We start from the raw sequence: 57,671 nt of genomic DNA, 5'->3' as shown, positions 1-57,671 counted from the left end.
ACACTTACGATTCTGGATTGTGCCTCTTCCACGTCACGCAGCCTTACAGGACCCATGAATTCCATTTCTTCTTTAAAAGAATCTACCATTCTAGTGGACATATTCCGGAAAACGATATCCTTGACTTCATCACTTGAGACTTTAAGAGACAAGAGCAGATCTTCATTTTCACTGTCCCGGATGACCCTTTGGATGGAACGGTTATCGAGAGTGACAATGTCTTCAAAGACAAACATCCTCTTCTTGATTTCTTCAGCCAGTTCAGGGTCTTGAATTTCCAATGCATCCAGGATGGTCTTTTCGGTAGATCTGTCAACACCATTCAGCACCTCAACGACTGCTTCTACTCCTCCAGTCTGTGAGTAATCTTGAGTAACAGTTGTCGAGAGCTTTCTTTCAAGGATTGCTTCGACTTCACTTATTACTTCAGGAGAAGTCCCGTCCATAAGAGCTATACGCCTCGCAATATCAGCCTGCACTTCCTGTGATAATTCAGAAAGGATTTGCCCGGCCTGCTGTGGATTCAAATAAGAAAGAATCAACGCAATGGTTTGTGGGTGCTCATTTTGAATAAAGTTCAGAATTTGGGAGGCATCCGCTCTTCTTGCAAAATCAAACGGCTTAACTTGCAGAGAAGATGTCAGCCTGTTAATAATGGCCGACGCCTGTTCATTCCCCAACGCTTTCTCCAGCACTGTTTTGGCGTATCCGATACCGCCTTGTGAAATATAATCCTGTGCAAGGGCAATGTTGTGGAATTCCTCCAGAACTTCTTCCTTCGCAACAGTCTCTACCTTTTTAACACCAGAAATCTCTAATGTTAACTTTTCTATTTCTTCTTCTGATAGGTGTTTATATACAGATGCCGATACATCAGGGCCAAGTGAGATAAGGAGAACGGCCGCTTTCTGTTTGCCTGTCAATTCTTTTTCGCGTTGTTTAGCCATTTTGCTTCCTCCTATTCATCAGCCAGCCAAGACCTTAGCAGTTTTGCAAATTCTTCGGGTTTTTCCCTGGCCATTTTTTCAAGTTGTTTTCTTCTTGCGGAACCTTCAGTCTCTTTCTCGGTTCCTATATCCGGAATATTGACTGGCTGCATGATCTCTTCCTGATACACGACATCTTCCTCAACAATGGTTTTCTTCCTTCTTACCATGAGGAAAATCAGTAATAGGATAACCGCAAGCAGGATTCCTCCAATAACATAGGTCCACCAAGGCAAAGCAGTCTGCGTTTCCTTTCCGAATTCCATTTTTCCATTAAAAGGCTGAACCGAGACTACAATTTTATCTTCAATGGCTTCAGGCGTCAGTTCCGTGCCCGACTCTTTGTCAATTGAAGTTCTGACAATCGTCGATAGTATCTGAGAAATATCTTCCTGTCTGTCCTGAGGGAAAGAATTAGGATCTTCAGGATCCGGCGGCTCAACCATGACCTGGATACCGATATCCCTGATCTTGTAAGGACTTTCCACTATTTCTCTTCGGATTCTATTAACCTCATTATTTATGGTTTCCTCGATCCGTTCGTAATCTCCATCTGAGTTCTCGCCTTCAACGTATGTCCCCAACCCGTCACCAGCATCTTCCGCAGCCGGAACACCACCGGCTGCCGCTCCATTCCCAGTGAAGGTTTCTGTGATTCTCTGGACACTTACAGCGATTCCTTCCATATTTTCTTCATCAACTGGCGTAACCTCGTTTACTTCCCTGTTTTCCTGGGTAAAGTCAATATCAGTGGTTACCGAGACGACGACTTTATCGAATCCTATTAATGTTCCCAGCATACTTTGTACTTGTTTCTGAATATCCTTTTCCACCATGTTTTTTACATCCATTTGCTGGACCACGCTTCCACCGAAGGAAGAATTTTCATTTTCCAGCTCAAAGTACTCAAAAAATTGATTCATGATGACGATATTACTGGTAGGCAGATTAGGAACGCTCTTAGAAACAAGATGATGCAGGGATTTGATCTGCTTTTGATCAAAATTGAAGCCCGGTTGTGTATTCAGGACGATGGAAGCAGATGCCTGCTCTGTCTCTTCACTGATAAATACGCCCTTTTCAGGCAGGGTTATCATCACGTTGGCATCCTGGACGCCTTCGATGCCTTTCATCAGGTTGGCAAGCTCTGTCTGCATGGCGTCGAGCTTCATGACATTGAACTCATTGTCTGTCATACCAAATCCAGCATTCTGACTGAAGAAGGAATAATCGATGCTTCCTGAGTTCGGAATTCCTTCAGCTGCAAGCTCGACCTTCAAGGTATCGACCATCTCAGCTGGAACCATGATGGTAGAACCGCCGTCTGCAATCTCAGAAGCAACGCCTCTCCCATCCAGGTTTTCTTTGATTGCACCAGTTTCTGAGGGAGCCAGGTTGCTGTATAACGGCACTAGATTCGTCCTTGTGGAAAGGAATCCGGTAATCGCGATAGCAAGCACGATTACCAGCAGCACTGCTCCATACATACCCTTTTGCCTTTTCGTTCTGGTTGACCAAAAAGTATTTAATTGTTCTTTATATTTTTTTACATTGTCATTCATCATAATCCCCCGGTTACTTTGTCTGATTTACCCGGCAATAATAACCGTCATTACATAGGCATTCTCATGATTTCCTGATATGCTTCAACAACCTTATTTCTGACTTCCATTGTTGTCTGCATTGTGATACTGGCTTTTTGTGATGCGATCATCACATGGTGCAGGTCTACATTTTCACCGCGTACTAATTTCTCAGTCATCATGTCTGACTCTTTTTGGCTCGCATTTACTTCTTCAATGGATTTTTTCAGGAAATCTGCAAAGTTCTGCTGATTTTGAACCGGCGTCCCCATATTTTTAGCAAACGACGGACCTATCCTGTTAGGTTCAGCAGAATATATATTATGTATAGCCATCGGTCTCCTCCTTATTTACCTATTTCCAATGATTTCATCATCATTGATTTATTTGCATTAAAAGCCGTAACATTCGCTTCATAAGATCTTGTAGCCGAAATGAGATCAATCATCTCTCTGAGAGGATCAACATTAGGCAGCTGAACATAACCGTCCTGATTCGCATCGGGATGTTCAGGATCATAGACCAGGTTGAACGGTGTCTCTTCATCCTCTTTTATTTCCGACACCCTGACACCACTTCCAGGAGACTGAGAGTCTTTCACATTCATAGCTTTATTCAGCATTGAAGTAAAGTTCCCGGCATTCGGCTGGAGGACAACCGACTTCCGTCTGTAGGGCTGCCATTCACCGTCAACCAGTTTTCCTCTTGTTGTATCTGCGTTGGCCATATTCGAGGAAATAACATCCATTCTCAGTCTTTGAGCGCCAAGAGCAGAAGCCGTAGTATTCATACCATGAAATATAGACATGCTTATTTACCTCCCGAAATGACAGTCTTCATTGAATTGAACTTACCATTGAGGCGATCCGACAATGCATTAAAGTAGATTTGGTTGTTAGCCATTTCAGCCATTTCCTTATCGATATCCACACTGTTGCCATTGTGGTTATATTGGAAAGGCTTGGCGTTAAGTGCAAACCCATTCGCTCCCCCACTTGAAAATTCAAAGTGCTTTGGATTTGTCCTGATAGCTTGCATAGAGGAAATAGATTGGCTCAATTGGTCTTTAAAGCTGACACTTTGAGCTTTGTAATTTGGCGTATCAACATTAGCAATATTTTGAGAAATCATCTTCTGCTTAGCCGAAGAATAATTCAAACCATTTTCAAGAGATTGAATGGTGTTGGAAAACAAATTCATTTTTTACACCTCTAACCAGGATTTTGTCAAAAATTAAAGGATTTTGACATTTTTTACGAAATCATACTACCTATTGTAATATTAAGCAAAATGAGTGTCTATGAATATTCGGTTAATTTTATTCCTACTTCTTAATCATTTTTAAGAAGGACTTTTATCATGATTTTATTATAAATAGGGGTATTCTATAAAAAGAATACATATATGTTGGTTGCATTCAATACATTAGACCCTCTTAATTTCCATTGTTTTCATATAAAATTTAAATAAAATCCTCATAAAATATTACAATATTATTACAAACACTCCACACCGGCCACCCTTCCAATTATTACATCAACTTAAATAGGAAAATGCATCCATTAGAAGAAGCTATAAATAAAGCGATCCCTTAAGAGATCGCTTCATAGAAAAATCGACACTTGCTCTCTTAGGTAACCCGGCTGCCATAAACATGTTTGTCATTAGGCCCGTGGCTTTGCGTCCTCTCTTTTCAGTAGAGTTTGCCTTTTCTGTTAAAATTGTAGAATTATGTCGTAAACTGTATGTACTATTATTTTACTATGTAGGTCTGTAAAAACAACCCTTTGCCGGATATTCTTGTTAGGTCTTTAGACCCCTTTTTTCATGTTAAACTTGTTAATCTCCTAATATTTTTCAAATCAAAAAGCCGCTGGTCCTAATGGACCAGCGGCTTTTTTGATTAATTTGTTTTTAATTTATCCAGTTCGATTAGGAACTTGTCATTCAAGACTTTAATGTACGTACCTTTCATCCCAAGGGAACGGGACTCAATTACACCTGCGCTCTCTAATTTACGAAGCGCATTGACAATTACAGATCTGGTGATTCCCACTCTGTCCGCAATTTTTGAAGCAACGAGCAGACCCTCATTGCCATCTAATTCTTCAAAGATATGTTCGATTGCTTCAAGCTCACTATAAGATAATGAACTGATTGCCATTTGAACAACCGCTTTGCTTCTTGCTTCAACTTCGATTTCTTCCGATTTCTCCCTCAAGATTTCCATCCCGACAACCGTCGCGCCATATTCTCCGAGGATCAGGTCATCATCATCAAAACTGTCCTCAAGACGGGCAAGAATCAATGTGCCAAGACGCTCTCCCCCACCGATGATCGGAACGATGGTAGTCAGGCCGTTATTAAACAACTCTCTGTTCTCCACAGGGAAAGCTGTATACTGGCTGTCAATATCCAGGTTAGAAGATGTTTCCTGAATATTGAACAGGCTGTTTGTGTACTCTTCTGGGAATTGACGATCTTCAAGCATTTTCTTCATTCTTTCATTTTCAATCTTTTGATTCACGGCAAATCCTAAAAGTTTTCCGCGGCGGCTGACCACGAAGACATTGGCAATGATGACAGAACTCAAAGTTTCCGCCATTTCCTTAAAGTTAACCGGTTTTCCTGCTGCTTTTTGCAGCATCGCATTGATTGTTCTTGTTTTACTTAATAAATTCATTTCATTTCCTCCTAGTGCAACTGTGTAGTTTCTATATTTATATAATTAAATCCATATTTGACTGGTGTAGTCGTTAGTTTAAACAGGGTGTGACATAATTCTTTTACTGTATTTTTTACCCTCCGCGGATGTACCGCAAACTTATAGAATGAATTGGCTCAGATCCTTATCCTGGGAAATGGCACCAAGTTTATCCTCCACATAAGAAGGTGTGATCGTAATCTTCTCCATAGTAATGTCCGGAGCTTCAAACGATAAGTCCTCAAGCAGTTTCTCCATGATTGTATGCAGGCGCCGGGCACCGATATTATCGGTATTTTGATTAACAGAAAAGGCGATTTCAGCCATCCTACGAATAGCATCGTCAGAAAATTCAATTTGTATACCTTCTGTTTCCAAAAGAGCAATATATTGTTTAACAATAGCATTATCCGGCTCCACGAGTATCCTTACAAAGTCTTCAACAGATAATTTCTTTAATTCCACCCGGATTGGAAAACGTCCCTGCAGCTCCGGAATCAAGTCTGATGGCTTGGCTGTATGAAAAGCACCAGCAGCAATGAAAAGCATATAATCCGTCTTGACTGATCCGTGCTTTGTAACGACTGTAGAACCTTCCACAATTGGAAGGATGTCACGCTGAACGCCTTCCCTCGAAACCTCACCGGAAGATTGGCTGGAGTTTTTACTTGCGATCTTATCTATTTCATCAATGAAGATGATTCCTGTCTGTTCAGCTCTGATGATGCCTTCCTGTGTCACTTCATCCAAGTCAATCAGTTTCTGGGCCTCTTCATTGATTAAAACCGGCCTGGCTTCTTTAACCTTCATCTTGCGTTTCTTCTTCTTCTTAGGCATGAGGCCGCCAAGTGCATCCTGCATGTTCATGCCCATCTGTTCCATACCCGAACCTTGAAGCATATCGAACATGGAGGCCTGCTGCTCTTCAATTTCTACGGTAATAACCTCTTCTTCAAGCTCACCCAATGCCAGTTTTTCCGAGATTACCCTGCGCTTTTCGTGGATAGATGTCTCTTCTTTTTGCTCTTCATCCTCCTGGTGCTGCTGACCGCCTTGATTACCTCCAAAAATCATTTCAAAAGGATTTTTGTAATTACTGTTTTTCTTTTTCGAAGGAACCAGCAGCTCCACCAAACGGCGGTTTGCATTCTCTTCTGCCGCTTCTTTTACGTCAGCCATCTTTTCTTCTTTAACCAGTCTGACGGAAGTTTCCACCAAATCTCTCACCATTGATTCAACATCCCTGCCGACATAACCGACTTCTGTAAACTTGGTGGCCTCGACCTTCAGGAATGGAGCACCTACAAGTTTGGCCATCCTTCGGGCAATTTCCGTTTTTCCTACACCTGTCGGACCCATCATTAAGATATTCTTTGGGACAACTTCATCCTTGATGCCTTCAGCGAGTAAACTTCTTCTATATCGATTCCTTAGTGCAACAGCTACTGCCTTTTTCGCTTCGCCCTGCCCTACAATATATTGATCCAGTCGTTCTACAATCTGTCTGGGGGTCAATTGATTGGCTTGTTTTTTCAAGAGAAACACTCCTTTGTTGGGTGAGGTTCATTATTCGTCTGTCCTGAAGTAAGCTGATTCAACGCTTTGTTCTCATGCAAGATAAAGCTTTACCAGAGATGAGTGCCGATTCATCCCTTTTCTGCATGAGGTGCATATTGGTCCCGGAACAAGCCGGGGCATTGACTTTATTATCATGTTTGAGAAAGAATTACAGTTTTTCTACAATAATATTAGTATTGGTATAAACACAGATATCAGCAGCGACTTCCAATGCTGCTTTCGCAATTTGTTCCGCATTCAATTGTTCACCGCTCATATTCTTCAGCGCGCGACCAGCTGCCAAAGCATAATTACCGCCTGAACCAATTGCCAATATGCCGTCATCAGGTTCAATTACTTCCCCTGTTCCTGATATTAAAAGCAAGTCTTCATCATTCATGACAATCAACATGGCCTCAAGTTTGCGAAGCACCTTATCGCTTCTCCACTGCTTAGCAAGTTCCACTGCGGCTCTTTGAAGATTTCCATTGAACTCCTGCAGCTTCCCTTCAAACATTTCAAATAAAGTGAAAGCGTCAGCGACGGAACCTGCAAATCCCGCTACCACTTTTCCATTAAACAGCTTCCTGACTTTCTTTGCCGTGTGTTTCATTACTACTGCATTTCCGAATGTCACCTGTCCGTCCCCCGACATGGCACATTCACCTTTATGCCTTACAGCAAATATCGTGGTTGCATGAAAATTGCCCAATATAATGTACCTCCTTTTCAACTAAGCACGTGGATGGTGATTCAAGTAAGTCTTTCTAAGATGATCTTTCGTTACATGCGTATAAATTTGAGTAGATGATAAATTTTCGTGTCCAAGCAGTTCTTGTACAGTACGCATGTCTGCTCCATTATTAAGTAAATGGGTTGCAAACGTATGCCTGAGCATATGGGGATGAATTTTCGCAGTCAAGGATGCCTTTTTAACGATACCATTCAGCACATGCCTGATTCCCCTTGCTGTCAAAGGGCCCCCTTTGTAGTTCACAAAGACATATTCGTGCTCCTCGTTCTTCATCAGCTGTCCGCGAGATATATTTATGTACATTTCCAGTTCTTCATGCGCGTAAGTTCCGAATGGAACATATCTCTCCTTGCTGCCCTTCCCATTCACTAGGATGGTAGACAATGAAAAATCTATATCCTTCATTCGAAGACCTGCACATTCACTTACCCTGATTCCAGTAGCATAAAACAACTCAAACATTGCCCTGTTCCGGACCTGTAAGGGCTCTTCGCCCTCACAGGCTCTGAAAAGGGTTTCCATCTCTTCTTCATAAAAGAATTTAGGAAGCCTTTTTTCAGATTTCGGACTGCTTACTAAAGCAAAGGGATTCTCGGTGAGAGTCCCTTCCCTATTCAAAAACCGGAAAAAGCTTCTCAAACTTGAAATCTTCCTGGAGATTGAAGCTCTTGCAAAGTTCCTTTCGTGCAGGCCCGTCAAAAATAAACGGGCATCAAAATACTCTATTTCTGATAAAGCGTGTAAGTTCTGTTCATTCATAAAAAGGAAAAATTCCCTGATATCATCCTTATAAAAAGTAACGGTAAACTCTGAATAGTTTTTTTCTATCTGTAAATATGTAATAAAGTTATTCAGATATTGGTTTGCATTTTCCAACATGTTAATCACCTCACAAAAGGCTACTAAATAGTAACATAATTTAGTAGCCGGCGCAATGGAGTTTACAAATATTTCACAAAGTTCTGAATTGTTTCTAATGAGTGTCCATTTTACCGTTAGTGCTCATTCATTTACTGCTGCTTGTATTTATAAAACTCTCTTTCGTAAAGATTTTCACTATTGAGAAGTAATGGATTTCCGCTTCAGGCGGGACAGGTGAGCCTCCTCGGCTGCGGGGTCTCACCTGTCCCGCTAGTCCCGCAGGAGATCGTACGCCTTCCGCTCCAATCCTCCTACGTAAAAGGGGGCTAAGGTAAAAACACATTATAAAGTAAGACCTTTTAGAAAGATACCAAAAAATAGTCAGTTATCTCACTAATTTTTGCTTCCGGAAAATTTCTAAAGCAAGAATCTCCTACGGAGACTAAGGTTTTCCTCTCTAAATGGTCGAGTAGCTTTTTTCTTGCCTACCAGAATATTCACTTGAATATTGGCGTTACCATATGAGGTTCATATAAATTAGCAACAAAGTTTACGAAAAGAGGGTCATTATACGGGAATTCTCTTTTATTGATGCATAATCGTTTCTATCCCTGTCGTTTTCACAATCATCAACCTTAAAGATACCATATAATTATACAAAAGGAAAAAGTGAGCCTTGTCAGCTCACCATCGGTTCCTTTATTGCTGTGTTTCTTCTTTATAATCACACGTGGAACATTGCACCTGAACACCCTTTTTCAGCTTTTTCTCTATTAAGAGATGTTCGCATTTAGGGCATTTTCTGTCAATCGGTTTGTCCCAAGACAGGAATTCACACTTAGGATATTGATCACATCCGTAGAAGATCCGCTTCTTTTTACTCTTTCTTTCGATGATATTCCCCTCTTCACACTCAGGGCACTTGACACCGATTTCTTTCACAATTGCTTTTGTATTTCGACAGTCAGGAAAGTTGCTGCAAGCCATGAACTTTCCATAGCGTCCCATTTTGTACACCATTGGATGTCCGCAGTTTTCACAATCCTCGCCTGCAGGTTCATCTTTAATTTCTACTTTCTCCATCTCTTCTTCCGCTTTTTCCAGATGTTTTTCAAATCCTTTATAGAATTGATCAATAATGTTGACCCATCTTTCTTTACCATCTTCAACATAATCCAGATCCCGTTCCATATTGGCAGTGAATTCAACATCGATGATATCCGGGAAGAACTCTGAAACAAGTTCAGAGACGATTCCTCCAAGCTCAGTTGGAATAAAGCGTTTGTTGTCGAGGCTGACATAGCCTCTCCTTTGAATGGTATCCAATGTCGGCGCATACGTTGAAGGACGGCCTATGCCAAGCTCTTCCAATGTCCGGACAAGCCTTGCTTCAGTGTATCTTGGCGGTGGCTGAGTGAAGTGCTGCTTAGGATCAATGTCTTTGTAGTTGACAATGTCCCCTTCCTCTAGTGCAGGCAGCATGTTCTCCTTCTCTTCTTTTCCGTCATCTGTTCCCTCTACATACACTTTCATGAATCCCGGAAATTTAACTTTAGATCCGTTGGCACGGAAAACCACTTCTCCATTTACAATATCCACGCTCATTGTATCCATAATTGCTGAAGCCATCTGACTTGCAACAAATCGTTCCCATATCAGCTTATAAAGCCTCAATTGATCTCTGGATAGGTACTCTTTCATGGAAGCGGGATCTCTTAGTGTCGAAGTAGGACGTACTGCTTCATGGGCATCTTGTGATTTTTGTCCCTTTTTCTCTTTTCTCTCCTGGCTCTTGATGAACTCACTGCCATATTTTCCAGTGATATACTCTGATGCTTCTTTCTGAGCCACCTCAGAAATCCGGGTAGAATCTGTTCTCATATATGTGATGAGACCCACAGTACCCTCTTTGCCGATCTCAATTCCTTCGTATAGCTGCTGAGCGAGCATCATCGTTTTCTTAGCCCTGAAATTTAATTTCCGTGCAGCTTCTTGCTGTAAGGACGATGTTGTGAACGGGGCAGCAGGATTACGTTTTCTTTCTTTCTTGGTGACTTTCTTGATTTCAAATGAATCACCTTTAATCTTTTTTAGAACATCCTTTACTTCTTTTTCAGTTTTCAGGTCCAGCTTGTTTCCGTCCAACCCATAAAAGGCTCCTTGAAAAGAACTCTTCCCTTTGTTAAATTCAGCATGGATGGTCCAGTATTCTTCCGGGATGAACTCTTTAATTTCTTTTTCGCGGTCAATGATCAGTCTTACAGCTACTGATTGAACCCTGCCGGCACTAAGCCCTTTCTTGACCTTTTTCCAAAGCAAGGGGGAGATGTTATAACCAACGAGCCTGTCCAAAATCCTTCTTGCCTGCTGGGCATCGACCAAATCCATATTTATGGCACGCGGGTGCTTGAAGGATTCCTTTATGGCATCCTTCGTAATTTCATTGAAGACGACCCTGCACTCAGAATGGACATCCATATCGAGACTGTGGGCCAGGTGCCAGGCTATCGCTTCTCCTTCTCTGTCGGGGTCAGCTGCGAGATATATTTTTTTAGCTTTTTTAGCAGCTGTTTTCAATTCCTTCAATACGGGTCCTTTTCCGCGAATCGTAATATATTTTGGATTAAATCCATCATCCACATCCACACCCATTTGGCTTTTAGGCAAGTCGCGCACATGGCCCATAGAAGCACGGACCTTATATTTCTTTCCTAAATATTTCTCGATTGTTTTCGCCTTTGCCGGCGACTCAACAATCACTAGATAATCTGACATTAAATTGCCTCCTTAAAGAGGGAAATCGTTTATTTTTCATTCTAATTTTAAAGATCTTTGTCTTCATAAATACTTGCAAGCAACCGGGACCTGAAAAAAACAAGTGTCCCACTCACCCGTGAAAGGCTTGGACTACAAGGAAATCAGCTTGCTGAGAGCTTCATTCTTACCTTCACCAGCCAGCCTTAGTTAAGAATATTGTATTTAATAGCTTAGTTACGTTTCTTTTACGAAATCAGCTATCTTCTGGTTATTTTATAGTAACTAATAGAGCCGAGGAAACGTTTCCAACAGCTCTAACAAAAAGAAACTGCTTTTTTGTATTATATCTGTTGCAAAATGTATAACAGATTGAGAAGAAATGCAACCTTTTTCTACATTTTATACATATTTAAGGGTAATTTTCAAAAAATCAGCAGTTTTAATACTATTCTTTTAACCTGCTTCTTCTTTATCGTCCGTTGAACCATTCTATGCCAGGAAGACAGATATGTAAAGAACAGCGTATCTTTCTAAAGTTTATATGTTTTTATATGATTTATACGTGAATTCGGAAACAATGTCTTCAGAGGAAGTAATCAGCTTTGCTCCTTGCTGAATCAGGAGGTTGCTTCCCTCTGACAGGGCTGAATCCAATCTGCCGGGAAGCGCAAAGACATCCCGCCCTTCATTTAGGCTGTATTCTGCGGTAATCAGTGAACCGCTCTTTCTGTTTGCCTGGGTAACAAGGACAGCTTGAGTCAAGCCGCTGATGATGCGATTCCTCATCGGGAAATGCCAGCGCTGAGGCCGGGTGTCAGGGGGATATTCGGAAACGACAAGCTGATTTGCCATCATCCATTCAGCCAGCTTTCGATTTCTAGCAGGATAGATATGATCCATCCCCCCGCCAATTACCGCTATTGTTTCACCTTGTAATTCAATTGCTTCCCTGTGTGCAATTTCATCTGCTCCAGCAGCCAGGCCGCTGACAATAACAAATTCTTCTTTCACCAATTGAGGAAGCAGGAACTTTAAAGAGTCAGAAGTGTATTCATCTGCTTTCCTGGAACCAACAATGGCAATTTTTCTGTCTCTTTTCAGCAAGTCGGGCTTTCCTGAATAAAACAATACCCACGGCGGATCGTAAATATTTTTCAGCAAAGGAGGATACTCCTCATCAAGAATTGTCAGAAACTCAATATTTCGTTCTTTATAATTCTTCAATACCGGTAAGGGGTCAAATGAGTGAAATTGATGATAAAATGCGTTGACTTTACTGGCGGGAATTGGAAGGATACTGCGCAGGTCGCCTGGTGTCAGGTTGAGGATTTCGCAAGGAGAGGGTGTTGACTTCATAAGCAGGTGTATCGACTTCCAGCCTATGCTGTCACAGTGCTGAAGGGTAAAGAAGATGTTCCTGTCTTTATTCATTTTTACCTCCTGGTTAATTTATTTCTTCAGCTTCCTACATAGCTGTTTTCGAAAATTTCAATAGACGGATTTTCCTCGAGATACTGAGTATTTCTCTCTAATCGCAGGGAGGACCTCTTTTTTCTTGATTACAATGATGTTTCTGGTGAACTATGGAGTTATTTTCCAGGATTCATATTTACCAGTAACAAAGTTAACGAAATGAGCCTATTTAAAAAGGACTCAGGGTTTATAAAAACATGCTAGCCGGAACTTTCTCCTGAACAATAACTTTTTTTACAGCTTGCCCGCCATGATAGTTAAAGGATGGTTTTTAAAAAAGGACTGAATAGAATGGCTGTGTGCACCCTATTCAGTCCAGTTTCTACTATATTAATGAGTTTTGCAGCTATCGTAGATGCCTTTATCTTTAAGGACCTTGATAAGTGTTTCACCCATGTCAGATGGTGTCGGAGCTACTTCAATTCCACACTCATTCATAACACGAATTTTCTCGTCTGCAGTACCCTTGCCTCCGGAAATAATGGCACCTGCATGGCCCATTCGTTTCCCTGGAGGTGCAGTACGTCCGCCAATGAAGCCGACTACAGGCTTAGTCATATTGGCTTTCACCCATTCTGCTGCTTCTTCCTCAGCAGTACCGCCGATCTCCCCGATCATTATGACAGCGTAAGTGTCTTGATCTTCATTGAAGGCTTTCAAAACATCGATGAAATCTGTGCCGTTTACAGGGTCTCCGCCGATACCTACAGCTGTAGATTGGCCGATTCCTTCCTGTGACAATTGGTGAACAGCTTCATAAGTCAAAGTACCAGAACGCGAAACAACACCCACATGGCCTTTGGTATGGATATAACCAGGCATGATGCCGATCTTGCACTCATCCGGAGTGATGACGCCAGGACAGTTAGGACCTACAAGACGAGTCTTTTTGCCCTCCATGTAGCGTTTCACTTTTACCATATCAAGCACAGGGATATGCTCTGTGATACAGATGGCAAGATCCAATTCAGCATCTACAGCTTCCAAAATCGCATCCGCTGCGAATGGAGCAGGGACATAGATAACTGAAGCATTAGCGCCAGTTTCTCTCTTAGCTTCCTCAACTGTATTGAATACAGGAACTCCTTCAACTTCGGTTCCGCCTTTTCCTGGTGTCACACCAGCAACGATTTGTGTACCGTATTCAAGCATTTGCTTTGTATGGAAAAGAGCAGTCGAACCAGTAATACCTTGAACAATAACTTTTGTATCTTTATTAATAAATACGCTCATTAGTCCTCCGCCTTTCTTATCCTACTTGCTCAACAATTTTTTGTGCGCCGTCCGCCATGGATTCAGCGGAAATGATATTCAAGCCTGACTCATTAAGGATTTTCTTCCCTAGGTCAACATTCGTACCTTCAAGACGGACTACCAAAGGAACCTTAAGCTCCACTTGTTTAGCCGCTTCAACTACACCTTCCGCAATGATGTCACACTTCATGATACCGCCGAAGATATTGACGAAGATGCCTTTTACATTTTCATCTGAAAGGATGATTTTGAATGCTTCCGTAACTTTCTCAGCTGTTGCACCGCCCCCAACATCAAGGAAGTTCGCGGGATCGCCGCCATAATGCTTGACGATGTCCATTGTAGCCATCGCAAGGCCTGCGCCATTGACCATGCAGCCGATATTTCCTTCAAGGGAGATATAGCTCAAATCATATTTAGAAGCTTCGATTTCTTTTTGATCTTCTTCTTCAAGGTCACGAAGTTCTATGACGCTTTTCTGACGATACAGGGCATTTGAATCAAAGTTGAACTTCGCATCCAATGCCATGACATTTCCATCACCTGTCACAACCAAAGGATTAATTTCAACGATTGAAGCATCCTTTTGGACGTATACATTATAAAGTCCAAGCATGAACTTAGCCGCTTTATTGACAAGTTCTTTAGGGATGTTGATATTGAACGCGATCCGGCGCGCCTGGAATCCAGTAAGGCCGACAACAGGGTCGATATATTCTTTGAAGATTTTTTCAGGAGTAGCCTCAGCCACTTCCTCGATCTCGGTTCCGCCTTCTTCAGAAGCCATCAGGACCACTTGGGAAGTTGCTCTGTCAAGGACAAGCCCGACATAGTATTCCTTCTTGATGTCACAGCCTTCTTCGACAAGTAAGCGCTTAACTTCCTTTCCTTCCGGGCCTGTTTGGTGGGTCACTAACGTTTTTCCCAGCAGTTCTTCGGCATATGTACGTACTTCGTCAATACTCTTTGCGATTTTAACTCCGCCCGCTTTCCCGCGGCCGCCTGCATGAATCTGTGCTTTAACAACATAAACGCTTGATTCCAATGTTTTTGCTGCTTCTACCGCTTCATCCGGAGTAAAAGCCACTTTACCATTAGGTACGGGTACCCCATTATTTCTGAGGATTTCTTTACCTTGATATTCATGGATATTCATTTTCCATCCTCCTATCAAACTCTTTCAAAAATAGACTGCGCTTTCATTGTATAAAATGAAAGATTAGATGTCTACATATATGCACAAAATATTATATTAATTTTAAAATTCTGAAATATAAAGAGAGAAAAAGGGTACTCTTTTTCACCTTTATTACTTGAAAACGTTATCTTAATAAAATAATTTCTAAACAATTCTCCAACCGGAATCTCAGCATCCGGCACCTTAATCCATCAAGAGCCTAATTAAAAACTATCTTTTTTATAGTCTTACAATCATTTAATAAGGCTGTTTTCGTAAACTTTGTTGCTATTTAATATTAACTTGGTAAGCTAACGCCATTATTCACAGGAAATATTATGGTAATCAAGAAGAAAAGAGCTGTTCCCCCGTATAGAGAGAGAAATCTCTGTATACGGGAAGGAACCTGCCCTCAACATATTCCGAAAGCAACTCTAAATGCTGATACCATCTATTTAATAAGGCTTTTCAATTTTGCTTAAAATGCGATTTTACCTTAATTGCCCTTCATGTAGGAGGATTGGAGCGGAAGGCGTACGATCTCCTGCGGGACTAGCGGGACAGGGGAGACCCCGCAGGCGCAGCCGAGGAGGCTCACCGCCCGCCCCGCGGAGTCGTACGCCTGGAGCGGAAATCCATTAATTCTCATCAGAGACAATCTTTGCGAAAAGAACGCTGAAGTTTTCAATACGCTTCAGCTTCTTCCAGCTTCCTTGTCGACTCTGTACAGAAAAGCAAACACTTCTGCCACCGCTTGATAAAGTTCCTCAGGAATGGATTCATTAATATCGAGACTTCCCAGCAATTCAACAAGGGCAGGGTCCTCCTGTACTGGGATTTCATACTCTTTGGCCCTATCAAGAATATTGTCTGCAATCAATCCCTTTCCCTTGGCAACGACCTTGGGTGCCTGCTGTTTGTCTGCCGCATACTGAAGCGCTACCGCTTGCTTTCTCTTATTCTCATTAATTTTTTTCATATTTTAAGATCCACTCCAGAATAGGGAACTTCCCCCGCCAGTTCCCGGTACCTTTCCTTAACTGGTGCGGAAGTTCCAGATTCCTTGAAATTGACGGAGGATAATTTATAGCCAAGCTTTTCAAGGCCCTCCTTCATATTTAATGAAAACGGTCCTGATAATTCCTTTAACTTAGGGGTATCATTGTAAATATTTAACGTTATGGACCTGTTTTGGACTGTCATATCGACGATGACCTCTTTGATACTTTTCAATTCGAGATAGAATAATACACGGCAATATTCAGAATCAATCTTCCCTTTATCGGTCTTCCTTCCAGTCCATTGCATGGTCAGGTCTGTTCTTTGGTTGAGCCAGGATAGCGGCAGCTGGTAAACTACATGCTGCAGGGGCCCGTTCTCCCCAGATAGGACAGCGTGGCCGTTCAGCTTATACAGGAGCCTTTCAGCCGCATCCCTCGTCTCCCCTTGAGGAAGGTCTTTCAAAAGGGCAATTAAAGACGGTTTCAGTGAGTCGTTCAGGGACCGCTCCCCGGCAAATCCTGCAGCAAGCTTTGCCTCTTGGTTCAATCCCAGCTTTGAAATGAGATCCTTAATTATTTCCGGCAGACTTTCTATATGGATCCTGGCAGCATTTCCTTCATCAATCACCATCATCTTTTGAAGCAGTTTCATTGCCGGCTGTTCCGGGGGGCGGTTCTGATTCAGCTGCTCAATCATGCTCAAAAAACGATTTAATCCTTGCTGTTCTTTCCTTGAATGGATACCATTATTAAGGTTGAATTTTTCCGTATCCGTCAATTGAGTCATTCCTTTTTCCGAAAACACTGCTTCTCCCCGCCTGATTAATTCTGCCCCTGTTTTTATTAGCTCCTGGGAATCCCTTCCTCCGGTTTCCATGCTTTTCAAAACACTCTGGACTTCCTTGAACAGAAGCTGGCCCTTTTCATCGGGTGACTTCATTTTTGATAATAGTTCAGACAAAACGACCAGCTTATCCTTAATCGGGGCAGCCCCTCCAGCGATACCACCTTGACCGGCTTGACCTGAAGGCTTAGAGGTTTCTCCCGATAAGGATGCTGCCCTCTCCAAAGAAACGGACTCCGATACAACCCCCAACATTTGAAGAAGCTTGAGAGCCGATGAACGCGTTGTCAGATCTTCTCTATTATCCATTACCAGGCTAAAAGTGTTTTTAACAACTTTCTGAAATAGCTTGGTGTTTTCACTTTCTTTCACTTCTGTGAGAACTTTGAAAATCCCCTTGCTCTCCACCGGCAATGAAGTGTTTTTCTTTAAAGCCGCTTCAAGTCTGTTCAATAGCTCTGATACCGATTCCATGTTTTTTCCATATAAATGTGAAAGATATAGAGGCCGGGTAATGGTCAGGCCGGCACCCTTCAGCTTCAAAAGAGTTTGAATCCCTTCCTGCTTGTCCGATGAATCAGCCAGCAGTGCATTCATCCTGATCAATTCACCTTTTGAGAAAGGAAGGGAGTTCTTGACCATGAGAGTAACCAATTCCTTGATATTTCCCCCTTTTGGAAGCTGAAGATCGCTCATCAGCTTTTCAGCAATGTCTGAGAATGAACTTTTCACTTCACCCTGGAGAGTTGATATCACCTTCAAATTAAGAACGCCTTCATCCCCGAGCTCTGTTTGAAAAATATAATGGTTTCCTGCGACAAGCGGGGCTTCCAATTTCGCGATCATCTTCTGCCCCTTATAATTGATTTCCGCCATCCCTTCAGGCAACACCTTATTAATTTTCGCGTATATTACCTGTCCATCATTCAATTTGGATGGATAGTGAGATTTCTGAGCTTGAAATGAGCTGCTTTGTACTCCGCGTTCCAGCATAACGCCACCTTCTTTACTTCAACATAAGTTCTTTTACCGGCGCAAAAGAACTGCGATGGATTGGACACGGACCATGCTGGTTCAAGCCTTCCAAGTGCTCCTTAGTTCCATACCCCATATTCTTTCGGAATCCATACCCCGGGTAATCCTGTGCATACTTTTCCATCATCCTGTCCCTCGTCACCTTTGCGACAATAGAGGCAGCAGCGATAGAAATGCTGCGGGCATCTCCTTTGACTAAAGATATTTCAGGGAAAGGTGTTCCCAGTTCCATTGCATCAATTAACAGATGATCCGGATTCACACCCAGCCCATTGACGGCTGTAATCATGGCTTTCTTTGAAGCCTGGTAGATATTCAGCCTGTCGATTTCTTCTGAAGATATAATTCCTGTCCCCCAGGCAATCGCCTTTTCTGTAATTAGCTCATAAAATGAGTTTCTCTGTCTTTCGGACAGCTTCTTGGAATCATTTATCCCCAGCAATCGAAAATCCAGCGGAAGGATGACAGCAGCTGCGACAACCGGGCCTGCCAGAGGTCCTCTTCCCACTTCATCAATTCCCGCGATATACTGAAAACCCTTGAACTTCAATTCGTTTTCAAAAGAACTCATAAGGTTAAATTGCTCCTCCAAGTCCGCCTCTTGCTTCCGCTCGCTGCGCCATTTAGCGATGAGCTTTTGGACACCTTTTCTCTCATCATTAATGAATGATTGAAAGAGTTCGTTTTTTTCATCTGTAATTTCTGTAAGAATTTTCTCCGCTTCGGCTATTGTATAGTTTTTCGTCATATATGCACTCCTGTTTGCTGTCTATGTATGGTCCTTCTTTTTATCGGCAGGACTGTGAAAAAATAAACAAGCTGACTCTATAAGGGTAAAAAACACCTATGGAATCAGCTTCGTTTTATTGTTGTTCTTCACTAAAATCTTCAGGAAGATCAAAGGTTATTTTTCCAAGTCTCTCACTTCTGATATCCCGTACGATAAGGTCGGAGGTCTTGTCGTAGTCCACTCCGCCACCTGCAATCAGGCACCCTCTCTGGATGCCGATTTTATCAAAAACTTCTACGATTTCTTCAGGAAACTCATCGATGCCGTAGCGCTCTTCCAAACGCCTTGGGTAATGTTTTTCTAAGTAACGCAGCCCGTATATGGCAATATCCTGGAGGTTAAGAATGGTATCCTTAATTGCACCAGTCAAAGCCAGCTTATAACCGACTTCCTGATCTTCAAACTTCGGCCAAAGGATCCCGGGTGTATCGAGCAGTTCCATTTCCTTGCCGACCTTTATCCATTGCTGTGCTTTTGTTACACCAGGCGTATTGCCTGTTTTCGCAATGTTCTTCTTAGCGAGCCTGTTGATCAAAGTGGATTTTCCTACGTTCGGAATACCGACGATCATTGCCCTGATCGCTCTCGGTTTCATCCCTTTTGACTTCATCCGGTCGAACTTTTCACTTAAAATCTCTTTTGCTGCTTTTACAATTTCTCCTAAGCCGGTCCCTCCCTGGGCATTCACGGCAAGGGCTTTGATGCCTCTATCTGAGAAATACCTTATCCACTGATCTGTAAGTGCCCTGTCGGCCATGTCTGCCTTGTTTAAAAGGACAAGACGGGGCTTATGCTGGACAACTTCGTCGATCATCGGGTTTCTGGATGAGATAGGAATGCGCGCATCGACAAGTTCAATGATGATATCCACAAGTTTCAATTTCTCGGTTACCTGTCTCCTTGCCTTTGCCATATGTCCTGGAAACCATTGAATGGTCATATTGTCACCTCCAAATAAAGTTTCTGTTTTCTTACTTTAGGCTGTTTTCGTATATATTGTTGCTTTCGAAAAAATCCCAAGAGCCGGATTTTCCCTGGATACTAAGAGTTTTAACTCTAAACGGGGAAGAGAAGCTCTTTTTTTCGGTGCTACCAGATTTTATCTCCGTAATAGGGTTATTTTTTGAATTAGCATCAAATAGCAACAAAGTTTACGAAAAGAGCCTTACTTTATGAGTTCTATATCTTTGATTGGCCAATAAATGACATTGGTACTGCCAATGACTTCATCTACTTCCACGACGCCTATATGCCGGCTGTCTTTGCTGAAACGGCGATTATCCCCCATAACAAACAGAGTGTTTTCCGGAACCGTTTCCTGTCCGATTTTTTCTATTAAAGTAAAATCTTCCGTCAAAAGGCCGCCATCAATCTGTTCCTTATATTCTTCCAAATAAGGTTCGTCATATGCTTCACCGTTAATATAAAGTACATCATCCTTATATTCGACAGTATCCCCAGGGAGCCCGATTACACGTTTGATATAGTCCTTTTGTTCCGGAGCATGAAAAACGATTATATCAAATCGATCCGGTTGTCCGACGCTGTAACTCAACTTATTTACAATCATCCTGTCCCCATTATGTAATGTAGGCATCATTGATAAACCATCAACCACTATCGGCGTAAATAAAAAGTAACGGATCAGTGCAGCCAGTCCGACAGCAATCAATAATGCTTTGGTCCATTCCCACAGTTCATTCTTCTGCTTTGCCACCAGGTTCCCCTCCTGAGCCTCAATTTTTCCCATAGCCTTATTCTACAAAAAACAGGCACGGTTTACATCTGATTTACTTTAAAATAGGTCATAGTATGCAGTGTTTTAAATGATTATGTATTTTATGATTACTTTTGGGAGCAGTGGATTTTCCGCTTACCCCGCGTCTAATGATCCCGGATTGTTTCCTATCATTAAAAGACTTTTATAAAGACTCTTTTCGAAATTTTGCTGCTATTTAATATGAATCTCGAAATATAAACACCATAATTCGACATAAATATCCTTACTGGCAAGAAAGAAAAGAGCTGCTCCTCCTTGCAGAGAGAAACAACTTGGTCTATGGGGAAAAATCTGCTCTCGGGATTTTTCCAAAAGCAGCAATCCATGCGAAAACAGCCTTTATAAACTGAAAAAGGAGCTTGTCTCCAAGCTCCTTTCCATCTTAAAATTATCGAATTTCTTTGATACGGGCAGCTTTACCGCGCAGGTTGCGCAAGTAGTAAAGTTTCGCACGGCGTACTTTACCGCGGCGGATAACTTCAAGCTTTGCGATTTTTGGTGTGTGTACAGGGAATGTACGCTCAACACCAACACCATAAGAAATTTTACGAACTGTGAACGTTTCGCTGATTCCGCCGCCACGACGGCCGATTACTACACCTTCGAATACCTGAATACGCTCGCGAGTACCCTCAACGATGTTAACGTGTACGCGAACTGTATCTCCAGGACGGAAAGATGGTAAATCAGAGCGAAGTTGTTCTTTTGTAATTTCTTCGATCAATTTGTGCATCTATTTCATCTCCTTCCACCAGATGCTCTTACAAAAACGATTTATTGCAGCGGAACATCCTAATCGATGACCCGACAGATATTATCTGAGCAAGTCACAAAGGTTATAATACCATATCTATATAATTGAATCAACTAGTTTCTATCATTTTTCCAGTCTTCCAGCCATTTTTTTTGGCGGTCATTCAATTCCTTTATATCCAGCAAGTCGGGCCTTCTCTCAAATGTCCTTCTCAGTGACTCCCTTTCTCTCCATTCCTCAATGAGCTTATGGTTGCCTGAGATCAGTTCCTGAGGAACCTTCATCCCTCTAAAGTCAGAAGGCCTTGTATAATGCGGATGTTCAAGGAATCCGGATGAAAAAGAATCAAGCACAGGTGAATCTTCATTTCCCAGCACTCCCGGAAGAAGCCTCACGACGCTGTCTATGATGACCATCGCTCCCAATTCCCCGCCGGTCAGGACAAAATCACCAATCGATATTTCATCGGTCACCACATGCTCCCGGATCCTTTCATCGTATCCCTCGTAATGGCCGCAGACAAAGATCAGATGATCTTCCTGGGCCAGTTCTTCCGCCTTCTTCTGCGAATAGCGTTCTCCTTGTGGACAAAGCAGAATGACCCTCGGCTTCTTCTGCTCTGATGAGGTTGTCAGGGCTTCTACCGCGTCAAAGATCGGCTGCGGCTTCAGCACCATGCCTGCCCCGCCCCCATATGGGTAATCATCGACTTGTCCATGTTTGTTATCGGCAAACTCCCGAAAATTAACGACGTTATATTGGACAGCGCCTTTTTCTTCTGCTTTTTTCAGAATGGACTCTCCGAATACGCCGCTGAACATCGAAGGAAATAGAGAAAGAACATCTATTTTTTTCATGACAGCAGCCCTTCCAGCGGATCTATCAGAATTATCTTGTTCTCAATGTCAATTTCCTTGACAACGTCATCAATATAAGGAATGAGAATTTCTTTTCCTTTAGCCCCTTTGACAACCCAGACATCATTCGCCCCCGGGGTAAGGATTTCTATAATAGAACCCACTTTTTCTCCAGCTGCCGTCTTGACCGTGCAGCCGATGATCTCATGAAAGTAGAATTCTCCTTCTTCAAGGTTTCCGAGCTGAGTTTCATTAATTTTCAAAATTCCATTCTTAAAGGGCTCAACCTTGCTGATGTCCGAATAACCAACAAAAGTAAGCAAATCAAAATTTTTATGCTTGCGATGTGTTTCAACTGTCAATTCGACAGGGTCTTTTCCTTTTTCAGAAAAAAGATACAGGGTACTGCCCTTCTTGTATCTTTCATCTGGAAAATCAGTCCGGGAAATGACTCTGACCTCACCTTTGACTCCGTGTGTATTAACAACCTTGCCGACATTGAACCATTTATCCATTTGTATCACCTCTAACGTATTTCACTTATGTACCCGTCTTTTACTACGATTGTCCGGGAGAGATTCTTTTCTTCCCAATTATCTCCCACTTGCACTTCCAAAATTCCCTGTATTTCTTTATCTTTCAATTCACTTCCAAGAGGGAGTATCTGAAGCTGATCAATCTGGAAATCTGTCAGTTTGATTTTCTCCACTCTTAACTCTATCTCTTTTTCAAAATGGGATTTTAAATTCTGCGAGGAATACTTTTTTGTTTTTCCATCTTCTTCAATTCAAATCTAAGCTGATCACATTCTTTGTGCAGTTGAAACTTCTTCCCCTCATACTTATCCAGCAATGCTTTCTTGCTCGATTCCGTCAGCACCTGGTTCACGGTGACATTCTGGAGAATCTTCATTTACCCGCCTCCTGTGAATGTGTTCATTTTATTTTGCTTCCGTCAAGTCATATAAGCGAAACATTAATCAGGCTAGTATCTTTGCAAATAGGAGCATGCCGGACGAAGGCTGCTTGCCCACGAAGCGTACAGACGCATTCTGTACAGCTTTGGAATGATAATGATTCCAGAGATCCCTTTTGCCCTATAAAATGGTATATAAAAAGGGAGGTTTTTTCTCCTCCCTTTGGTACTGTCTGATATGTACCGGTGTCCGCGGCACCCCCAGCCGAAGGATTACCTCGATGGGCGGAGCCGCTGATACCGGTTCTTGATGCTCACTCTGCGATTTCCAGAAAGACTCTCTTTTTTTCATGTGATCCTGCTGCAGCATAAACTACTGTCCGAATCGACTTTGCAACCCTTCCTTGCTTTCCAATCACTTTGCCCATGTCATCGGAATGAAGCATAAGCTTGTAAGTGACAGAATCATCATTTTCCTCCACATCTATTTCTAAATGTTCAGGATGATCTACAAGGGGAGCCACAATCGTTAAGATCAAATCTTTCATTCGTTCCACAATTACTTGCTGTATTTAGCGTTGTGGAATTTTTCCATGATACCTTGTTTAGAGAAAATGTTGCGGACTGTGTCAGATGGTTTCGCACCATTTTGCAGCCATTTAAGAGCAAGCTCCTCATTGATATCAACTACAGCTGGTTCTGCAACCGGGTTGTAAGTTCCAACTGTTTCAATTTGACGTCCATCACGCGGTGAACGAGAATCTGCTACTACAATACGATAGAAAGGGGATTTATTAGCTCCCATACGTTTTAAACGAATTTTTACTGCCATGTTTAAAGCACCTCCGAATAGTTTTACACAAGTAGATATATTATCAGTGTGTATTTTGTTTGTAAAGTGTTTTTTCTTAACAGTTGAATTTTCTTTTTCACAGTTAAGATTTAAAGCCTACATGAACGGGAATTTCATGCCTTTTTTCTTGCCTTTTCCCTGCATTCCGCTCATTTGTTTCATCATTTTTTTCATATCTTCAAACTGCTTAAGCAAGCGGTTGACTTCCTGGATATTCCTTCCGCTTCCCCTTGCAATCCGTTTTTTCCTGCCGGCATTGATAGTTTCCGGATGCTGCTTTTCTTCTTTAGTCATGGATTGAATGATCGCTTCGACGTGGCTGAGCTGTTTTTCATCCACTTGCAGTTTATCCAGGCCCTTCATCTTGTTAGCACCAGGCATCATCTTGATCAATTCATCAAGAGGACCCATTTGTTTAACTTGTCCAAGCTGTTCAAGAAAGTCTTCAAAGGTAAAGGACATAGTCCTCATTTTCTTTTCAAGCTCTTTGGCTTTCTCTTCATCAACGTTCGCCTGGGCTTTCTCAATCAGCGACAGTACATCTCCCATTCCAAGGATACGGGAAGCCATTCGCTCAGGATGGAAAGCTTCAAGTGCGTCCAGCTTTTCACCCATCCCGACAAATTTAATCGGTTTCTCCGTAACAGAACGGATGGATAGTGCCGCTCCGCCTCGAGTATCTCCGTCCAATTTGGTCAGGACGACTCCTGAAATCCCCAATGAATCGTTAAAGCTTTGGGCAACATTCACAGCATCCTGTCCCGTCATGGCATCGACAACAAGAAAGATTTCGTCAGGATTCGCAAGCTCCTTGATATCCTCCAATTCACCCATCAGCTTTTCATCTATGTGAAGGCGTCCGGCTGTATCTATCAGAACATAATCGTGGTGCTCTTCCTTTGCTTTCTCGATTGCCTGCTTCGCAATTTCCACAGGACTCACCTGATCTCCCAAAGAGAATACAGGCATGCTCAATTGCTTTCCAAGTGTTTCCAGTTGTTTGATCGCTGCAGGACGGTAAATATCTGCCGCCACCAGCAAAGGTTTGCGGTTATATTTCTTTCTCAGAAGATTGGCGAGCTTACCAGTAGTCGTTGTTTTACCTGCACCTTGAAGACCGACCATCATAATGACGGTAGGCGCACGCTTGGCAACAGCGATTTGGCTTTGCTCTCCTCCCATTAAGTCGGTAAGTTCTTCTTTAACCACCTTGATGACCTGCTGACCCGGTGTCAAACTTTGCATGACCTCCTGGCCGACAGCACGTTCACTTACCTTTTTAACGAAAGTTTTTACTACTTTGAAGTTTACGTCTGCTTCAAGCAATGCAAGACGGACTTCGCGCATCATTTCTTTTACATCCGCTTCATTGACTTTCCCTTTGCCGCGGATCTTCTGAATTGTGCCTTGCAGTCGGTCGGCTAATCCTTCAAATGCCATAATGCCGCCTCCTAATCCAATTTCTCGAGCTTTTCGAACAGCTCTTCTAATTCTGACGTTTTATTGTCTTGTTTATTAAGTAACTGTTTGATTTCCCGCAAAAGCTTGCTGCGCTCTTGAAACTTCTGAAATAATAAAAGCTTCTCTTCATATTCCTCAAGCATCGCTTCTGTACGCTTGATATTGTCATAAACTGCTTGCCGGCTGATCTCATATTCCTCGGCAATTTCGCCAAGAGAGAAGTCGTCCAAGTAGTAGAGGGACATGTAACTGCTTTGCTTGGGAGTTAAAAGCGACTGGTAGAAATCATACAGATAGTTCATTCTTGTCGTTTTCTCAAGCATTTCCTCACTCCCTCATGTGTTAAGTGAAAAACCTTTACATAAGAAGGATACAGAGTTTCAATAAAAATGTCAAGGTCTAAGCGGAAGTATGCGGTTACTGTTTGTTTTTTACCTCTTTTCGCAAAGATTGCGGCTATTGAGAAGTAATGGATTTCCGCTCCAAGCGTACGACTCCGCGGGGCGGGCGGTGAAGCAAAAGCGGAAGCGGCCGTTCAGCGACGTACAGATTTTAGGGCTCTCGCATGAGATAAAGGAATCACGAAGAGCGATAGCGATTCGATGATGACTTATCTATATAAAGTGGAAAGGCCCCGCTCAGCGGCGTACGGACTGGACTGACTCCGCATGAGATAAAGGAAACACAACAAACGTAGTGAGTTGATGTTGACTTATCGCAAGGAGGAGGCAGGGAAGTACGCTAGCCGTTGGGCCTTGCAGCTAGATTAGCAAGGAGAGAGACCGAAATCTGCTAGGCGCTGGCCGCTGGAGCTGGATGAGCCTCCTCGGCTTCGCCTGCGGGGTCTCACCTGTCCCGCTAGTCCCGCAGGAGATCGTACGCCTTCTGCTCCAATCCTCCTAAGTAAAGGGGGATGATAAAACCGCATTCAAAAGCAGGATTTTTTGAAAAGAGCCTTTTAAATAAAGGGTGAGAAATTCCGCTTATTTAAGAAAATATCACTAATACAGTTTAATTAGGCGGAATAATTTTCCTTATTTGCTTAAAAGATTCAAAAATGATTCTTTTTGCTTAAGCTTAAAAATACCGCTTATGTAGCCTTAATTGAAATCTATTTCACAGTTTAACCGGAATTTTCCTCTTATTTTTGATTTAACAGGTGACTCAATGGCTAAGGTCCTACACAAGGAAAAACGCATTCTATGAAAGAACGGAATGCTCGAAAAACCAACTTTATCCTATCATGAAGTAAGGTTTTTTATACCACAGTATAAGCTCCCTGGAAATCAAAAAACCCGCGGCAAGCCAAAGGCTTAACGCGGTTCTGCAATTTTATTCTTCAATTTCCTCTTCATCGACCTCATTGGAGAATAGGCCGTAGACATACTTTTCAGGATCGAACGGCTGGAGGTCATCCACTTTCTCACCGAGGCCTACGAATTTAACCGGGATTTGCAGTTCATTTTTGATCCCGATAACAATTCCGCCTTTGGCTGTTCCGTCCAGTTTCGTTAATACGATGCCTGATACATCCGTTGCTTCCTTGAATGTCTTGGCTTGCAGCAGGGCATTCTGGCCGGTTGTTGCATCCAATACGAGGAGAACTTCATGGGGAGCCCCCGGAATTTCACGCTCTATGACTCTTTTTACCTTTTGGAGTTCATTCATCAGGTTGACTTTGTTTTGCAGCCGGCCGGCAGTATCACATAGAAGAATATCCGCGTTCCTAGCTTTGGCAGATTGCACAGCATCATATATTACCGCAGCGGGATCCGAGCCCTCTGAATGTTTAATGACAGGAACTTCTGCTCTTTGTCCCCACACTTCCAACTGATCGATTGCCCCAGCCCGGAATGTATCACCGGCAGCAAGCAGAACACTCTTGCCCTGTTCTTTGAACATATGGGCCATCTTTCCGATTGTGGTTGTTTTCCCTACACCGTTGACACCGACGAACAGGATGACTGTCAGTGTATCTTCCTGGATGTTAAGGTCATTGGAAGCACCCGCTTCTCCTTCATAGATTTCAACCAGCTTTTCTGAAATGACACTTTGAAGTTCACTGGTTTCCTGGATATTACGGCGTTGAGCTTCGTATCTTAATTGGTCGACAAGCTCCATGACGGTATCAAAACCGACATCAGCCCCAATAAGAATCTCCTCCAGTTCTTCAAAGAAGTCCTCGTCCACTTTACGGTATCTCGCTACCAGGTCATTTACTTTTGACGAGAAATTATTTCGCGTTTTTGAAAGACCATCTTTAAATTTATTGGTTACTGAATCTGAGGATGTTGAAAATTTTTCTTTTAATTTCTTAAAAAAACTCACTTTATGCACCCGCCTTATTTAACTTGAACAAATTCTTTAGTCTCTTCCAGCCTTACCGACACAAGCATGGATACTCCGGATTCCTGCATGGTTACCCCATAAAGGACATGCGCTTCTTCCATAGTTCCTTTCCTGTGAGTGATTACAATGAATTGGGTTTCCTGGCTGAACTTCTTCAGATATTTACTGAACCTTTGTACGTTGGCTTCATCAAGAGCTGCTTCGACCTCATCAAGGATACAGAAAGGGACTGGACGGACTTTGAGAATGGAAAATAACAATGCGATTGCAGTCAATGCCCGTTCCCCGCCTGACAGAAGGCCAAGGTTTTGAAGTTTTTTCCCGGGCGGCTGTGCAACGATATCCACCCCGGTATTTAGCAGATCATCTGGCGTGGTAAGCTTTAATTCAGCTCTGCCTCCGCCAAAGAGAGCTGAAAATACCCCTTCAAATTCAGCTTTGATGGCATGGAAGGTGTAATCAAAACGCTTCACCATCTCTGTGTCCATTTCTCTGATTACCTCATGCAGGGTATCCTTCGCCTCCTGCAGGTCAGCCTGCTGCTCAAGAAGGAATTGATAGCGTTCAGAAACCCGTTCATATTCATCAATGGCACCAAGATTAACTGTTCCCAATTCTTCCAGAGCAAGTTTGATAAGTTTTACTTTTTTCTTGCCTCGGCTATATCCATAGAAAGAGGGTAATCTTCTTTAGCTGCTTCAAAGCTGAGCATGTATTCTTCTCTCAAGTGAGCAAGACGGTTCTCCAGCTCTACATCGAGACGGTTGATCTTCACTTCCTCATCTTTGAGCGCACCCAGTAATCCCTTGTGCTGCCTCTTCAGCTCTTTCAGATGAAGTTCTTCATCTTCCACTTCTGTTTGAAGCTTCATTCTTTCATCCCGGCGGCTGCTGATAAGACTTGCTGTCTCCTGTTTCTCACGAGCTCTCGCCTCGGCATCTTCCTCAAGTTTCGCTTCTCCCGAGAAATCGTTATCCATCTCGTTTGCAAGCCACTGAAGATCTTCTTCGTAATCTTTCTTCTTCTTCTCTGACTGTTGAAGCTCTTCATTGATGCGCCCCAAAACACTCTTGCTTGCATTAAGCTGTTCATAGCGTGCGGCAAGCTTGGCCTTCAGTTCACTTATTTCATAAGAAATTTCTTCTTTGGATGTCTTGTCTGTATTTTTCTGATTAGTTAAATCTTCTATTTCTTTTTCCATTGTCTGAAGTTCGCCGGCAATTACACCAAGTTCTTCCTTCAGCTCGTCTATCCTTTTAATATTCTTCGTTTTCTGATCTGAAAATTCTCCTTTTTCAAGGTCATATAATGAGAGCCTTTCATCCATGTTCTTTTGAGATAATTCCAATTCTCTCTGTCTGGATTTCTGTTCTTGCTCTTCATATCTCAACTGCTCACCTTTGAGCCTCATGTCTTCCAGCTTCTTTTCACTGAAAGAGATGTCGGACTTGAACTGTTTGATCTGTTCTTCCAGACCGCCCGTTTTCTCTTCCATCTGCCGAAGCTTGACAATTAACTCTTCCAGTTCACTCTTTCTGCTTAGCAGTGAAGATTTCTTTTGTTTGGAGGCCCCGCCGGACATTGAACCGCCGGGATTGACTACATCTCCATCAAGTGTGACAAAACGATACCTGTAGCCAGTTGTTTTGGCAAGGGCATTTGCTCCCTTTAGATCTTCTGTAATTATGACATTCCCCAGCAGGTTTCCGACAATGGAATGATACCTTTGATCATATTCCAAAAGATCGGAAGCCACTCCGACAAATGAAGCCTGGCTGTTCAATAAAGACAGCTGGGCGGAGGGAATCGATTTGCCTTTTATAACGTTCATAGGCAGGAACGTCGCTCTTCCATATTGATTCTTCTTCAGGAATGAAATCGCTTCACGTCCATGAGACTCGCTTTCGACGACCACATGCTGCATTGCTGCTCCAAGGGCAGTCTCGATTGCTTTATCGTACTGCTTCGGTACCGAGACAAGTTCCGCTACCGCACCTTCGATACCCTTCAAAGTGCTGTTCCTGGCTTTAAGGACTTCCTTGACACCTTGAAAGAACCCTGAATAGTCCTCTTCCAGTTCCTCGAGCATTTCTTTTCGTGATTTAGCCTGCTGAAGGAATTGGTAAGCTTGATAAAGCGTGGTCTCCAATTTCTGATATTTACTCTTCAAAGCTTCAAGATCACTTTTTTCTTTTCTGTAAGAAATGACTTGATCATCAATTGCCTCTTTCAGAACGTTAAGCTGCTGTTCTATATTGATCCTGGCTGACTTGATCTCTTCACGCTGGGCCAAAAATTTTTCATTGTCCTCATCCAGACGCTTGCTCCGTCCAGTTTGCTGATCAAGCTGTGTCTGCAGGTACTGAATTTCATTTTTGGCGGCAGCCTGGCGATTAAGCTTTTCTATATAGTCGCCTTTCAGGGTATCGATCATCGTTTCAATATCATCATTAAAATGCTGGAAACGCTTTTGTTTTTCTGAGAGTTGTCCCTTTAGGTTTTCTGTTTCAGTTTTAACCGAATTGAATTCTTCTTCTGTTTGCTGCTTTTCAACAGAAAGTTTTTGTATTCTGGATTTAGCTTCAACAATATTTTTTTCCAATTGTTCTCGATTATTGGAAGCATTTTTCTTTCTCTCGTGAAGAACCTGTTTTCTTCCTTGAAGCTTTTCAAGTTCTTCGGAAGTTGAAAGCAGAACCTCCTGCAGCTGAGTGATGGATTCATCAAGAGCGGCAGTATTATCCCTCAATTTTTCGAGCTGTGCTTCACGCTTTTGAATTTCGGCTGATAACCGCAGCTCATCTTTTCCATGAGATTCAAAGGAACTGCTCAAATCCTGCCATTGTTTGTGAAGGTCTTCAATTTCATAGACTGTTACACCGACTTCGACTTTTTCCAGTTCCTCTTTCTTCTCCAAGTAATCTTTTGCCATGGAAGCCTGAATCTTCAGGGGCTCTACTTGGCCTTCTAACTCTGAAATAATATCATTCACACGATTAAGGTTTTCCTGGGTTTCAAAAAGCTTTGCTTCAGCTTTCTTTTTTCTATTTTTATATTTCAGGACACCTGCGGCATCTTCGAAGATTGTACGCCTTTCTTCAGGCTTGCTGTTCAGGATTTCTTCCACTTTGCCCTGGCTGATGATTGAAAAGGCTTCCTTGCCGAGACCGGAGTCCATGAATAATTCGATGATATCCTTCAGCCGGCAAGGCTGTTTATTCAACAAGTACTCACTGTCCCCGGACCTGAATACCCTCCGAGTAACACTAACTTCGCTGTATTCGATTGGAAGTGCTCCGTCGCTGTTATCCAGGGTAAGGGTCACTTCGGCAAAATTTAAAGGTTTTCTGGAATCGCTGCCGCCAAAAATAACATCTTCCATCTTGGCTCCCCGCAGGGATTTGGCTGACTGTTCTCCAAGCACCCAGCGAATGGCATCGATTATATTGCTCTTTCCACTTCCATTTGGACCGACTACTGCTGTTACACCTGGAACAAAATCAACAGAAATTCTTTCTGCGAATGATTTGAATCCTATGACATCTAGTTGTTTGAGGAACATAGTCTTCCCCCTTAATTTTCTTCAAGCTTATGCTTCAATTTTTCTAACGCCATTTGAGCCGCATGCTGTTCGGCTTCTTTCTTAGCTCTGCCAGTGCCTATGCCAAGTTCTTCCCCGTTGAGGCAGACCCTTGATACAAATTCACGGTTATGCGCGGGCCCTTTCTCATGAAGGATTCCATATTCAATCGTACCAGCGCTGTCTCTCTGAACCAGCTCCTGCAGCTGACTTTTGAAATCCATCACATGAGAAAAAGCACCGGAATCAATCTTTGGATAGACGTTTTTCTCCAGCATTACCAGGACCGTTTGGAGTCCCTGATCCAAGTAAAGTGCGCCGATAAAGGCTTCGAACACATCCGCTAAAAGTGCAGGGCGTTCTCTTCCGCCTGTCAATTCTTCCCCTTTTCCTAAAAGGACGAGTTCACCGAATTTCAATTCATTTGCAAAGGTGACCAAAGATGGTTCACAGACGATCGCTGCCCTTAACTTGGTCAACTCTCCTTCACTCATGGTTGGATATTTTTTATAAAGAAATTGTGAAACTGTCAACTCGAGTACAGCATCCCCAAGAAACTCGAGGCGTTCATTGTCCTCATAAGGTTTTTTCCGATGCTCATTCACATAGGATGAATGAGTGAAAGCCTGCCTGAGCAATTTCTCATTATTGAATTTGATTTCATGTACCTTTTGAAACTCTTTAAATTTTTCATCAACTAACAGCATTGATTGTTTATCCCTGTTCCTTACTTGTTTCCGCATTGTGCCTCCACCTTGCTATATATAATTACAATAATTTTTACACTACTCAAGTTTATGATAAAAACGTTAAAATCGCAAAAATTCTTTAGTTATAGCCGGATTTCTTTTCTTTATGAGATGCCTTATTTGATAATGTTTCTTATTGGGATTATTCCGCAGTAAGCCTTGATAAAAAGAAGAGGATGTCCTTGAAGAGGCAGGCACAGGAAGAAGGGGTGGAGCGGCGTTCGCTTTCCGCCCGGCCTCATCCATTGTGCCAAAACTCTTCAAAAACAGCCTCTTAAAAGGAAGAAGGGCTCCGCAAAAGCAGCGGAGCTCCATGTAATTCATCGATTAGCCTTTGTTATTTATGTAGTTAACAGCGTCACCGACTGTAGCGATTTTTTCTGCATCATCATCAGAAATTTCCATATCGAACTCATCCTCAAGTTCCATAACCAATTCTACTACATCTAGTGAATCCGCTCCTAAGTCTTCTTTAAAAGAAGCTTCAAGAGTTACTTGGGATTCGTCCACTCCAAGACGGTCTACGATAATCTTAGTTACGCGATCTAATACTTCTGCCATTCTTGTCACCTCCCCTCAAGTAATTATAGTAGATTCCTATGAATAATCAAGAACCGTTTGTTTTTTCTTTCATAGGACTATGATTCAGGAAAAATCAGGACTACATAACCATTCCGCCATCCACATGAAGTGTTTGTCCGGTCATATAGGAGGAATCCTCAGATGCCAGGAATCCAGCCACCTTGGCAATGTCCTTCGCTTCTCCAAACCTGCTTAGAGGAATTCCTTTTAACATTTCAGCTTTCACATCTTCGCTTAATTCATTGGTCATGTCAGTCGAAATGAATCCAGGTGCCACTGCATTAACTGTTATACCTCTTGGCGCAAGTTCCCTGGCTGCTGTCTTCGTCAATCCAATCACACCAGACTTGGCAGCGACATAATTAGCCTGGCCTGGATTCCCGCTGACACCCACAATGGAAGAGATATTGATGATGCGACCGCTTCTTTGCTTCATCATTTGGCGGCTGACCGCTTTAGTGCAAAGGAATACACCCTTTAAATTTATATCAATGACTTCATCCCATTCACTTTCCTTCATTCTCATCAGCAAGTTATCCCTTGTTATTCCAGCATTATTGACAAGGATATCAAGAGTACCAAAACGGGAAATTGTTTCTTTTACCATTGCCTGTACTGATTCACCATCTGCAACATTGCATTGAATGACAATGGCTTCCCTGCCCATAGCTTTAATTTCGTCAGCTACCTCGTTGGCTTTTGCTTCGCTCCCTGCATAATTCACTGCCACGTTCGCTCCCTGGCGTGCCAGTTCAAGAGCTATTTCTCTTCCGATCCCCCGGGAAGCACCGGTTACCAACGCTGTTTTTCCTTCTAGTTTCATTGTGCAGCCTCCTTTAACTTCTCAACAGTCTCTCTGAAACTTCCTTCATCACTGATTGAGAAAGTGTTGACCCTGCGGTTGACTTTCTTAATCAATCCGGAAAGGACCTTTCCTGGGCCGATTTCGATAAATGTATCAACATCCTCATCCAGAAGAGACGATACTGTATCTTCCCATAGTACGGGTGAATATAATTGCTGAATCAAACGATCTTTAATTTCCTGTGCCTTTATCATCGGCTTGGCGTTCACGTTGGCGATAACCGGAACCGCTGCATCCACAATCGAGATTTCATCCAGTATGCCAGAAAATTTTTCAGCTGCCGGTTTCATCATTTCGGAGTGAAACGGCCCGCTCACCTGCAATGGCAGCACCCGTTTGGCACCTTCTTCTTTAGCCAGGTCGGAAGCCAGTTCCACTCCTCTGAAGGATCCTGAGATGACAATTTGCCCAGGACAATTTAAGTTAGCCAAGCCTACATGGTTTCCCTCTTGTGATATCCTTTCGGTGATATCCGCAAGTTTGCCGCGATCCATGCCAAGTACAGCCGCCATTGTCCCTTCTCCTGCGGGAACAGCTTCTTCCATATATTCTCCACGCTTTCGGACAGCATATACTGCATCTTCAAAGTTAATGGCTCCTGCAGCCACCAGCGCGGAATATTCCCCTAAGCTGTGTCCGGCGGTGAAATCAGGTTGAATTCCTTCAGCTTTCAGCAATTGAAGAAACGATATGCTTGTCGTCAATAAGGCAGGCTGTGCGTTTTCAGTCAATGTCAGCTTATCCTGGGGACCTTCGAAAATAAGATTTGAAAGATCCATTTCAAGCCTTCTATCCGCGCTCATGAAGTATTCTTCCACTGCAGGGAATTTACTTGCGAGTTCCTTGCCCATCCCGGCTTTTTGAGATCCCTGTCCAGGAAATACAAATGCTATCTTACCCATATTATCCCCTCTCCCTATCTTGATTCTTCGCCATCTTCCTTTGCCACAGCTTGTTTTATTGTGTCCGGAACAGAATGGTTCACCATCTGCCTCGCCTGTCGGACAGCATTATACAGCGCATTGGCGTTGGATGATCCATGTGCTTTGATTACAGGGGCTTTCAACCCGAATAATCCTGCTCCTCCGTATTCTGTATAATCGAGCATATTCTTCAGCTCTCTTAAATCATTTTTTACCAGTCCGGCTGCAAGCTTATTTTTAAACGACGAAGTCAAAGTCGTTTTGAGCATTGAAAAAATTGATAAGGCCGTCCCTTCAATTGTTTTCAATACCATATTTCCTGTGAAACCGTCTGTCACTACTACATCGGCGGTGCCGTTCAGCAGATCCCTGGACTCTACATTTCCTATAAAGTTAATATCAGCATTCTGAAGCAGCGAAAAAGCAGCTTTCGTCAACTCATTTCCCTTTTTCTCTTCAGTCCCGATATTTAAAAGGCCGACTCTCGGGTTTTCTATCCCTCTTACATTCTCCGCATATATGCTCCCCATAATTGCATATTGCAAAAGGTGTTCAGGCTTTGCGTCCACATTGGCGCCGAGATCAAGCATCAAAAACCCCCGTCCGTCAAGGGTCGGCAATGTTGGAGCAAGGGCCGGTCGTTCAATGCCTTTTATCCTGCCGACTATGAACAGGCCTGCCGTCATAAGCGCTCCTGTATTTCCAGCCGATATACAAGCATCCGCCTTACCATCGGCAACAGCTTGTGCCATCAAAACCAACGAGGCATTTTTCTTTCGTCTAACTGCTCTTACAGGCTCGTCGGTTCCCAGGATGGCTTCTGTTGTGTGGACAATTTCAATTCTTTCATGCTCAGCAATCTCTGCTTTTATTTTCCCTTCATCACCGAACAGAATGACCTCAATATCCTCAAACTCTTGTACAGCCCTTTCAGCCCCAAGAACAATTTCTTTCGGAGCATTATCCCCGCCCATTGCATCAATGGCTATTTTCATGTTCATCATCCTTTTCAGCATCGTTGGAACGATACATTTCGAATTCCCCTGTAAATACTTTTTCACCGCCGACAAAACTATGTACTTCCACTATGGTACGCTCTTTATGTATATCTATAACCTTTGCTTTGGCAATGATTCTTTCTCCCTCTTTTACAGGACGAGTAAAGCGGATTTGCGATTTTGCAGTCAATGCCAGTTCATCATTGATTACAGCGACAGCCAAAGAATTGGCCTGCGCAAACAAATGATGGCCGCGGGCAATTCGATTCCGCTTGAAAACATGTTCTGCTTTAACATCGAAAATCGAGATAGCGCTTTGATCCAGATCTATATCAATGATCTCCCCTATCACTTCCTCTATCGGCAGGGATTTCACTTCGTCGCCAAATGTCTTTTCGGCAACATGCTTGATTCTTTCCCTTAACTCAGGAATGGATAGTTCCATACGGTCGAGACGAATCGTCTGGACACTCACGCCAAATCGATCAGCGAGCTCTTCATCTGTAATAAAGGGATTTTCTTTTATTGTTTCCGACAATTCTACTTGCCGCTGTTTTTTAGTTGGTCTCATTTTAAACACCATCCGCTACTAGTACTAGGTACTAATAGTAGTATATAATTTAAAAAACAGATTGCAAGCATCTGCAATCTGTTTTTCAGTCCAATTTTTCGCCTTGAAGGACTCCCGTACTTTCGAGGAAGTTCCGCAGTCCTTCATACTCAGCAGCACTCCAGAACTCTTTGCTCTGTATCAGCTTCTGTGCGTCATTCCTGGCAACCTCAAGCGCCCTGTAATCATGAATCATATCCGCTACCTTGAATTCAGGAAGCCCGCTTTGTTTCTTCCCAAAGAAGTCACCGGGACCCCTTAATTCCAGGTCTTTTTCACTGAGTTCAAAGCCATCATTCGTCTCAGCCATAATTCTCATCCGTTCTTTCCCCACATCGGTTTTTGGGTCCGCCAGCAGAATGCAGTACGATTGATCGCTGCCTCTGCCTACACGCCCCCTTAATTGATGGAGCTGGGAAAGCCCAAACCGTTCAGCATCATAGATAACCATCATTGTCGCATTGGGAACGTTCACTCCCACTTCAACAACCGTTGTCGATACAAGAACCTGGATTTCATTTTTGCTGAACGCTTTCATCACTTCGTCCTTCTCGTCGGAATGCAGCCTTCCGTGCATAAGCCCGACATCATACCTATCCTGAAAATAAAACTGCAGCTGGGCATGGACATCAATTGCATTTTGCACATCAAGCTTGTCCGACTCCTCGATCAACGGACAAATCACATAAGCCTGCCTGCCCTGCTTAAGTTCCTTCTCCATAAAATCAAGAACCCGTTCAAGTTTATCCTGTTTGGCCCAATAGGTTTCGATTATTTTTCTGCCCGCTGGCATTTCATCAATTATTGAAACATCCATTTCCCCGAAAACCGTGATGGCAAGTGTCCGCGGGATAGGGGTCGCTGTCATGAAAAGCACATCGGGACTTTCCCCCTTTTCACGCAGGACACGCCTTTGCTGGACACCGAACCGATGCTGTTCATCTGTTATGACCAAGCCGAGGTTCTTGAAATTGACTTCATCCTGTATTAAGGCATGAGTGCCAATCAAAACGTCAATCTCCCCGTCCTCCAGTTTCTGCAGCAGAAGTTTTCTTCGCTTGCCCTTAACAGAACTTGTCAGCAGAGCTGTATTTAAGCCTGAAGGACCAAGCAGGCCGCTGAGTGATTCAGCATGCTGTTCGGCGAGAATTTCCGTCGGGACCATCAGCGCTCCCTGGTAGCCGGCGGTAATAGTCGAATATAAAGCGATGGCCGCAACGACTGTTTTACCTGACCCGACATCCCCTTGCAGGAGTCTGTTCATTCGATAAGGGGACTTCATATCAGCCGAAATCTCATTCACAACCCTTTTTTGGGCGTCAGTCAACGGAAAAGGCAGACTGTTGATGAATCCTTTGATACTACCTAAATCATAATTCTGTGAAATGCCATTAGAGTGCTCCCGCTCGAATTTACGCAGCGCCTGCATTTTCAATTGAAACAGAAGGAACTCCTCATATACCATCCTGCGCCTTGCCTGTTTCAAGCTAGTGGGATCTGCAGGAAAATGAAGATTGAAAAGTGCTTCCCGGCGGTCAATAAGCTTATACGGCACTCGCAGTGATTCAGGAAGATTCTCAATTATTGCCGATCCATAGTGGTCGAATGCCGTCCTGATGAACTTCCTAAGGGTCTGATTTTTTATGGAGCCTTTCAGGGAGTAAACTGGCTCAAAATCTCCTTTTGAGGTATGAGGACCAAGGGAATATTGAGAAACCGTGATGATCTGCCTGTTTTTATCCCATTTACCTGTCACCGTAATGGTATCTTGAAGATTCAGCTTTTTTTTAAGATAAGGCTGATTAAAAAATGTTGCCTGGATCAAATAACTGCCTGCAAGCAGGCGTACATTCAATCGGGATTTCTTTTTACCATAGAACATCAAAGAGGGGGCTGAATGAATTTTCCCTTCCACCGTTACCCGTTCATCATGTTCAGCTTCTGCCAGATCCTTCAACCGGTAATCCTCATACCGGTATGGTACGTAATCGATCAAGCCTCCGACAGTATCGATTCCCATGGCAGCAAGCTGTATTGCGGTTTCTTCCCCTACCCCTTTAATTTCCGTCACCGGTATTTGAAATAAATCAGTCACCTTTATTCAGAGATACTCCAAAGATTTTCGCTTCGAGCTCACGGCCGGTTGGCGTTGCCGCAAGTCCTCCCTGCGCTGTCTCCCGTAGTGCGACCGGCATGGTTTGACCAATCTTGAACATGGCATCGATTACTTCATCACAAGGAATTCTGCTGGTGATTCCCGCCAAAGCCATATCAGCGGCAACCATGGCGTTTGCTGCGCCCATTGCATTTCTCTTCACACATGGTACTTCCACCAGCCCTGCTACTGGATCACACACCAATCCCAGCATATTCTTTAGTGTGATGGCCATTGCTTCTGCACTTTGACTCGGCGTACCGCCTGCCAGCTCGACAATTGCCGCTGCCGCCATTCCGCTTGCGGAACCGACTTCGGCCTGGCAGCCGCCTGCTGCTCCTGAAATGGAAGCATTATTAGCAACCACAAATCCGAAGGCACCTGATACAAACAAGAATCTGACCATATCTTCTCTCGTAGGATTAAGCTTATTCTTTACGGCAAAAAGTGTCCCCGGCACCACTCCTGCAGAACCCGCGGTCGGGGTAGCGCATATGGTTCCCATCGCAGCATTCACTTCATTGGTGGCAACAGCCTTGCTGACAGCATCCAATAAGAACTGGCCGGAAAGGTAATTGCCTTTTTCAATGTATTTCTGAAGAAGGACCGCATCACCGCCTGTCAATCCTGAATGAGACCGGACGCCTTTAAGTCCTTTCTCGACAGCTTCCTCCATTACCACTAGATTTCTTTCCATCATCGAAAAGATTTCATCCCAACTTTTATTTTTGTACTCCATTTCCTGTTCTATCATGATATCGGATATCTTCTTGTTATTGCTTTCTGCTAATTCTACTAACTCGGCTACATTACGAAACATACCCATACTCCTTTCAAATGAATTGTAAGCGCTGTCACCCTTGCACTCATTAATCGGCAATCATCGTAACCTGGGTTACATTCGCCAATCCTTTTAATTCTTCTATTACTTTCTCTTCAATGTTGTTCTGGTCAATTTCTATTGTCATTAAAGCCATCTTTCCTTTTTCCTTACGTGAAACATCCATGGAACCGATATTGATTTCATGCTTGGCCAGCACTTGTGATACGGCAGCAATCGCACCGAATCTGTCTTCATGCACGACAAGGATAGCGGGGTGGAACCCTGTAAGCTTAAGTTCAAAGCCGTTTAACTCCGTTACCTCTATTTTCCCGCCGCCAATTGAAATCCCGACCAATTCCATTTCGCTTTGAGCATCCCCGAGACGGATCCTTGCGGTATTAGGATGATCTGTAACGGCATCTTCCTCGCGAAATTTGATCTTGATGCCTTTTTGTTTAGCTATACTCAACGAATCTTTTATTCTTTCATCAAATGTATCATAGTCCATCAGGCCGCCGACAATGGCCACATCAGTCCCGTGCCCTTTATAAGTCTTGGCAAATGAACCGTAAAAAGAAATTTCCGCCCATTCTGGATCGCGTCCAAAAAGATTCCTTGCGACCCTTCCAATCCTGGCTGCACCAGCAGTATGGGAACTTGAAGGACCAATCATAACCGGCCCAATAATATCGAACACACTTTTGTACTTCATAGCCGTCTCCCTCTCTCCAATTAATCTATATATGAAGCTGATAATAACGGAATTCACCGTAATCAAGCTGCATTGCTTTTATCAGTCTGTTCAATATTTATAATAACACGACTTGTACAGACTTACATCTGTGGCTGTCCAGCAGCGAAAACTTTCTATACAAAAGAAAATAGAAGGGCTGCCCCTTCTATTTCTTGTAAGTCTTATTCTATTGAGAAGATAAAGGAGTACAATGGCTGCTTACCGTTATGAACCTCTACTTCCACATCTGGGTATTTTTCTTCAATAAACTCAGTAAGTGCATCGACATCTTCCTGAGAAGCATCTTCGCCGTATAGGATCGTCAGGATTTCAGCCTCTTCGTCCAGCATTTCTTCAAGCAGGTTTTTTGCTGTGTCCAGGCGTTCTTTGCCCGTTACAACAATTTTCCCTTCCGATATCCCCATGAAATCATCTTTTTGGATGCTCAGGCCGTCTATGCTTGTATCTCTGACAGCAAACGTGATTTGCCCTGTTTTGACAAACTTCGATGCCTCTGTCATTGACTCCTGGTTCTCGGCAGTGCCCGCTGAAGGATTGAAAGCAAGCAGAGCTGCCATGCCCTGAGGAACCGTTTTGGTTGGAACCACAGCAACATCACCTTCCACAACCTCTGCTGCCTGATTGGCCGCCATAATAATGTTCTTATTATTCGGGAGGATGATGACTTTTTCCGCATTGACTTCTTGGACAGCTTTGACAATATCTTCCGTGCTCGGATTCATCGTCTGGCCGCCTTCAATGACATAGGTTGCACCTATGCTGCGGAATAGTTCGGCAATCCCTTCGCCCATTGAAACGGTTACGATGCCAAATTCTTTCTTTTCTTTCGGCTTTACAGCTTGTACATCACCTTCGTTCAAATGGTGCGAAGTTTCATTCATGAGTGTGCTATGCTGCTGGCGCATGTTTTCAATCTTCATTGAAATCAAGCTGCCGTATTTTTGCCCGTAGCTTAATACTTCACCAGGCTGCTCAGAATGGATATGTACCTTGGCAAGTTCCTCATCGCTTATAACAAGCAATGAATCTCCGAATGCACTCAGGTCATTCCGGAAGTTTTCCTCGGAGAACGTTTCTTTGCCATCTTCAAAGCGGACCATGAATTCTGTACAATATCCAAATTCGATATCTTCCGTATTCATGAACCCTTGAACATTCTTATGGTGCTCGGCACTTACAAGGTCATTCATTGAAGGCAGGGTGGTATAGTCAGAAACCTGCTCCCCCTTCAATTCTGCAAGGAATCCTTCATAAACCAGCAGCAAGCCCTGACCGCCGCTGTCCACTACCCCTACTTCCTTTAATACAGGGAGAAGATCAGGTGTCCTGTCAAGAGACGCTCTTGCTTCTTTTACTGTTTCCTCCATCAAGGCAACGATATCACTTTCGTTTTTTGCAATGGTGACAGCTTTCTTCGCTGCATCTTTTGCAACAGTAAGGATTGTTCCTTCTACAGGTTTCATAACCGCTTTATAAGCTGTTTCTACACCAGTCTGCAATGCATCCGCAAATTCTGCACTATTCAACGAGGATTTATTTTCGATCGCTTTCCCGAATCCCCTGAATAATTGGGATAAAATGACGCCTGAGTTACCCCTTGCTCCCATAAGAAGGCCTTTGGATAGTGCTCCTGCCACTTTTCCTATATGCTCTTGCACGTTGTTCTGAACTTCCTTGGCACCGGAAGTCATTGATAAATTCATATTTGTTCCAGTATCACCATCAGGAACCGGAAATACGTTTAATGCGTCAACCATATTTGCGTTGGCGGCCAAGTTATTAGCACCCTGAATGACCATTTCCGCAAAACGCTTTCCTTCCAAAGATGTAATTGACACGAATCTTCCTCCTCACTACGGGTTCGTTACTCGAACTCCCTGAACAAAAATATTTACTGAATCGACCGCCAAGCCGACGGTTTTGTTAAGAGTATACTTGACTTTTGATTGTACATTGTGAGCGATTTCAGAAATTTTCGTTCCGTAACTCACGATGATGTACATATCAATATGTACTTCTTCCTCTTCTTGGCGAACGATAACACCCCGAGTGAAGTTCTCTTTGCGCAAAATATCTGTCAAACCGTCTTTGATTTGATTCTTAGAAGCCATTCCGACGATACCATAGCAATCAATAGCAGCTCCGCCTGCGATCATTGCGACAACATCATTAGTTATATCAATTTGCCCGAACTTCGTTTTCATTTCGATGGACATGATTGTTCCCCCTTCTAATACATGCTTGGCTAAAGACATTTTACTATATCTATAATATTTTTAAAAGCTAAAGTAATGCCAGGAGCCCTTAAAGTATTAATAATTGCATCATTCTCCGCGTTTTTGCTGCCCTTTTTATTAGTAATAACCCTATTTTTCCGTGGAATATACATTTTAGAGTATATTTAACCTGCTTTTTTCCATCTATCATAAAATAGCAGATTCCCCTGAGTTGAACAAGCCGGCTACACACTTCTCTGTCCAGCTCCAGACGCTAGTCCCTCGGGTCACTGTGAAACTCACAGAAAAATCCAAGTTCAGGATTTCCCTGTGAGTTCCCCCAGTGCCTGTCGGGACTGAACAGCGTCTTCCGCTTTTCTATGCGTCAAGTATTTTTTCTTGATATCTTTTTGCAGAAGTGTTGCATTGTTGGTGGTTGTATGATAAATTATTAAAGTATCTTTTATGACTATGTTGAAATGTGAAACAACTGATATTGTTTCAGCTTCTTTTATGAGGAGGGAATACCATGCCAAAACAATGCGTAGTAACTGGCCGTAAAGCTCGTTCGGGCAACGCTCGCTCCCACGCGATGAACGCTAACAAGCGTACATGGGGCGCTAACTTACAAAAAGTTCGCATTCTTGTAGATGGAAAACCAAAACGTGTTTGGGTTTCTGCAAGAGCTTTAAAATCCGGTAAAGTTGAACGTGTATAATGTTCATTAAGAGACTCCCTTTTCAGGGAGTCTCTTTTCGTTATCCTCCCCTTTTAATACACCACCGCCAGGATTATTACCATCCCCGCTTGAAGCGGGAGTTCCTCATGAATATAGACACATAAAAAAACACCCCGTCTTCCAGGATGTTTTTAATTACTCTTATTCTTTCTTAAATGTCCCCAGCATTGCTTTCACAAGTCCGCCCAAGAACTTAGGCAGTTTAATCGTATAGAATTTCATCAATAGTCCCTCCCCATCAATCTAGAACCTGTCGTCTCGCTTGAATCGGTTATAGTATATTCAAACGATGAATTTAAGTACGCATCCTTCATGGTTAAAAGTTAAGAGTGCCTAATCATGACTTCTTATCACCATTAATATGCCGCTTAAGAATGAAAAAGTACCGGTTGACTGAATAAGTTCGTTACTTATACATAGTGTGGATCCCGTTGTAATATTCCTGTTTTCAAGAGGGTACTTGAATCCTTGCAGCGTCAATCCTTCAACTTTTTCAGATAGAGGAAGAAAGGATACATACTTGCTTTGTTTCTTATCTGCTAAAGTATATTCACCGGGCGGAACAATTTGAACATGATTTTGTATATCAATGATTTCAATCTCGATGGCCGGGTGAAGATTTTCTTTTTTTCCAAGAAGCTGAATGTTTGCCAGGAAATGATCGATTCTTCCACCAGTCGCACCAAAGATCTTTATGGAGCCAGGCGCCTTATCGATCGCCCAGTTTAAGGCCAGTTCCATGTCAGTCTCGTCCTTCTCCGGCATGAACCGGTTGATTTGTTTCACTTTCTCTTCAATAAGCTTCCATTCAGCGTCATTCACTGAGTCAAAGTCGCCAAAAGCCATATCGGGATTAATGCCCCTATGGAGCAAGCGGAAGACTCCGTGATCGACCCCCACCCAGATTGCTCCTTCATCTTCTTTGTACATTTCCAAATCGGGAATGAACTCTTCAGGTCCCCCGCCAAGAATATTGATTATCATCATTTTCACCTCGTATTCCTTTATTAGTCATGCTTTCCCATACAAGAGGATATTTAACCTTTTAATTAAGCGAATGAGCCCCGTTTAGCACCGACATGCAAAAAGCTCCTGGAGAAAAAAGACGGTGCTCCTTTTATTCCAATGGCTATTTGACCAGAGGGGATGGACTAGGAGCTTTATCAGAATGCCTTCTATTTTTCATAAAGGTAATAATAACTTTCTTATGTTTAATAAAGATAACGAGTTCTGTTTTCGAGTGTGAAATATATAAAACACATCAAAAGGAGTGTCAAATCTCATCGATTTTGACACTCCTTTATTCTTGATTTAACGGTATCTTTACCGTTGAATCTGTTCAATTCGCAATCCAAAATGCACCATAAACAGTCATTGAAAGAACTTTTTTCTTCAATTTTATGGCTCAACCTTTTAGTCACCAAAATTAATTTCAATGAGAACAGATATCTATAAAAAAGCTGGCAATGATTTGATTGTAACGGAAGGTGCGTGACCTCCTGCGGGAATAGCGTGACAGGTGAGACCCCACAGGCGAAGCCGAGGAGGCTCACCGCACGCCCCGCGGAATCACGCACCTGGAGTGGAAATCAATAAACCTCAAATCAGCCACTGACCATTTTCATGCATGTTAAGATTATTTTATGCTGTGAATTTCTCAACTACTTTTGTTATTAATAAGAAGTTTGTGTTTCAAAGCAGAACCCGTTAATAAAAAAGACGAATCTCTTTTACCGGTCTGACTACATTATTCTTCAGCAGCTTTCCTGATCGCCATAATCGCGCTCTTCCGGTCCTGCTGCTTATAAATCGAAGATCCTGCTACAAAGACATCTGCCCCCGCATCGGCACATAGCTTCGCCGTCTCCGTATTGATTCCGCCATCCACTTCAATCTCCAAGGAAGGGTTGTATTGCTCAGCGAGTTCCCGTACCTCACGGATTTTGGGAACAACCGACTGAATGAAGCTCTGGCCGCCAAATCCGGGATTAACTGTCATTAACAGAACCATATCAAGATCAGCAATAACATGCTTGATCATCTCTACTGATGTACCAGGATTCAATACAGCCCCGGCCTTTACGCCTTTAGACTTGATCAATTGAATCGTCCTATGAAGATGCGGGGTTGCTTCCGCATGGACCGTGATGTAATCCGAACCTGCATCCGCAAAAGCTTCGATATATTGATCAGGATTGGCAATCATTAAGTGCACATCCAATGGAAGTGTGGTAACCGGTCTGATTGCATCGACAATCATGGGTCCCAAAGTGATATTCGGAACGAAATGTCCATCCATTACATCGACATGGATGTAGTCCGCTCCGCCTGCTTCTACATCTTTTATTTCATTGGCAAGGTTTGCAAAATCTGCTGATAGAATCGATGGTGCGATTTTAACCATTTCAATACCTCGGCTTTCTTTCTTTTATTTCATTATAGAATTGTTCATAGTGTTCATAACGGAAGTTCGGGATAATTCCTTCCTCCACCGCCTTCTTTACGGCACACTTTGGTTCATTCATATGAAAACAGCCGCGGAACTTACAGTTATCCGCTATTTCGGCCATTTCAGGAAAACAGACAGGAAGCTCTTCCAGCTCCATTTCACTGAATTCCAATGAACTGAAGCCGGGGGTGTCTGCTACAAGGCCATTCTCGACCTCTATAAGTTCCACATGTCTGGTCGTATGCTTGCCTCGTCCCAAATGGGATGAGATGTCATCTGTCTTCAGCTCCAGCTCAGGTCTTATGGCATTCAGAAGCGAAGACTTTCCGACACCGGACTGGCCTGCGAAAACAGAAATTTTATCAGCCAGGTAAGGCTTCAACAGAGAAAGGCCTTCCTCTGTTTTTGAAGAAGTAACGATAACCTCATACCCAAACGAGCGGTATTTCTCAACATATTCTTCGATTATGCCTCGCTCCTCGTCCTTAACCAAATCCATTTTCGTCACGCAGATCAAAGGTTCGATATCCTTGCTTTCAATCAGGACAAGGAACCTGTCCAGAAGTGCTGTACTGAAATCAGGCTCTACAGCGGAAAACACCAGGATAGCCTGATCCACATTGGCAATTGGCGGCCTCACTAATTCATTTTTCCTGGTAAAAACCTCAAGAATATAGCCTTCTAAATCATTATCAGACTGAAAACTGACATGATCACCGACAAGGGGGGTTACTTTATTTTTTCGAAAGATCCCTCTGCCGCGGCATTGGGTAACTTTATCATCGCTCATAACGTAATAAAAACCGCTGAGCGCTTTTATGATTTTGCCTTCTGGCATAACTTGCCTCCTTTAGTACTACTCTTCTTCATTTTCTGGATATGGGACTGTGGTTTCCTCAATAAAAACAGAACCATTCACGAGAACTTTATATTTCCCAGTTTTCCCGTCTTCGATCGTAAGTTCTATACTGTCTTTCCAGTCTTCATATATGCCGAAAGTATGAGCAGCTTCATCAATACTAAGCTCTTGATCCTCAATATAAATTTCCACAGCTATAGGTTCCCCTTCGTTTTCAGGCTCAGGCTCATATGGAATTGTGATCTCTCTGGTTACTGTTTTTGGAGGCTGTGTCTCTCTTCCCTTTGAAATGACGACAGAAACCTCATTCCCTTCTACAACCGGAGTACCTTCTTCTGGTACTTGTGATATGACTTCTCCCTTTGGTACGTCCTCAGAAAATTCTTCAGTTCTATTTATTTTCAAACCACTTATATCTTCATATAGATTCAAGCTTTGCTGATTCAACCCAGTCAAATCCTTCAGTTCAAAAGTTGCCGGACCTGTGCTTACTGTAAAAGTAACAGTAGTTTCATCAGGAATAACTTCTGAATCTGGAGAAGGATTCTGATCAATAATGGTGCCCGGCTCAGCATTATTAGACTCTTCTTCCTTTTGGACATCTGTAAATCCAAGTTCCTTTAACTCCTCTTCGGCGTCACTGTAGAACTGGTCTGTGTAATCCTCTATATTCACTTTCTTCTTGCCGGTGCTGACATAGAGATTGATTTCACTGCCTTCATTCACCATCCTGCCTGCACGAGGGTCTGTTTTAATTACATTATTAGCAGGCACCTCTTCATTGGCTTGTTCCAATGAGTCTCCGATAAGAAAGCCTTCCCTCACCAGGATCTCAACAGCTTCTTCCTGAGTCTTCCCTCCTACATCCGGAAGCTCAACTTCTTTCGGGCCGAGCATGTCAGGAAGAACAGTGACTGCCAGAATAGCCAGGAGTGCCAGCAAGAAGAAAACACCGATAATAATGGCCGGCCACTTTCGCTTTTTCTTTTTCGGCGGTTTACCATCGTTCTTCGCTGCACTGGAAGCTGCCCCCGTCGTTTCAGATTCATTTTTATCATGAACAATCGTATGTTCAATATTAGAGTAAGGACGCTCATCCGTTATAACTGGAATGGCTTTTGTCGCATCCATATCCTCTTCTATAGCAAACTTGGGTTCATCCAGCCTGTCCGGTTCAAGAGCTGTCCGTAATTCTTCTTCAATTTCTTCCACCGAATCGTAACGCTGAAACGGATCTTTCGCCGTTGACTTGAGAACGATATTCTCCACGCTTTGCGGTATATCCTGATTCCATCTTCTGAGAGAAGGTGTTTCAGATTGCAGGTGTTTCAGAGCAATCGATACAGCTGATTCTCCTGAAAATGGCAGTCTGCCTGAAAGCAGCTCAAACATCACTATCCCAAGCGAATAAATATCCGATTTTCTTGTTGCCATCCCCCCGCGTGCCTGCTCAGGTGACAGGTAATGGACAGAACCAAGAACGGAATTAGTCTGTGTGATAGATGTTGAACTAAGCGCCATCGCAATGCCGAAATCAGTGATTTTTACTGTACCATCATGATCGATTAAAATATTTTGCGGCTTAATGTCCCTATGCACAATATGATTCTGATGGGCATGGGCTATCGCCGAAGTTAACTGCCTCATAATATCAATGGCTTTTTCAATGGAAATAGGGGAATGCTTTTGTATGTATTGTTTTAAAGTCATCCCGCTTACATATTCCATTACAATGTAGTAAATATCATCCTCTTCTCCTACATCATATATGCTCACAATATTAGGATGGGCAAGGCTTGTGGCAGATTGCGCCTCACGCTGAAACCTTTTTATGAATTCTTCTTCATTGGCAAAATCAAGACGAAGCATTTTAATGGCTACTTCGCGGTCAAGGATCATGTCCTTCGCCAGGTATACATTGGCCATACCTCCGCCGCCAATCACCTCTAATATCTTGTATCTGCCGCTGATTCTTTTGCCGTTAAACATAAAACTCACCCGTTTCCGCTTTCAGGTGAATACTTTACGATTGCCAATGTAATATTATCTTCTCCGCCATTATCATTCGCCAGTGAAATGAACTGTTTTCCGATTTCATCAAGGTCGCCGCCGCCTGAAAGGATCCCTTTCATATCATCTTCTGAAACCTTATTGGATAAACCGTCGGAGCATAGCAGGAGAATATCCTCTTCTTCAAATATAATTGTTCTCGTATCCATTTCTACTTTTTCCTCTGTCCCCAGTGCCCTCAGCAAAACGTTCTTTCGAGGGTGATGTTCAGCATCCTCTTTTGAAATCTGTCCGCTTCTCACCAGCTCGTTGACCAAAGAGTGATCTTCTGTCAGCTGGCTAAAACCGCTTTCATTAAGGATGTAACCTCTGCTGTCACCAATGTTCACCACTGTGGCAAAATTTTCAGTGCAAATTGCTGCTACTACTGTTGTTCCCATTCCCTCGCACTCCATATTTGATTGAGAGTGCAGAAAAACTTCGCGGTTTATCTCACTGATTTTATCCTGCAGCCAGCTTTCAGCCTGGTCTGCAGTGGCGATTTTCCCTTGTGATTTCCATAACTCTTCAAATTTATTGATTGTCAATGAGCTGGCGACATCCCCAGCGCGATGACCGCCCATTCCGTCAGCAACCACCGCCAGGCAGTCACCATCTTTATTGCTGAAGACACCTACACTATCTTCATTATGCTGTCTGACTTTCCCTTTATCTGTATAGTGTACAGATTTCATTACGGCCACCTCTTTCCTTCATTGCCATCTTGCAGAAAGCGGGTGTTTCATGAGGAAATGACCCGCTTCGACTTTTTTCACCGGCATTATTTACATTTACGACTTTCATGCCTGTTTTTCCTGCTTGTATTTCCACCTTTTCCATCCTATTGGAAGGTGAACAATTTAAGGGAGTCAGGAATCCTTTTGAAAACAAGAGATAAAGAATCCATCTCCTCCAAAATCCTGAGGAAAAATTTGCAGCATATGACCATCGATAAACGGCATTACGGTTTCAGGCAGATGAGACAGCTGGAATGGCCGCAATTCCGGATTATGTTTTAAGAACCGCTCAACCGTTCCCTGGTTTTCAATCCGGTCAACTGTACAAGTACTGTATACAAGAAGGCCGCCTTTTTTCAACAGGGGAGAAACGGCTTTAAGAATTTCCAGCTGGATCTTTTGTAGGGACTCCAAGTCGCTTTCGTTCTTGCTATATTTAATATCAGGTTTTCTTCTTAACACTCCTAAGCCGGAACATGGGGCATCGACTAATATACGGTCAAAGCTTTCAGGCTCAAATATCTCGCCCGCTTTTCGGCTGTCATGAGCTTTTGTATCAATATTAGCCAGTCCGAGACGGGCTGCACTCTCATCAATCAATTTGATTTTATGTTTATGAAGGTCCAGCGAAAACACCTTGCCTTCTCCATTCATCAACTCAGCGATATGTGTTGATTTTCCGCCTGGGGCTGCACAGGCATCGAGAACCCGGAAGCCTTCCTTGACATCCAGACTGTGGCCCACAAGCATGGAGCTTTCATCCTGTATAGTCATCAACCCTTTTTTGAAAGCATCCGTTTTGGCAAGATTTCCTTTCAAGGAGACGATCGCATGAGGTACAATACTGCTTTTTTGGACAGACAGCCCTTCATCTGTAAGAACACTAACCAATTCATCCACTGTTGTCCTTAATGTATTGACTCTTGCTGTTTGCAGAGGGGCAGTGATATTCTTCTCACACATTTCTCTCGTTTTTTCGATTCCGAATTGGCCGGTCCATCTTTTTACAAGCCACTTGGGATGGCTGGTTTCAATGGAAATACGTTCGACAGGATCTTGAATCGTGTCAGTAGATGGCACCCCTTTTCTCTGAACAGATCTCAGTACGCCATTCACCATACTGGCAATCCCTTTATGGCCCCTTTTTTTGCCGATTTCAACTGCTTCAAATAAAATTGCCCTGTCTGGAATCTTATCGAGATAGATCATTTGGTAGAGTGAGAGCCTTAACAACTGCCTGACCCAGCTTTCTAATTTCTTGTTGATGAACGGAGCCAGATAGAAGTCCAGGGTCATCCTCCTCTGTATAGTTCCATATGTCAATTCAGTCAACAATCCAGTGTCAGGACCTTTAATCCCATGCTTCTTGATGGCATGATTTAATAAAAGGTTACTATACGATTGATTTTTTTCCACGGATTCAAGTACATCGAGAGCTGCTTCGCGGACCGACTTCTTGTCCTTACTCATGTCTTTCACCAAGCTTCATGCCTTTTTCAACGAATGAGCCGGCACCTCTGATATAATCTTTTGCACTCATCCGCTTCTTGCCTGAAGGCTGAAGTTCTGTGATTTTTATTGATACATCGCTGCCTGTGGACACGACTATACCATCTTCTTCAACAGAAACAATTTCCCCCGGGCTGCCTTTATGCCCCTGCACTTTCTCACTCCACCATACTTTAAGTACGGAGCCGTCAAGCTCTGTATACGCCACGGGCCAGGGGTGCATCCCGCGGACATGGTTGTATATTTCTTCTCCTGCTTTTGTCCAATCGATCTTCTCTTGCTCCCGTTTAATATTCCAGGCAAAAGTGGCCTTGCTTTCATCCTGCTTCTCGGGTGAGATTTCTCCGTTTAGGAGGGGAGGAATCGTCTCGATCAAGAGATTTGCACCGGCTTCGCTTAACTTATCATGCAATGTGCCAACGTGGTCCCTTTCATCGATTTCCACTTCAACCGAGCTTATCATGTCACCTGCATCAAGCTTTTCCACCATATACATAATGGTAACTCCGGTCGACTTTTTCCCTTGAATAATAGAGTAATGAATCGGGGCTCCTCCTCGAAGTTCTGGGAGCAGGGACGCATGGACGTTGATGCACCCGTATTGAGGAGCATCCAATAATTCCTTCGGAAGGATCTGGCCGAAAGCAGCCGTGACAATCAGATCAGGCTTTAGGGCCAGAATCTTTTCCAATTCTTCTTTCTGTCTGATTTTTTCAGGCTGATACACCGGAATTCCGTGTTTCTCAGCCTCAACCTTTACTGGAGGCGGTGTCATTACTCTTTTTCTTCCCACAGGTCGATCCGGCTGTGTAACCACAGCAATGACATCATAATCATTATTAATCAATTTCTGAAGTACTCCAACTGAAAATTGGGGTGTTCCCATAAAGACAATTTTGGTCATTCGTTTTCATACCTTTCAAGTTCATCTTCTTCTATATATCTGGTCACTTTCGAAGTGAATAATATTCCGTGTAAATGGTCAATTTCATGCAAAATTGCTCTAGCCAGAAACTCTTCTGCTTCTACTACGAGATTTCGGCCTTTTCGGTCTTGAAATGCCACCTTGACATAGTCAGGCCTTGACACTTCGCCATATAGACCTGGGAAGGAGAGACACCCTTCAAGATCATTTTGTTCTCCTTTAACCTCTAAAACTTCTGGATTGATTAATTCTATTGTTCCTGTTTCATCACCGATATCAACAATGGCAGCGGAAATATCTTTTCCTACCTGCGGCGCAGCTAGTCCCACACCATCAGCGGCAATCATTGTTTCATACATATCATCCAGAAACTTTCTAAATTTTTTATCAAAAACCGTCACTTTTCTGCACTCTATCTCCAATACCTCATTGGGATAGGTGACAATCGGTAGTATAGCCAAAGAATAATCCCTCTTTCTTACATCATCATATAAGGATTGACATCTATTGAAATTGTTAACCCTTCTGATGCCTTTTGTTGTTGTGAATGTTCGAGTATCGTCTTTAATATGGAAGGCAGTTCCGGCTCCCGCTTGTATTTTATCAAACATTGATATCTATATCTATTGTTGATCCTCGGTATCGGGGAAGCCGCAGGACCCAGTACGATTGACTGGGGAGACAATTTGGACTGCAGGAACTTCGTCACCTTTTCAGCAGCGGCTACCACCTTCAGCAGATCCTCGTGACTGATGGTGATCAAGGATAAATAATAAAAAGGAGGATAGCTTCCCATTTTCCTCATCATCATTTCCTTTTGATAAAATGAATCATAATCATGCGTGCCGGCCAGTTCGATGCTGTAATGCTCAGGAGTGTAGGTTTGGATCACCACTTCACCCGGAAGCTTATGCCTGCCTGCTCTTCCGCTTACCTGAGTCAGCAGCTGAAAGGTCTTTTCCGCAGAACGGAAATCTGGAAGGTGGAGCATCGTGTCGGCAGTCAAGACCCCGACAAGAGTAATATTCGGAAAATCCAGCCCCTTGGCAATCATCTGGGTGCCTAAGAGAATATCCGCATGTCCTTCACCGAAGCTTTCCAGAAGCCGTTCGTGGGATCCCTTTCTGCTCGTCGTATCCACGTCCATCCGGATGACCCGAGCTTCAGGAAGAAGCTTGGCCAACTCCTCTTCAACCTTCTGGGTTCCCGTTCCAAAGTAGCGTATATGTTCACTTTCACACTCCGGGCATGTTTGCGGTACTCCTGTTTCGTAACCGCAGTAGTGGCATTTCATACTGTCTGAGAACCTATGGTATGTCAAAGAGATATCACACTGGGGACACTGGGTAACATATCCGCAATCCCTGCACATGATAAAGGACGAATGGCCGCGCTTATTAAGGAAAAGCACCGTCTGCTCGCCTTTTTGCAGCCTGTCCTGAAGCTTCTCAAAGAGCTCCTCTGAAAACATCGAACGGTTTCCTCCCCTTAATTCTTCCCTCATGTCAACGATTGACACGGAAGGGAGTTCACCGGCATTCATCCGCTTGGAGAGAGTCAGCAGCTTGTAAACCCCTTTTTGGGCACGAGCAAATGTCTCCAAGGCAGGGGTCGCACTGCCAAGGATGACAGGACAGCTGTACTGCCCGGCTCTGTAGATGGCTACATCACGGGCATGGTACCTGGGATTTTCCTCCTGCTTGTAGCTGGTTTCATGCTCTTCATCAATAATGATGATGCCAAGGTTTTCAAATGGTGCGAAAACAGCTGATCGTGCCCCTACGACCACCTTCACTTCTTTCCTCTGGATCTTTCTCCATTCGTCATACTTCTCGCCAATGGATAATCCGCTGTGCAAAACTGCGACATCATTGCCGAACCTTCCTTTAAAACGATCCACCATTTGCGGTGTCAGAGAAATTTCAGGGACGAGTACGATTGCTTCTTTTCCTTTTTCATAAACTTCCTGGATCGACTGGAGATAGACTTCCGTTTTCCCGCTTCCTGTCACACCGTATAATAGAAAGGTTTCATGCTGGTCATGTTCTACCGCATGGAGAATGGGGGTTATCGCCTTTTCCTGCTGCTCGGTAAGGGGCAGAGGGCTGGTTTTTTTGAAAATCTTGTGGGCGAAAGGATTACGGTACACTTCCCGATGCTTCTTGATCAACAGTCCTTTATCCACAAGAGCTTTTACAGTTGCGGAGGAAGCTCCTGCAGCATCTGCAGCCTCTTTTGCCGGTACTCCTTCATTGCTTTCGGCTGAGAGAACGTGTTTCAGTACAGCTTTTTGTTTTTCAGCATTGGAGGGAAGCGCTTCGATTTCATCCATCATTTTTCTTTTGGCAATGCTGGGGAAACCATCTGGACCGTTTTCTTCTTGCCTTTTGATTTCACACTGTAAAACACATCAAGACTTCCAGTTTTGATTTCTTTTTGCAGCAAGGGAAGGATCCCTGCCTCTTCTGCGTATTTCCATGGTACTTCATCGTTATTGTAGAAAAGCTCAGCGGCTTCTGGGGACAAAAGGTCTCTTTTATCCGGATTCACCAGAATCTTCTTCTCATATTTTGCTTTCATGGCAGCTGGCAGCATAACTTGAAGGGCTGATATTTTAAAGCAAAGCGTCTGCCTTGTCAGCCAGTCGGCCACATTCAGCAGATCTTCATTCAGGACAGGAGTAAGATCCATTGGCTGAACGAGATCCTTGAGCTTGGCAGCACTTGATTTATCTTTAAGACCAGTCACAAAACCTTGAATTTTTCGTGGACCGAATGGAACAATGACCCTCATTCCAGGAAAGATCTTCCCCTGCCAAATTGCAGGGATTGAATAGTCAAACACCCTGTCCGTCTGCATAGTGGGAACATCGACAATTACACTTGCAATCTTCATTCTTATCAACCTTTATCCATCAAGTTCTTGATTTCATAAAGTATCTCTTTAGCGGTATCCGCTTTCGATAATAACGGAAGTTCCCTCTGAGTGCCGTCTTTCCTGAACACAGTGACTATATTGGTATCCCCGGCGAAACCGGCACCTTCCACCGTGATATTGTTTGCAACAATCATATCAGCATTTTTCTTCCTCAGCTTCTCTGCAGCATACTGCTCTACGTTATTTGTTTCTGCCGCAAATCCGATAAGCAGCTGGCCGTCTTTTTTTCTCCCAGGGTTTTCAGGATATCTTTTGTCCTTTCGAATTCAATCGCCAGGTCTCCGTCCTTTTTTTCATTTTCATATCAGAAGTCACTTTGGGCCTGTAGTCCGCCACCGCTGCGCTTTTGATCACAATATCAGCAGAATCAAAGACATTTAACACTTCATTGTACATGTCCTCGGCACTCTCTATTGTGATGAGCTTCACTCCATGAGGAGCCTCAAGCGAAACAGGACCTGAAACCAAGGTCACTTCAGCCCCAAGCTTTGCGGCTTCCTCCGCAAGGGCAAACCCCATCTTACCCGAAGACCGGTTACTGAAAAAACGGACTGGATCGATTTTTTCCCGGGTTGGACCTGCCGTAATGATCAGCTTTTTCCCTTTGAAGACAGGTGTCTGGTTGTGAAAGAAATCCTCTATGTGCCCGACGATCTTTTCCGGTTCTTCAAGTCTCCCCTTCCCTACATATCCGCAAGCAAGGTACCCTTCACTTGGTTCGATAAAACGATACCCAAATGAATAAAGCTCCTTGATATTTTTTTGGACAGCAGGGTGGCCATACATATGTACATTCATGGCAGGGGCTATCCAGACTGGTGCAGTCACAGCCAGAAGGGTGGTTGTCACCATGTCATCGCCTATTCCATGTGCCAGCTTTCCAATCACATTCGCAGTAGCTGGTGCTACAAGCACAAGATCTGCCCAGTCAGCCAGATCTATATGTGCAATCACTTCAGGGTTCTTTTCATCGAATGTATCTGTAAACACATCGTTTCGGGACAATGCTTGAAATGTTAATGGTGTGACGAACTGTCTCGCTGATGAACTCATGATCACTTTAACATTGGCTCCAGCCTGTACCAGCTTACTCGTAAGTGCTGCCGCTTTATAGACAGCTATTCCTCCTGTTACACATAGCAGGATTTTCTTGCCCTTCACCATACAATCCCCTCATTTCGTTCAGTTCGTTTTAATGGTTTTTTAAAAGGCTCTTTTATAATGCTGTTTTCGCATTTATTGTTGCTTTCGGAAAAATCTCAAGAGCCGCCGGACTTTCCCCTGAATACTAAGGTTTTTCTCTCTTAACGGGGTGAGAAGCTCTTTTCTTTATTGCTTACCAGGATAATTACGGTGATTTTTAGCATTAGCTTACGAAAATCATATTAAATAGCAACAAAGTTTACGAAAAGAGCCTTTTATAATGCTCTCTTCGCAAAGATTGTGCCTCCTGAGAAGTAATGGAGTTCAGCTGCAATCCTCCTGAGTAAAAGGAGGATGAAGGTAAAATAGCAAAAGCAACAATCTATAATAAAAGAGCTTTTTGTAAACTTTAGCACTTTTTAATATAAAGCCTCCGCTGGAAATAATTGCTTTCCGCAGCAGGTACTCGACTCCTCTTCACTAAAGACCGCACCACAAATAAACAGTGCGGGTGATAAATGGTTAGCCTTCAGCATTTAATATGGCGCTCTTATAAATTTTAGCAAGAGACAGCTCTTCAAGCCCTGGCATTGAATTATCTCTATTATATTATGAAGGATTACTTTATAAAAAGAAAATAAGGGGCTGACCCACAAGGTTTAAATTGAACCCCAGGTGTCAGTCCCTCATTAATATGCTCCGCTTGCACTTGTTTTTGTTTACTCGTCTGAATAAACGGCTCCAGCTTCTCTTTCCTTCATTGACAATTTGCCCGCTTCAATCTCTTCTAATGCTTTTCCCACATATTTTTCAGAGACATACTTATCAAGCATAAAATCCTCCACTTCCTGAAGCGATCTTGCACGCTTTGCAGCAATGCTTACAAGAGAGTACTTGGAATCAATCTTTTTCATTAAGGAATCAATGGATGGGTTTAACATTCAATCTACCTCCAACATTTTTTGGTAACGCTGCTTCACACGCTCTATCCGGCAATGTTCCGCCTGCACAATGGATTTGATTTTTTCTGTAGCATTTTCTACCTTATCATTTTCCACTACATAATCGTATAAGTCCATCATTTCTATTTCTTTTCTTGCGGTGGTCATCCGATTAAGGATCAAATCCTCAGTCTCTGTTCCCCTTGTCGTAATTCTGTTTTGAAGCTCAGACAGACTCGGAGGAGCAAGGAAAATAAAAAGTCCCTCAGGGAACTTCTCCCTGATCTGCTTAGCTCCCTGAACCTCGATTTCCAGAAAGACATCTTTTCCGTTATTAATAGTCTCGCGGACATAGTCTTCAGGAGTTCCATAATAATTGCCGACAAACTCAGCATATTCCAACAGCTTCCCTTTTTCGATGAGGTTTTCAAATTCTTCGCGTGATTTGAAGAAATAATCAACACCATCTACTTCTCCTTCTCTCGGAAGCCGGGTCGTCATGGAAATGGAATACTCAAAACGAGTATCCTCTTGGGAAAATATTTCTTTACGTACTGTACCTTTCCCTACACCCGAAGGACCGGAAAGCACAATAAGCAGCCCTTTTTCTTTCATTATTTACCCTGCCCTTCTTCAGAAATATCATCTTTATCCGTTAAACGAGCCGCAACCGTCTCCGGCTGGACCGCCGATAAAATCACATGATCGCTGTCAGTGATGATTACTGCCCTGGTCCGTCTTCCATAAGTGGCGTCAACCAGTGTTCCCCGATCCCTGGCATCCTGAATGAGCCTTTTGATCGGTGCTGATTCAGGACTGACGATAGAGATGATCCGGTTCGCCGATACTATATTGCCAAACCCTATATTAATGAGCTTTATAGACATAATGCTCCTCCATTCAATAGTCTATTTTGACCTTATCCAACAAAAAATAATCAATTCATTCCACATTCTGCACTTGTTCCCTCAATTTCTCAAGGCAGGTTTTCATTTCCACTACAAAGGCAGCTAATTTCGCATCGTTTGCTTTGGAACCAATCGTATTCACTTCCCTGTTCATTTCCTGGATAATGAAATCAAGTTTGCGCCCGATCGGAACATCCTGGCTGACGGAAGCCGTAAATTGAGTCAAATGGCTTTCCAGCCTGGTTATCTCTTCAGAAATATCGCTTTTATCTGCAAAGATGGCAATTTCCGTCAGGATTCTTGACTCATCTGCTTGATTTTCAGTGAGTTCCTTGATTTTCCGTTCCAGCCTGGCTCTATATTGGTTCATAACTTTGGGGACATGTTCATTTATTGAATGCAGGGTTTCACTGAATAAGCGGATATGGGACAGGAGATCTTCATGCAGCTTTTCCCCCTCTGCCCTCCGCATTGC

General features: G+C 43.2%; 51 protein-coding genes, 4 pseudogenes and 1 riboswitch (2 of these 56 cut by a window edge). Of the genes and pseudogenes, 1 reads left to right on the top strand and 54 read right to left on the bottom strand.

Translation table 11 applies throughout. The features are described from left to right. From fliG to B9Z54_RS18425, 39 genes and pseudogenes are all read right to left on the bottom strand, one after another. Positions 1–947 carry the 5' portion of a flagellar motor switch protein FliG gene (gene fliG / locus B9Z54_RS18620; protein ID WP_113929891.1) on the bottom strand. Its footprint begins 70 nt before the window's first position, so only the first 947 of its 1,017 coding nucleotides appear in the window; it begins with the start codon at positions 945–947; the stop codon falls past the left edge of the window. Positions 948–958: 11 nt separating this feature from the next. Then, entirely contained in the window at positions 959–2,548 is a 1,590-nt protein-coding gene (gene fliF, locus B9Z54_RS18615) for a flagellar basal-body MS-ring/collar protein FliF (RefSeq protein ID WP_113929890.1), read from the bottom strand. A gap of 50 nt (positions 2,549–2,598) precedes the next feature. Then, the gene (fliE, locus tag B9Z54_RS18610) at positions 2,599–2,904 is read right to left on the bottom strand and encodes a flagellar hook-basal body complex protein FliE (protein ID WP_113929889.1); all 306 of its coding nucleotides are present in this window, start codon (positions 2,902–2,904) and stop codon (positions 2,599–2,601) included. Between the two features lie 11 nt (positions 2,905–2,915). Continuing rightward, positions 2,916–3,377 carry a flagellar basal body rod protein FlgC gene (gene flgC / locus B9Z54_RS18605; RefSeq protein ID WP_113929888.1) on the bottom strand — a complete coding sequence of 154 codons (462 nt, stop codon included), beginning with the start codon at positions 3,375–3,377 and terminating at the stop codon, positions 2,916–2,918. Between the two features lie 2 nt (positions 3,378–3,379). Next, entirely contained in the window at positions 3,380–3,769 is a 390-nt protein-coding gene (gene flgB, locus B9Z54_RS18600) for a flagellar basal body rod protein FlgB (protein ID WP_113929887.1), read from the bottom strand. A 430-nt stretch (positions 3,770–4,199) separates the two neighbouring features. After that, positions 4,200–4,287, bottom strand: a riboswitch (cyclic di-GMP riboswitch). Between the two features lie 185 nt (positions 4,288–4,472). After that, positions 4,473–5,252: a GTP-sensing pleiotropic transcriptional regulator CodY gene (codY, locus tag B9Z54_RS18595; protein ID WP_113929886.1), complete on the bottom strand. Its 780-nt coding sequence runs from the start codon at positions 5,250–5,252 to the stop codon at positions 4,473–4,475. A gap of 141 nt (positions 5,253–5,393) precedes the next feature. Then, positions 5,394–6,788: an HslU--HslV peptidase ATPase subunit gene (gene hslU, locus B9Z54_RS18590; protein WP_187444330.1), complete on the bottom strand. Its 1,395-nt coding sequence runs from the start codon at positions 6,786–6,788 to the stop codon at positions 5,394–5,396. A 211-nt stretch (positions 6,789–6,999) separates the two neighbouring features. After that, positions 7,000–7,542 carry an ATP-dependent protease subunit HslV gene (hslV, locus tag B9Z54_RS18585; protein WP_113929884.1) on the bottom strand — a complete coding sequence of 181 codons (543 nt, stop codon included), beginning with the start codon at positions 7,540–7,542 and terminating at the stop codon, positions 7,000–7,002. 21 nt (positions 7,543–7,563) lie between these two features. After that, positions 7,564–8,463, bottom strand: coding sequence for a tyrosine recombinase XerC (gene xerC, locus B9Z54_RS18580; protein ID WP_113929883.1), 900 nt, complete (start codon positions 8,461–8,463; stop codon positions 7,564–7,566). 681 nt (positions 8,464–9,144) lie between these two features. Then, the gene (gene topA, locus B9Z54_RS18575) at positions 9,145–11,220 is read right to left on the bottom strand and encodes a type I DNA topoisomerase (protein ID WP_113929882.1); all 2,076 of its coding nucleotides are present in this window, start codon (positions 11,218–11,220) and stop codon (positions 9,145–9,147) included. Between the two features lie 519 nt (positions 11,221–11,739). Further along, entirely contained in the window at positions 11,740–12,633 is an 894-nt protein-coding gene (gene dprA, locus B9Z54_RS18570) for a DNA-processing protein DprA (RefSeq protein WP_113929881.1), read from the bottom strand. 372 nt (positions 12,634–13,005) lie between these two features. Then, entirely contained in the window at positions 13,006–13,908 is a 903-nt protein-coding gene (gene sucD / locus B9Z54_RS18565) for a succinate--CoA ligase subunit alpha (RefSeq protein WP_113929880.1), read from the bottom strand. A gap of 16 nt (positions 13,909–13,924) precedes the next feature. Next, positions 13,925–15,085, bottom strand: a complete 1,161-nt coding sequence (gene sucC / locus B9Z54_RS18560; RefSeq protein ID WP_113929879.1) for an ADP-forming succinate--CoA ligase subunit beta — start codon at positions 15,083–15,085, stop codon at positions 13,925–13,927. Positions 15,086–15,800: 715 nt separating this feature from the next. Beyond that, positions 15,801–16,085 (bottom strand): EscU/YscU/HrcU family type III secretion system export apparatus switch protein, encoded by a 285-nt coding sequence (locus B9Z54_RS18555; RefSeq protein WP_113929878.1) that lies wholly within the window; start codon positions 16,083–16,085, stop codon positions 15,801–15,803. Beyond that, the gene (locus B9Z54_RS18550) at positions 16,082–17,944 is read right to left on the bottom strand and encodes a hypothetical protein (RefSeq protein ID WP_113929877.1); all 1,863 of its coding nucleotides are present in this window, start codon (positions 17,942–17,944) and stop codon (positions 16,082–16,084) included. Before B9Z54_RS18550 ends, B9Z54_RS18555 begins: the two co-directional genes overlap by 4 nt. Positions 17,945–17,957: 13 nt before the next feature. Continuing rightward, on the bottom strand, positions 17,958–18,734 hold the full coding sequence (locus B9Z54_RS18545; protein WP_113929876.1) for a ribonuclease HII: 777 nt from the start codon (positions 18,732–18,734) through the stop codon (positions 17,958–17,960). A gap of 115 nt (positions 18,735–18,849) precedes the next feature. Then, the gene (ylqF, locus tag B9Z54_RS18540) at positions 18,850–19,716 is read right to left on the bottom strand and encodes a ribosome biogenesis GTPase YlqF (protein ID WP_113929875.1); all 867 of its coding nucleotides are present in this window, start codon (positions 19,714–19,716) and stop codon (positions 18,850–18,852) included. Positions 19,717–19,941: 225 nt separating this feature from the next. Next, positions 19,942–20,493 (bottom strand): signal peptidase I, encoded by a 552-nt coding sequence (gene lepB, locus B9Z54_RS18535; RefSeq protein WP_113929874.1) that lies wholly within the window; start codon positions 20,491–20,493, stop codon positions 19,942–19,944. Positions 20,494–20,944: 451 nt separating this feature from the next. Beyond that, entirely contained in the window at positions 20,945–21,289 is a 345-nt protein-coding gene (gene rplS / locus B9Z54_RS18530; RefSeq protein ID WP_113929873.1) for a 50S ribosomal protein L19, read from the bottom strand. A gap of 134 nt (positions 21,290–21,423) precedes the next feature. After that, positions 21,424–22,167 (bottom strand): tRNA (guanosine(37)-N1)-methyltransferase TrmD, encoded by a 744-nt coding sequence (gene trmD, locus B9Z54_RS18525; protein ID WP_113929872.1) that lies wholly within the window; start codon positions 22,165–22,167, stop codon positions 21,424–21,426. Further along, positions 22,164–22,682, bottom strand: a complete 519-nt coding sequence (gene rimM / locus B9Z54_RS18520; protein ID WP_113929871.1) for a ribosome maturation factor RimM — start codon at positions 22,680–22,682, stop codon at positions 22,164–22,166. Before rimM ends, trmD begins: the two co-directional genes overlap by 4 nt. An 11-nt stretch (positions 22,683–22,693) precedes the next feature. Beyond that, positions 22,694–23,079: pseudogene (locus B9Z54_RS18515) on the bottom strand (YlqD family protein). Between the two features lie 317 nt (positions 23,080–23,396). Continuing rightward, on the bottom strand, positions 23,397–23,630 hold the full coding sequence (locus B9Z54_RS18510; protein ID WP_113930124.1) for a KH domain-containing protein: 234 nt from the start codon (positions 23,628–23,630) through the stop codon (positions 23,397–23,399). Between the two features lie 11 nt (positions 23,631–23,641). Then, entirely contained in the window at positions 23,642–23,914 is a 273-nt protein-coding gene (gene rpsP, locus B9Z54_RS18505) for a 30S ribosomal protein S16 (protein WP_113929870.1), read from the bottom strand. 117 nt (positions 23,915–24,031) lie between these two features. Next, positions 24,032–25,375, bottom strand: coding sequence for a signal recognition particle protein (ffh, locus tag B9Z54_RS18500; RefSeq protein WP_113929869.1), 1,344 nt, complete (start codon positions 25,373–25,375; stop codon positions 24,032–24,034). An 11-nt stretch (positions 25,376–25,386) separates the two neighbouring features. Continuing rightward, on the bottom strand, positions 25,387–25,719 hold the full coding sequence (locus B9Z54_RS18495) for a putative DNA-binding protein (RefSeq protein ID WP_113929868.1): 333 nt from the start codon (positions 25,717–25,719) through the stop codon (positions 25,387–25,389). Positions 25,720–26,728: 1,009 nt separating this feature from the next. Next, on the bottom strand, positions 26,729–27,724 hold the full coding sequence (ftsY, locus tag B9Z54_RS18490; protein ID WP_113929867.1) for a signal recognition particle-docking protein FtsY: 996 nt from the start codon (positions 27,722–27,724) through the stop codon (positions 26,729–26,731). A gap of 14 nt (positions 27,725–27,738) precedes the next feature. Continuing rightward, positions 27,739–31,307, bottom strand: a pseudogene (gene smc, locus B9Z54_RS18485) (chromosome segregation protein SMC). A gap of 11 nt (positions 31,308–31,318) precedes the next feature. Then, positions 31,319–32,068 (bottom strand): ribonuclease III, encoded by a 750-nt coding sequence (gene rnc, locus B9Z54_RS18480; RefSeq protein WP_113929866.1) that lies wholly within the window; start codon positions 32,066–32,068, stop codon positions 31,319–31,321. Between the two features lie 333 nt (positions 32,069–32,401). Further along, positions 32,402–32,635: an acyl carrier protein gene (gene acpP / locus B9Z54_RS18470; RefSeq protein WP_006838176.1), complete on the bottom strand. Its 234-nt coding sequence runs from the start codon at positions 32,633–32,635 to the stop codon at positions 32,402–32,404. A 100-nt stretch (positions 32,636–32,735) separates the two neighbouring features. After that, complete coding sequence (gene fabG / locus B9Z54_RS18465) at positions 32,736–33,479, bottom strand: 3-oxoacyl-[acyl-carrier-protein] reductase (protein WP_113929864.1); 744 nt, start codon at positions 33,477–33,479, stop codon at positions 32,736–32,738. Beyond that, a complete protein-coding gene (fabD, locus tag B9Z54_RS18460; protein WP_113929863.1) occupies positions 33,476–34,423 on the bottom strand; it encodes an ACP S-malonyltransferase in 948 nt (315 codons plus the stop codon). Before fabD ends, fabG begins: the two co-directional genes overlap by 4 nt. 14 nt (positions 34,424–34,437) lie before the next feature. Beyond that, positions 34,438–35,439, bottom strand: coding sequence for a phosphate acyltransferase PlsX (gene plsX, locus B9Z54_RS18455; RefSeq protein ID WP_113929862.1), 1,002 nt, complete (start codon positions 35,437–35,439; stop codon positions 34,438–34,440). Then, positions 35,423–36,013, bottom strand: coding sequence for a transcription factor FapR (gene fapR / locus B9Z54_RS18450; protein WP_113929861.1), 591 nt, complete (start codon positions 36,011–36,013; stop codon positions 35,423–35,425). Before fapR ends, plsX begins: the two co-directional genes overlap by 17 nt. An 85-nt stretch (positions 36,014–36,098) precedes the next feature. Beyond that, complete coding sequence (gene recG, locus B9Z54_RS18445; RefSeq protein WP_113929860.1) at positions 36,099–38,147, bottom strand: ATP-dependent DNA helicase RecG; 2,049 nt, start codon at positions 38,145–38,147, stop codon at positions 36,099–36,101. Beyond that, positions 38,140–39,027, bottom strand: a complete 888-nt coding sequence (gene sdaAA / locus B9Z54_RS18440) for an L-serine ammonia-lyase, iron-sulfur-dependent, subunit alpha (RefSeq protein ID WP_113929859.1) — start codon at positions 39,025–39,027, stop codon at positions 38,140–38,142. Before sdaAA ends, recG begins: the two co-directional genes overlap by 8 nt. A 49-nt stretch (positions 39,028–39,076) precedes the next feature. Continuing rightward, positions 39,077–39,742: an L-serine ammonia-lyase, iron-sulfur-dependent subunit beta gene (gene sdaAB, locus B9Z54_RS18435; protein WP_113929858.1), complete on the bottom strand. Its 666-nt coding sequence runs from the start codon at positions 39,740–39,742 to the stop codon at positions 39,077–39,079. Positions 39,743–39,945: 203 nt separating this feature from the next. Next, positions 39,946–41,622, bottom strand: a complete 1,677-nt coding sequence (locus B9Z54_RS18430; protein ID WP_113929857.1) for a DAK2 domain-containing protein — start codon at positions 41,620–41,622, stop codon at positions 39,946–39,948. Between the two features lie 15 nt (positions 41,623–41,637). Beyond that, positions 41,638–42,000, bottom strand: a complete 363-nt coding sequence (locus B9Z54_RS18425; RefSeq protein ID WP_113929856.1) for an Asp23/Gls24 family envelope stress response protein — start codon at positions 41,998–42,000, stop codon at positions 41,638–41,640. Positions 42,001–42,529: 529 nt separating this feature from the next. Between B9Z54_RS18425 and rpmB the strand changes: the two genes are divergently transcribed. Further along, the gene (rpmB, locus tag B9Z54_RS18420; protein WP_113929855.1) at positions 42,530–42,718 is read left to right on the top strand and encodes a 50S ribosomal protein L28; all 189 of its coding nucleotides are present in this window, start codon (positions 42,530–42,532) and stop codon (positions 42,716–42,718) included. Positions 42,719–42,880: 162 nt separating this feature from the next. Here rpmB and spoVM read toward each other — a convergent pair whose 3' ends face one another. From spoVM to B9Z54_RS18340, 15 genes and pseudogenes are all read right to left on the bottom strand, one after another. Beyond that, entirely contained in the window at positions 42,881–42,961 is an 81-nt protein-coding gene (spoVM, locus tag B9Z54_RS18415) for a stage V sporulation protein SpoVM (protein WP_006837352.1), read from the bottom strand. A gap of 111 nt (positions 42,962–43,072) precedes the next feature. Further along, positions 43,073–43,726 (bottom strand): thiamine diphosphokinase, encoded by a 654-nt coding sequence (locus B9Z54_RS18410; RefSeq protein ID WP_240190001.1) that lies wholly within the window; start codon positions 43,724–43,726, stop codon positions 43,073–43,075. A 760-nt stretch (positions 43,727–44,486) separates the two neighbouring features. After that, the gene (rpe, locus tag B9Z54_RS18405; RefSeq protein ID WP_113929853.1) at positions 44,487–45,143 is read right to left on the bottom strand and encodes a ribulose-phosphate 3-epimerase; all 657 of its coding nucleotides are present in this window, start codon (positions 45,141–45,143) and stop codon (positions 44,487–44,489) included. A 1-nt stretch (position 45,144) separates the two neighbouring features. Continuing rightward, positions 45,145–46,026, bottom strand: coding sequence for a ribosome small subunit-dependent GTPase A (gene rsgA, locus B9Z54_RS18400; protein WP_113929852.1), 882 nt, complete (start codon positions 46,024–46,026; stop codon positions 45,145–45,147). 18 nt (positions 46,027–46,044) lie between these two features. Then, positions 46,045–48,036: a Stk1 family PASTA domain-containing Ser/Thr kinase gene (gene pknB, locus B9Z54_RS18395; RefSeq protein WP_113929851.1), complete on the bottom strand. Its 1,992-nt coding sequence runs from the start codon at positions 48,034–48,036 to the stop codon at positions 46,045–46,047. A gap of 5 nt (positions 48,037–48,041) precedes the next feature. Continuing rightward, positions 48,042–48,791 (bottom strand): Stp1/IreP family PP2C-type Ser/Thr phosphatase, encoded by a 750-nt coding sequence (locus B9Z54_RS18390; RefSeq protein WP_113929850.1) that lies wholly within the window; start codon positions 48,789–48,791, stop codon positions 48,042–48,044. 174 nt (positions 48,792–48,965) lie between these two features. Next, positions 48,966–50,303: a 16S rRNA (cytosine(967)-C(5))-methyltransferase RsmB gene (rsmB, locus tag B9Z54_RS18380; protein ID WP_113929848.1), complete on the bottom strand. Its 1,338-nt coding sequence runs from the start codon at positions 50,301–50,303 to the stop codon at positions 48,966–48,968. Continuing rightward, positions 50,296–51,246 (bottom strand): methionyl-tRNA formyltransferase, encoded by a 951-nt coding sequence (gene fmt, locus B9Z54_RS18375; protein ID WP_113929847.1) that lies wholly within the window; start codon positions 51,244–51,246, stop codon positions 50,296–50,298. Before fmt ends, rsmB begins: the two co-directional genes overlap by 8 nt. Next, a complete protein-coding gene (gene def / locus B9Z54_RS18370; protein WP_113929846.1) occupies positions 51,243–51,728 on the bottom strand; it encodes a peptide deformylase in 486 nt (161 codons plus the stop codon). Before def ends, fmt begins: the two co-directional genes overlap by 4 nt. A gap of 17 nt (positions 51,729–51,745) precedes the next feature. Continuing rightward, positions 51,746–54,162: pseudogene (gene priA / locus B9Z54_RS18365) on the bottom strand (primosomal protein N'). A gap of 5 nt (positions 54,163–54,167) precedes the next feature. Beyond that, positions 54,168–55,368: pseudogene (coaBC, locus tag B9Z54_RS18360) on the bottom strand (bifunctional phosphopantothenoylcysteine decarboxylase/phosphopantothenate--cysteine ligase CoaBC). Positions 55,369–56,066: 698 nt separating this feature from the next. After that, on the bottom strand, positions 56,067–56,288 hold the full coding sequence (gene rpoZ, locus B9Z54_RS18355; protein ID WP_113929845.1) for a DNA-directed RNA polymerase subunit omega: 222 nt from the start codon (positions 56,286–56,288) through the stop codon (positions 56,067–56,069). Then, positions 56,289–56,903 (bottom strand): guanylate kinase, encoded by a 615-nt coding sequence (gene gmk, locus B9Z54_RS18350; protein ID WP_113929844.1) that lies wholly within the window; start codon positions 56,901–56,903, stop codon positions 56,289–56,291. Next, complete coding sequence (gene remA / locus B9Z54_RS18345; RefSeq protein ID WP_113929843.1) at positions 56,903–57,175, bottom strand: extracellular matrix/biofilm regulator RemA; 273 nt, start codon at positions 57,173–57,175, stop codon at positions 56,903–56,905. Before remA ends, gmk begins: the two co-directional genes overlap by 1 nt. A 55-nt stretch (positions 57,176–57,230) precedes the next feature. Next, on the bottom strand, positions 57,231–57,671 hold the 3' portion of the coding sequence (locus B9Z54_RS18340; protein WP_113929842.1) for a YicC/YloC family endoribonuclease. The gene runs 435 nt beyond the window's last position; 441 of the gene's 876 nt are visible here — the last part of the coding sequence; the start codon falls outside the window, past its right edge — the gene reads right to left on this strand; it ends in the stop codon at positions 57,231–57,233.

This window comes from Bacillus sp. P14.5, from assembly GCF_003316765.1.
Taxonomy (GTDB): domain Bacteria; phylum Bacillota; class Bacilli; order Bacillales; family Bacillaceae_B; genus Rossellomorea.
Note: the sequence above shows the minus strand (reverse complement) of the source record. Positions and strands in the feature narration are given on the sequence as shown.

Coding starts and splice junctions, on each gene's coding strand:
- sucD (WP_113929880.1), bottom strand. CDS start 13,908: ATGAGCGTATTTATTAATAAAGATACAAAAGTTATTGTTCAAGGTATT.
- rsgA (WP_113929852.1), bottom strand. CDS start 46,026: ATGCCAGAAGGCAAAATCATAAAAGCGCTCAGCGGTTTTTATTACGTT.
- rpe (WP_113929853.1), bottom strand. CDS start 45,143: ATGGTTAAAATCGCACCATCGATTCTATCAGCAGATTTTGCAAACCTT.
- B9Z54_RS18410 (WP_240190001.1), bottom strand. CDS start 43,726: ATGATGATAATCAATATTCTTGGCGGGGGACCTGAAGAGTTCATTCCC.
- B9Z54_RS18555 (WP_113929878.1), bottom strand. CDS start 16,085: ATGAAAAAAATTAATGAGAATAAGAGAAAGCAAGCGGTAGCGCTTCAG.
- rsmB (WP_113929848.1), bottom strand. CDS start 50,303: ATGAGTAAGGACAAGAAGTCGGTCCGCGAAGCAGCTCTCGATGTACTT.
- rpoZ (WP_113929845.1), bottom strand. CDS start 56,288: ATGTTAAACCCATCCATTGATTCCTTAATGAAAAAGATTGATTCCAAG.
- fapR (WP_113929861.1), bottom strand. CDS start 36,013: ATGAGACCAACTAAAAAACAGCGGCAAGTAGAATTGTCGGAAACAATA.
- xerC (WP_113929883.1), bottom strand. CDS start 8,463: ATGTTGGAAAATGCAAACCAATATCTGAATAACTTTATTACATATTTA.
- fliE (WP_113929889.1), bottom strand. CDS start 2,904: ATGGCTATACATAATATATATTCTGCTGAACCTAACAGGATAGGTCCG.
- fabD (WP_113929863.1), bottom strand. CDS start 34,423: ATGGGTAAGATAGCATTTGTATTTCCTGGACAGGGATCTCAAAAAGCC.
- rimM (WP_113929871.1), bottom strand. CDS start 22,682: ATGGATAAATGGTTCAATGTCGGCAAGGTTGTTAATACACACGGAGTC.
- B9Z54_RS18425 (WP_113929856.1), bottom strand. CDS start 42,000: ATGTCCATCGAAATGAAAACGAAGTTCGGGCAAATTGATATAACTAAT.
- sdaAB (WP_113929858.1), bottom strand. CDS start 39,742: ATGAAGTACAAAAGTGTGTTCGATATTATTGGGCCGGTTATGATTGGT.
- ffh (WP_113929869.1), bottom strand. CDS start 25,375: ATGGCATTTGAAGGATTAGCCGACCGACTGCAAGGCACAATTCAGAAG.
- remA (WP_113929843.1), bottom strand. CDS start 57,175: ATGTCTATAAAGCTCATTAATATAGGGTTTGGCAATATAGTATCGGCG.
- sucC (WP_113929879.1), bottom strand. CDS start 15,085: ATGAATATCCATGAATATCAAGGTAAAGAAATCCTCAGAAATAATGGG.
- rpsP (WP_113929870.1), bottom strand. CDS start 23,914: ATGGCAGTAAAAATTCGTTTAAAACGTATGGGAGCTAATAAATCCCCT.
- gmk (WP_113929844.1), bottom strand. CDS start 56,903: ATGAAAGAAAAAGGGCTGCTTATTGTGCTTTCCGGTCCTTCGGGTGTA.
- sdaAA (WP_113929859.1), bottom strand. CDS start 39,027: ATGTTTCGTAATGTAGCCGAGTTAGTAGAATTAGCAGAAAGCAATAAC.
- flgC (WP_113929888.1), bottom strand. CDS start 3,377: ATGTCTATATTTCATGGTATGAATACTACGGCTTCTGCTCTTGGCGCT.
- trmD (WP_113929872.1), bottom strand. CDS start 22,167: ATGAAAAAAATAGATGTTCTTTCTCTATTTCCTTCGATGTTCAGCGGC.
- fliF (WP_113929890.1), bottom strand. CDS start 2,548: ATGAATGACAATGTAAAAAAATATAAAGAACAATTAAATACTTTTTGG.
- codY (WP_113929886.1), bottom strand. CDS start 5,252: ATGAATTTATTAAGTAAAACAAGAACAATCAATGCGATGCTGCAAAAA.
- rnc (WP_113929866.1), bottom strand. CDS start 32,068: ATGCGGAAACAAGTAAGGAACAGGGATAAACAATCAATGCTGTTAGTT.
- B9Z54_RS18495 (WP_113929868.1), bottom strand. CDS start 25,719: ATGCTTGAGAAAACGACAAGAATGAACTATCTGTATGATTTCTACCAG.
- rplS (WP_113929873.1), bottom strand. CDS start 21,289: ATGCACAAATTGATCGAAGAAATTACAAAAGAACAACTTCGCTCTGAT.
- dprA (WP_113929881.1), bottom strand. CDS start 12,633: ATGAATAAAGACAGGAACATCTTCTTTACCCTTCAGCACTGTGACAGC.
- topA (WP_113929882.1), bottom strand. CDS start 11,220: ATGTCAGATTATCTAGTGATTGTTGAGTCGCCGGCAAAGGCGAAAACA.
- flgB (WP_113929887.1), bottom strand. CDS start 3,769: ATGAATTTGTTTTCCAACACCATTCAATCTCTTGAAAATGGTTTGAAT.
- ylqF (WP_113929875.1), bottom strand. CDS start 19,716: ATGACCATTCAATGGTTTCCAGGACATATGGCAAAGGCAAGGAGACAG.
- fabG (WP_113929864.1), bottom strand. CDS start 33,479: ATGAAACTAGAAGGAAAAACAGCGTTGGTAACCGGTGCTTCCCGGGGG.
- spoVM (WP_006837352.1), bottom strand. CDS start 42,961: ATGAAATTCTATACGATTAAACTGCCTAAGTTCTTGGGCGGACTTGTG.
- rpmB (WP_113929855.1), top strand. CDS start 42,530: ATGCCAAAACAATGCGTAGTAACTGGCCGTAAAGCTCGTTCGGGCAAC.
- fmt (WP_113929847.1), bottom strand. CDS start 51,246: ATGACCAAAATTGTCTTTATGGGAACACCCCAATTTTCAGTTGGAGTA.
- B9Z54_RS18550 (WP_113929877.1), bottom strand. CDS start 17,944: ATGCTGGAACGCGGAGTACAAAGCAGCTCATTTCAAGCTCAGAAATCT.
- B9Z54_RS18545 (WP_113929876.1), bottom strand. CDS start 18,734: ATGACGAAAAACTATACAATAGCCGAAGCGGAGAAAATTCTTACAGAA.
- plsX (WP_113929862.1), bottom strand. CDS start 35,439: ATGAAAATAGCCATTGATGCAATGGGCGGGGATAATGCTCCGAAAGAA.
- B9Z54_RS18390 (WP_113929850.1), bottom strand. CDS start 48,791: ATGAAATCTGTACACTATACAGATAAAGGGAAAGTCAGACAGCATAAT.
- acpP (WP_006838176.1), bottom strand. CDS start 32,635: ATGGCAGAAGTATTAGATCGCGTAACTAAGATTATCGTAGACCGTCTT.
- pknB (WP_113929851.1), bottom strand. CDS start 48,036: ATGTTTAACGGCAAAAGAATCAGCGGCAGATACAAGATATTAGAGGTG.
- B9Z54_RS18510 (WP_113930124.1), bottom strand. CDS start 23,630: ATGAAAGATTTGATCTTAACGATTGTGGCTCCCCTTGTAGATCATCCT.